Source organism: Pseudomonas sp. S37 (assembly GCF_016658545.1).
In the GTDB taxonomy this organism is placed as follows: domain Bacteria; phylum Pseudomonadota; class Gammaproteobacteria; order Pseudomonadales; family Pseudomonadaceae; genus Aquipseudomonas.
Window position 1 is genome coordinate 1 of record NZ_JACVZC010000041.1, and the last position, 45,162, is coordinate 45,162.

Here is a 45,162-nt window from a genome sequence, read left to right on the forward strand (position 1 = left end):
GACATCTTCTCGCAGACCCTGCTGGCCGTGCCCATGTGGCTGCTGTTCGAGATCGGCGTGCTGTGCGGCAGCCTGATCCGCAAGCGTGGTGCCCACGACGAAACCGCCGACGACCATAACGACCAGCCACCAGCGACCCAACCGTGAACCTGTTGCTTCTTGAAGAGGCCGACTTTGTCTCGGCCGACCGCGTCGTTCTTGCTGATCGGCGCTTCACCCACATGCAGGAAATCCACCGCGTGGCGGTGGGCGACACCCTGCGCGTGGGCCGTATCAACGGCCTGATGGGCAAGGCCAAGGTGCTGCGCCTGGAGCAGCACCAGGCCGAACTGGAGGTGGCCTTCGACCAGCCGCCACCGGCCAAGCTGCCGCTGACCCTGGTACTGGCGGTGCCCCGCCCGAAAATGCTGCGTCGGCTGTTCCAGACCGTGGCCACCCTGGGCGTGCCGCGGCTGATCCTGGTGAACAGCTACAAGGTCGAGAAAAGCTTCTGGCAAACGCCGTTCCTGCAGCCGCAGAGCATTCGCGACAATCTCATCCTGGGCCTGGAGCAGGCGCGTGACACGGTGCTGCCCGAGGTGGTCATCGAGAAGCGCTTCAAGCCTTTCGTCGAAGACCGCCTGCCGGCGATTGCCGCTGGCACCCTGGGCCTGGTCGGCCACCCCGGCCCCTACCCTGCCTGCCCGCGTGCCGTGGACCAGGCCGTGACCCTGGCCATTGGCCCCGAGGGCGGCTGGATCCCCTATGAAATCGAGCTGCTGGGCAAGGCTGGCCTGGCGCCGGTGCAACTGGGTGATCGCATCTTGCGGGTCGAAACCGCCGTCACTGCGCTGCTTTCGCGTATTTTCTGACGTAAACGCCGTTTTTTCGCCCATCAAGTTTCCCCCTCCCGGGCCGATGGCCTTGGCAACACTACAACTATTTGTGCTGCCAAGCCGCCCGGGAGTCGTACATGTATCAATGGTTAGCCCAATCGCTGGGCAATGTGAGCGTCAATCGCAAACTGGGGCTGGGCTTTGGCCTGGTACTGCTGTTGACCCTGGCCATCACCCTGACCGGCTGGCACGGCATGGACAGCATCATCGACCGTGGCGACAAGCTGGGGAACATCTCGGTCATCCAGCAACACACCCAGGAATTGCGCATCGCCCGCCAGCACTATCAACGCCAGCGTGACGAAGCCTCGGTGGCAGAGCTGGAAAAGGCCCTGACCAGCCTCGATCGCCAGGTGCAGTTGATGCTTGGCCAGATCGAACTCCCCGCCGACCGCCAGCGCCTGGAACAACAGCGCGAAGCTGTGCGCATTTACCAGCAGTCGTTCAACGAGCTGAAGCAGGCCGGCCAGCGCCGTGAAGCCAGCCGTGGCGTGCTGGGCGACAGCGCCGACAAGGCCGTGGAACTGGTCGGCCGCGTGCAGCAGCGCCTGCTGCAGGGTGGCGACATCAGCCAGTACCAGCACGCCGTGGAAGTCAGCGCCCTGCTGCAGCAAGCACGCTTCCAGGTGCGTGGCTACACCTACAGCGGCAATGCCGAGTTCCAGCAAACCGCGCTGAAAGCCATCGACCAAGCTGTGGCAGAACTGCGCTCGCTTCCGGCCAAGCTACCCGCCGAATATGCCGCCAGCCTGGACGATGCCGCCACAGCCATGGGCGGCTACCGCGATGCGGTCAACCAGTTCGGCAATGCCCAGTCTGCCAGCGAGCAAGCCCTGCAACACATGGCCGACCAAGGCACGGTGCTGCTGCAGGCCAGCCAGGAGATGACCACCTCGCAAACCAAGGTGCGCGACACTGCCGCCGCCCAGGCCAAGACGCTGCTGATGGCCGCCACCGTGCTGGCCCTTGCCCTTGGCCTGCTGGCCGCCTGGGCGATTACCCGGCAGATCATCATTCCCCTGCGCCAGACCCTGCGCGCCGCCGAGCGCGTGGCAAGTGGCGACCTGACCCAGAACCTGCAGGTGAACCGCCGCGATGAGCTGGGCCAGCTGCAAGCCAGCATGCAGCGCATGACCCAGGGTCTGCGCGAGCTGATCGGTGGCATTGGTGACGGCGTCACGCAGATTGCCAGTGCGGCCGAGCAGCTGTCGGCCGTGACCGAGCAGACCAGCGCCGGGGTCAACAACCAGAAGGTCGAGACCGACCAGGTGGCGACCGCCATGAACCAGATGACCGCCACCGTGCACGAAGTGGCGCGTAATGCCGAGCAGGCTTCGGAAGCCGCCTTGATGGCCGATCAGCAAGCTCGCGAAGGCGACCGCGTGGTGGGCGAGGCCGTGGCGCAGATCGAGCGCCTGGCCGGCGAGGTGGTCAACTCCAGCGAAGCGATGAACCAGCTCAAAGCCGAGAGCGACAAGATCGGCAGTGTGCTCGATGTGATCAAGGCGGTGGCCCAGCAGACCAACTTGCTGGCCCTCAACGCCGCGATCGAGGCCGCCCGCGCCGGTGAAGCCGGGCGTGGCTTTGCCGTGGTCGCCGACGAAGTGCGCAGCCTGGCCCAACGCACCCAGCAGTCGACCGAAGAGATCGAAGAGCTGATTGCCGGCTTGCAGAGCGGCACCCAGCGGGTGGCCAGCGTGATGGACAACAGCCGCCAGCTGACCGACAGCAGCGTCGAACTGACCCGCCGTGCCGGCAGCTCGCTGGAAACCATCACCCGTACCGTGTCGTCGATCCAGGCGATGAACCAACAGATTGCCACGGCGGCAGAGGAACAGACGGCCGTGGCCGAGGAGATCAACCGCAGCGTGATGAATGTGCGGGATATTTCCGACCAGACCTCGGCGGCCAGTGAAGAGACCGCAAGTTCCAGCGTGGAACTGGCGCGGCTGGGCACCCATTTGCAGGGGTTGGTGGGGCGTTTCAAACTTTGATCTGAAGGATGGATCATCCTGTACCGGCCTCTTCGCGGGTAAACCCGCTCCCACAGGTACTGCACAGCCCTTGATTCCTGCGCGATATCTGTGGGAGCGGGTTTACCCGCGAAGAGGCCGGCACGGGCACAAAACTTCCTACTGTTTACGGCGAAATTTCCTACACGATTATCAGGTCAAGTCCTACAGCTCCGCTGCCGATGGGCAGAGGTGTGATGCCAGCAGTCCGCCTGCATCCCTCTCTCACTTGCACGGAGACTCCCCATGCTCGGCTACCTCAACCGCAAGCTCGGCAACATCAGCGTCGCCGCCAAGCTGGCCCTCGGCTTTGCCGTGGTCCTGCTGCTTACCCTGGCCACCACCATCAGCGGCTGGCGCGCACTGGACGGCGCCATTGTCCGTTCGCAGCAGCTCAGCGAAATCGGCCTGATCAACGACCTCACCAAAGACCTGCGCGCAGAGCGCATCACGTACCGCGTGCTCAACGACGACGCCAGCAAAGCCCGCATCGGCAGCATCCTCGACCAACTCAACAACATGCTGACCACCCTGCAACAACGCAGCAACGTCGATGAATCGCGGCAGTTGCTGACCGAAAAACTGGCACTGCTGCAACGCCTGCGCAATGACTTCAGCGAATTGCAACGCGGCGTCAGCAACCGCATTGCCCTGCGTGAAGCCATGCAGGCACAAGAGCAGAAGCTCAATGAGGCGATCGACGAACTGCAGACCCAGGCCTTGCTGAAGATGCCTGCCGACAGCCAGCAAGGGGGTGTTCTGGGCTTGATGGACACCCTCAGCCGGCATGTCGAGAGTGCCAATCAGCAAAGCCTGGTACCCGCCTACACGTTCATCCCGGTCGATGACTTTGCCAAAGTTGGCGACAACGCCCTGAACGCTGCCGACAGTAGCCTTGCGCAGCTGCTGAAGGGCCTTGCGCCACTGGGCTTGCCCCGCGCTGTCAGCGAGCAGCCCGCTGCGGACCTGGCCAAGTACCGCGCCAGCCTGGACGAGTACCGTCGCGCCGCCGTGCACGTCGAACAGTTGCAAAACAACATGGAGAAAATGGGCAATGAGCTGCGGGCGGTGAGCCTCGAGCTGGGCAAGCGCAAGGTCGAACAGCGCGACAGCGAAGCCCTCGCGGCCCGCTCGCTGCTGACCAGTGTGGCGCTGCTGGCGCTGGCAGTGGGCGTGCTGGCGGCCTGGCTGATCACCTTGCAGATCACCCAACCGTTGCGCCAGACGCTGACCGTGGCTGCGCGCATTGCCAAGGGTGACCTGAGCCAGGTTGACGCGGTGCAACGCCGCGACGAGATGGGCCAGTTGCAGACCAGCATGCGCGAAATGACCCTCAGCCTGCGCGAGCTGATCGGTGGTATCGACCAGGGCGTCGGCCAACTGTCACAGGCGGCCTCACAGCTGGCCGCCAGCAGTGAGGACACCAAGCTGCGCATCAGCCAGCAGCGCGAGGAAACCGACCAGGTCGCCACCGCCATGAACCAGATGAGCGCCACTGTGCAAGAAGTGGCACAGAACGCCGAACAGGCCTCACAGGCTGCGACCAACGCCGACCAGCAGGCGCAAATGGGCGACCAGGTGGTGGCAGAAGCCATTGGCCGCATCGAGCAACTGGCCGGGCAGATGGACCATTGCCTGGCGGCCATGCAGCACCTGGCCGCCGAGAGCCAGCGCATTGGCAGCATTCTCGATGTGATCAAGTCGGTGTCCGAGCAAACCAACCTGCTGGCGCTGAACGCGGCGATTGAAGCAGCACGGGCCGGTGAAGCCGGGCGCGGTTTTGCCGTGGTGGCCGATGAAGTACGCGGCCTGGCCCAGCGCACCTCCACCGCAACTGAAGAGATCGGCCAACTGATCGACAGCCTGCACAACGGCACCGACGAAGTGACCCGCTTGCTGGACAGCAGCAAGAACCTGACCGAGCAAAGCGTGGAGCTAAGCCGCAGGGCCGGGCATGCGCTAGGCCAGATTACCGACACGGTGTCGAGTATTCAGGGCATGAACCAGCAGATCGCCACGGCCAGCGAAGAGCAGAGCGTGGTGGCCGAGCAGATCAACCGTAGCGTGCTGAATGTGCGGGATGTGTCGGATCAGACCAGTGCGGCCAGTGAGCAGACGGCGGCTTCGAGTGGGGAACTGGAGCAGTTGGGGCAGCAATTGCGGGGGATGGTGGGGCGGTTCAACATTTGAGATTGCCGGGGCTGCTTTGCAGCCCTTTCGCGACACAAGGCCGCTCCTACAGGAGATCGCATACCCCTGTAGGAGCGGCCTTGCGTCGCGAAAGGGGCGCAAAGCGCCCCCGGCGGTTACAGCACCTGGCGCAGGAAGGCCTGCGCACGCGGGTCTTTCGGTGCGGCGAAGAACGCGGCCGGCGCAGAGTCTTCCAGCAACTTGCCGTGATCAAAGAACAACACACGGTCGGCCACTTCGCGGGCAAAGCCCATTTCGTGGGTGACGCAGACCATGGTCATGCCTTCCTGGGCCAACGTCTTCATCACGTCCAGCACCTCGCCGACCATTTCCGGGTCGAGCGCCGAGGTCGGTTCGTCGAACAGCATCACTTTCGGGTCCATGGCCAGGGCGCGGGCAATCGCTACCCGCTGCTGCTGACCACCGGACAAACGCGACGGGAACTCGTTGGCCTTCTGCGCAATGCCAACCTTCTCCAGCAGCGCCCGGGCCTTGGCCTCGCGGTCTGCCTTGTTGCGCTTGCGCACCACCTTCTGCGCCAGGCACAGGTTTTCCAGCACGGTCATGTGCGGGAACAGGTTGAAGTGCTGGAACACCATGCCGACTTCGCGGCGGTAGGCGTTGATGTCGGTTTTCGGGTCGGCCAGCTGCAGGCCGTCGATAGCCACATGGCCCTGGTCGAAGTGCTCCAGGCCGTTGAGGCAGCGCAGGAAGGTCGACTTGCCCGAACCGGACGGGCCGAGCACCACCACCACTTCGCCCTTGGCGACCTGGGTGGTGACGCTATCCACAGCCCGTACCACCTGGCCACGGGTGTCGAAGACTTTCAGCAGGTCACGGACTTCAATCACTTTGCGCAAGCCTCCGCTCAAGCCGGCTGGCAATGTGCGACAGCGGCAGGTTGATCAGCAGGTACAAGCCTGCCACGCAGAACCAGATCTCGAAGGTCGAGAACGAGGTGGTGATGGCCTCGCGGCCGCTCTTGGTCAGTTCGGTGATGGCGATTACCGAGACCAGCGAGGTGTCCTTGACCAGGCTGATGAACTGGCCGGCCAGTGGCGGCAGCACGCGCTTGAACGCCTGCGGCAGGATCACGTGGCGCATCGACTGGCCAGCGTTCAGGCCTAGCGAGCGCGCGGCTTCGTTCTGGCCCTTGGCGATCGACTGCACGCCGGCGCGGACGATTTCCGCCACATAGGCGCCGGTGAACAGCGCCAGCGCCGCCACCCCGGCAAACTCGCGGGACAGGTTGAGTACGGTGCCGATGAAGAAGTAGAAGATGAAGATCTGCACCAGCAGCGGCGTACCGCGCACCAGTTCGACATACACGGTCGACAAGTCGCGCAGGGTCGGGTTGTTCGACAACCGGCACAAGCCGGCGAACAAACCGATCACCAGGCCGAACGCACCGGACAGCACCGAGATCCACAAGGTGGTCCACAGGCCCCAGGCCAGCGGGCCTGCGGCCCAATGCCGGGTGACGCCAATCTGGTCGCCTTCGGCAACATCGTCGCCGCGGCTCAGTTGCAGGCTGTCCTTGGCCACGTCCAGCACTTGCTCGGCGCCGCTTTCGTCTTTCAGCGTGACGCGGGCGTTATCGCCGGAAATGACGATTTCCTGCACGGTGCCGTAACCGGCTGCGCGCTGGGTTTCTTCGGCCTTGTAGGCGAAGTACTGCGGTACGCGGTTCCAGCGCCACTCGTAAGAAATCATCGAGGTGGCCATGTACAGGCTGAACGCCAGGCCCACCAGGACCAGGGCGGTCAGCCCGTGCCAGGGCCACTGGGCTTTCTTGTGTTTGATCACGTGGGGTACTTCCGTAAATGCGAACGCGCAGGGTTTGCCTGCGCGTCGGGGTCATAAAGCCGGGCTTGTGGCCTGGGCCTTATTCCATTTCCTTCAGCCAGTCCTTGTTCTTGAACCACTTGTCGTGAATACGATCGTAGGTCCCGTCATGCTTGATCTGGTGCAGGAAGTTGTTGATGAAGTTGATGCTGTCGTAGTCGCCTTTCTTCAGGCCGAAGGCCAGCGGCTCGTAGGTGAAGGGCTCTTCGAGGAACAGTAGCTTGCCGGCACCGGCCTTCTCTACTGCCACCACGTTGTACGGTGCGTCGTAGACGAAGGCGTCAGCCTTGCCGTTGACCACGTCCATCACCGCTTCCTGTTCGTTGTCGTAGCCGTGGTACTTGGCTTTGCCGATCAGCTTCTTGGAAACCATTTCGCCGGTGGTGCCCAGCTTGGAGGTCAGCCGGTATTTTTCGTTGTTCAGGTCTTTGTACGACTTGATCTCGCCCGCCAGCTCCTTGCGGATCAGCAGGGTCTGGCCAACGACGATGAAGGGTTCGCTGAAGTTCAGGCGCAGGTTGCGTTCCTGGGTCAGGGTCATGCCGCTGCCGATCATGTCGAACTTGTCGGTCAGCAGCGCCGGGATGATGCCGTCATAGGCAGTGGAAACCGCCTCGAACTTGACGCCCATCGACTTGGCCATGGCTTTGAGGATATCGACCTCGAAGCCAATGATCTCGCCACGCTTGTTGGTCATCTGGAACGGCATGTAGGTCGGGTCCATGCCCACCCGCAGGGTGCCGCGCTTGACCGCATCATCGATGGCGCCGGCCTGGGCCGCTGTCACGGCGACCAGGGCGGTGACACCGACCAGCAGTCGCGAAAGGTATTTCTTGATCATCACCAAGTCCCCTAGCAAGAAAAGAGCGAATCTTATTGTGTTGGCACGACCGTACTGGCCGATGCGTCGTATCGGAGAGGGATGCTAACGCATGGCGCGCCGGGGACCTAGCGCTGGGGGGGACTTTGTTGGCCAAAATAGGGGGTGGGCCCTAAAAGCTTCGCGGGTGAACCCGCTCCTACATGGGAATGTGTATCCCTTGTAGGAGCGGGTTCACCCGCGAATAGGCCCTGTCAGGCGCCGACGAGTGCCGGTTGGCCTTCATTCTCCGGGTGCAGCGGCAACAGCGGCGAATGCGGGTCGTTCTTGATGGAGGCACGCCACACATCGATCCACGCCGCGTTGTGCTCGGCCCACACCTGCTCGTGCAGGCGGGTCAGCGCCACCGGATCGCTGAGCAGGGCCAGGCGGGTATTGAGGTCCAGCCCTTTCGGCCCGACCTCGATCGCCTTGGCCACGCGCTCGGCACGCAGCGCTTCGATTGGCGCCGCCTGCCCGTGGCGGGCAGTGGCCATGGCGCAGGCCAGGGCGTTCTGCCGCGGGTCGACCACCGCACGCACGAAGCCGTCATGCAGGGCATGCCAGCGGTTTTCGTGGGTGTACTGGTCGGTTGCCAGCAACTCTTGCGGGGTAGCGTATTCCTCGGGAATGAGGAACAGCTTCTCGTCCTTGGCTGCCAGGCCCAGGCGGGTGCGGCTGGAAATCACCGATACCGGGATCGACAACACCAGCGAACCGACGATTGGCGCCAGCCACCACAGGAAGCTCGGGTTCAGCCAGGCCACCAGGCCGGCCCAGGCAATGCCCAGCAGGGTCTGTGGGCCATGCCGACGTACCGCTTCGCTCCACGGTGTGGAGTCGTCATCACGCTGCGGCGAGTTCCAGGTCGCGGCCCAGCCGAGGAACGCGGCCAGCACGAAACGGGTATGGAAGATCATGCGCACCGGCGCCAACAGCATGGAGAACAGCATCTCCATCAGCATCGACAGGGTGACCTTGATCCGCCCACCGAACTCGACGGCGCCCTTGGCCCAGATCAGGATGACACTGAGCAGTTTGGGCAGGAACAGCAGCACGATGGTGGTGGAGAACAGTGCCACGGCCTTCTCCGGGTGCCACTGCGGCCACAGCGGGTAAAGCTGGTACGGCTCGATGAAGTATTGCGGTTCCATCAACGTGTTGGTCGCCAGCAGCGCGGTCGACAGCACCAGGAACAGGAACCACAGTGGCGCCGACAGGTACGACATCACCCCGGTGAGGAACACTGCACGGTGCACCGGGTGCATGCCCTTGACCAGGAACAGGCGGAAGTTCATCAGGTTGCCGTGGCACCAGCGGCGGTCGCGCTTGAGCTCGTCGAGCAGGTTCGGCGGCAGCTCTTCGTAGCTACCCGGCAGGTCGTAGGCGATCCACACGCCCCAGCCGGCACGGCGCATCAGCGCAGCTTCGACGAAGTCGTGGGACAGGATGGCCCCGGCGAACGCACCCTTGCCCGGCAACGGTGCCAGGGCACAGTGCTCGATGAAGGGCTTCATGCGGATGATCGCGTTGTGGCCCCAGTAGTGCGACTCGCCCAGCTGCCAGAAGTGCAGGCCAGCGGTGAACAGCGGGCCGTACACGCGGGTGGCGAACTGCTGCATGCGCGCATACAGGGTGTCCATGCCCGAGGCTTTCGGCCCGGTCTGGATGATGCCGGCGTCCGGGTTGGCCTCCATCAGGCGCACCAGGCTGCTCAGGCATTCGCCGCTCATGACGCTGTCGGCGTCGAGCACGACCATGTACTTGTACTCGCCGCCCCAGCGGCGGCAGAAGTCGTCGAGGTTGCCGCTCTTGCGCTTCACCCGGCGCCGACGGCGGCGGTAGAAGATGCGGCCGAAGCCTTTGGTTTCGCGGCACACGTCCAGCCAGGCCTGTTGCTCGGCCACGGCAATGTCGGTGTCGTTGGTGTCGCTGAGTACGAAGAAGTCGAAGCGGTCGAGGTTGCCGCTGGCAGCCACCGACTCGAACGTTGCACGCAGGCCGGCGAATACGCGCGGCACGTCTTCGTTGCAGATCGGCATCACCAGCGCGGTACGCGCCTCGGGCGCGATCGGCTCGTTGCCGGCGCTGCTGCCGGAAATCTTGTACTTGTCACGCCCGGTGAGCAGCTCGAGGAAGCCCATCAGTGCGGTCCAGAAGCCCGCTGACACCCAGCAGAACAGGATACCGAAGAGGATCAGGATGGACGTCTGCAAGGCATACGGCCACACCTGCACTACCGTGTCCCACAGCGACTGGCTGAGGATTTCGTCGAGGTCGACGAACGACCAGCCCTGGTACGGCAGGATGCCCTTCATGTACCAGCCGGCCACGATGGTCTGGCCGATCATCAGGGTCAGCAGGATGTAACGGCGGATCGAGCCAACCGTGCGCCAGCGTGCCGGCGGCAGTTCGCGCTTGGGCGGCTGCGGCGCGTTGGGGCGGCCGGTCATGCGCCGCCACATGCGGATAAGCACATTGGTGCGCCAAGGCTCTGGCACGACCTTGGTGCGCTTGATCGGCGGGGCAATCTTCAGGCACAGGCGGCCGCTGCCATCGACGCCGAGCATTTCGGCGTCCTCCAGCTCGGCGGCGCTGCCCACGGTCAGGCGCGGCCCTACCGAGGCCTGTACAGCCTCGGTAGGGCCGGCAGCCGGGTTGGCCGCCAGGCGTTGGTGCAGCTCACTGAACGAGGTGCAGCTGGCAAGTTCTGCCCGCTGCTCGTCGCTCAGTGGTAGATGAGCCAGGTACTCGCCAAGCGATACTGGCCTTGCGTTTGAGTCACTCATCGGCAGGCAACTGATAGCTCCAGGTCTCGGTCAACACCTTTTCGGTGGTGGCCGGGGCCCCGTTGGTGGATGCCGCATCGGCGGCAGGTTGTTCGGCCTTGGCAGCTGGCTCGGCCTTGGCGGCTTTATCGGCCTTGGCATGCTTGGCTACGGCCTTGTCCTGCTTGGCGTCCTGCTTGGCAGGTTCGACCGGCACATCACGCACCAGTGCGGCGCGCATTTCGGTCGACTTGTTGGCTTCCTTGACCTTCAGGCGCAGGGTCAGGCGCCAGCCCTTGGTCTCTGGGTTATAGCGCAGATTGTTCTCGACCACCTCGGCGTTGTCGCCGACGCTGATCTGGCTGCGCACGGCGGTGTCTTCCGGCAGGGCGGCCAGGGTGGGGCTTGCGAAGTCGACCAGGAAGGCGACGCTGCCGTCTGGCTGGCGGATCAGGTTGGACTGCTTGACGTCACCGGTAGAGCGCAGGGTCTGCTTGACCCAGCCCAGCTCAGGGGCCTGGAACTGCTGCTCGTTGATGGTCCAGTGCAGGCGGTAAGCGTACTCCACCGGCGTGCCTGGCTCTGGCAGCTTTTCCGGGCTCCAGAAGGCCACGATGTTGTCGTTGGTCTCGTCGGCAGTCGGGATTTCGACCAGGTCGACGGTACCCTTGCCCCAGTCACCCTTCGGCTCGATCCAGGCGCTCGGGCGCTTCTGGTAGTTGTCGTCGAGGTCTTCGTAGTCGCTGAAGGCGCGCTGACGCTGCATCAGGCCGAAACCGCGCGGGTTCTCGACGCTGAAGTTGCTGACAGCCAGGTGTTTCGGGTTGTTCAGCGGGCGCCAGATCCACTCGCCATTGCCAGCGTGGATCGACAGGCCTTCGGAGTCGTGCAGGGCCGGGCGATAGTTGAGGACCTTGGACGGCTGATTGGGGCCGAACAGGTACATGCTGGTCAGCGGGGCAATGCCCAGGCGGCTGACGTGGTCACGCAGGTACACACGCGACTGCACATCGACCACGGTGTCGCTGCCCGGGCGCAGGGTCAGCTTGTAGGCACCGGTGGAACGCGGCGAGTCGAGCAGGGCGTAGATCACCAGGTGCTTGTCGGCCGGCTTGGGTTTTTCAACCCAGAACTCGGTGAAGCGCGGGAATTCCTCGCCCGATGGCAGCGCGGTGTCGATGGCCAGGCCACGGGCCGATAGGCCATACACATGGCCCTTGCCGACCACGCGGAAATAGCTGGCGCCAAGCAGGGTCATGATTTCGTCCTGCTTGTCGGCCTTGTTGATCGGGTACAACACGCGGAAACCGGCGTAACCCAGGTTTTTGGTGGTTTCCGGGTCGTGTGGCACGTCACCGAACTCGAAGCGGCTCGGGTCGTACTTGATTTCTTCCACCTTGGTGGCGGTCACTTCGTTGATTTTCACCGGGGTGTCGAAATGCATGCCCTGGTGATAGAACGACAGCTTGAAGGGGGTCTTGTCCTTGGCCCACTCAGCCTTTTCCTGCAGGAAATGGATTTTCTGGTAGTCCGCGAACTTCATGTCGCGGAATACGGCCGGCAGGTTGCTTTTTGGTGCGTCGTACTTCTGGCCGGCCAGATCCTTTGCCTTGGCTGCAACATCGTCAAGATTGAATGCCCACAGCTGGCCCGCGCTCATCAGGCCGACCAGTGCCACACTGGCCATCAGAGCCTTGCGCAGCCCGGTGCCGGGGATTCTTGATGCTTTTTGGGGACTAACAATCACGAGCAACCCTCGCCGAAAACAGATCATGAAACCAACGGCCAGCGACAAATGCCGGGTTGGCGAGCACTGTTCGGACCCCGTGAGGGCGTAATGATTCCCCAAACGGTTCCAGACAATGCTCGAGTCAGAGTGAAACGAACCTGCGAACGCAGGTCCATGCAGCGCGCGATTATCCAGCAGGTTGCGTGACAACGCATCAGGCCGGAACAACTATTTATCGTACAAAACCCCTTGTTTTCCTATCAACAAGGGGTTTATTGCCCTCAGATTTGTAACATAAATGTCACTGGGCCATCATTGACCAGGTGCACCTGCATGTCCGCGCCGAATCGTCCACTCGCCACATCGGGGTACTGGCTTTTTGCTTGCTGCAAAAGATAGTCGAACATTTCGGCGCCGAGCGCCGGTGGCGCTGCCGTCGAGAAGCTCGGGCGCATGCCGTTGCGGGTATCCGCCGCCAGGGTGAACTGCGACACCAGCAACAAACCGCCCCCGACATCCTTGAGCGACAGGTTCATCTTGCCCTGCTCGTCGCTGAACACCCGGTAGTTCAACAGCTTGTGCAACAGCTTATCGGCCTGCTCGCGGGAATCTTCAGGTTCCACCGCCACCAGCACCAGCAAACCCTGGTCGATGGCGCCAACCACCTCCCCCGCCACTTCCACCCGCGCACCACGTACGCGTTGCAGCAGGCCCTTCATGCTTCTTCCAGGGGCAGGTCGAGCAGGCGCCGGGCCATCTGGTCGGCGGCACGCACCAAGGCATCGGTGATGCCCGGCTCGGAAGCCGCGTGGCCGGCGTCACGAATCACTTTCAGCTCGCTGTTCGGCCAGGCCTGGTGCAGCGCCCAGGCGTTGTCCAGCGGGCAGATCACGTCATAGCGACCATGCACGATCACCGCCGGCAGGTGGGCGATTTTCGGCAGGTCGCGGATCAGCTGGTCGGGCTCGAGGAAGGCGTTGTTCATGAAGTAATGGCATTCGATGCGGGCAATCGACAGTGCCCGCTGCGGCTCGGAGAAGCGGTCGACCACCAGCGGGTTGGGACGCAGCGTAGCCGTGCGGCCCTCCCAGGTGGACCAGGCCTTGGCGGCGTGCATCTGGGCGATCTGGTCGTTGCCGGTCAGGCGCTTGTGGAAGGCCTTGACCAGGTTGCCACGCTCTTCCGGCGGAATGGGGGCGATGTAGTCCTGCCAGTAGTCCGGGAACATGCGGCTGGCGCCTTCCTGGTAGAACCACTCGATCTCCTGCGGCCGGCACAGGAAGATGCCGCGCAGGATCAGGCCGTGCACGCGCTCAGGGTGAGTCTGGGCGTAGGCCAGGGCCAGGGTTGAACCCCACGAACCGCCAAACAGCACCCACTTGTCGATACCCAAGTGCTCGCGGATGCGTTCCAGGTCCTCGACCAGGTGCCAGGTGGTGTTGTTCTCCAGGCTCGCGTGCGGCGTGGAGCGGCCACAACCGCGCTGGTCGAAGGTGATGATGCGGTACAGCGTGGGGTCGAAATAGCAACGGCTCTGGGCGTCGCAACCGGCACCCGGGCCACCGTGGATGAACACCACCGGCAAACCTTCAGGCGAGCCGCTTTCGTCGACATACAGCACATGCGGCGCTTCCACGGCCAGATCGTGCCGGGCGTAGGGTTTGATCTGCGGGTAGAGGGTCTGCATTGCGCACTCCGTGTGAGGATTATTCGGCCGTGGGCCATCATAAACCTGAATTGCGCTTTGAGCATGTGTCTAAGCGAGATCATCTTATGTGCAGGCCCTGAGCGCGGCCAAATAGCATCGAGGCAACTCTTTGAAAACGAGATTGCCCCATGATCGAACCGGATAGCTACCACGGACTGCTCAGCAGCAAAGTGCCCGACTGGCTTGTCCACAGCCAGCCCGTGCACCGTCAACGCATGCGCCAGGCGAGCCGCCAGCGCAACCCCCAGCTGGAGCGTGCGTGTCAGGAACACCCGACAGTTGCCAAGGCGCTGGTACACACCTATGGCCAGCACTTGCAAGCCGAGCGCGAGCTCAAGGCGCTTCTGGCAACCTTGCCGCCACTGGAGCAATTTGCCACCGAGCAGCTGTCGACAGCGATCAACGAGCGCTTCGGCCAGACGATCGATGTCTTGCAAACCTACCTGATGAACGTGAGCCGCTCAGCCAGTTACAGAGAGTCGCTCGACAGCTTTGGCGCCGATCCCTTCGTCAGCTCGTCCCGCGCCCTGAAACTGGCGACGCAGTCCCTGCTGCACAGTGCCTTGCAGAACTTCGAGGCCTTCGAGGCGCTGCCCGGGGGCCTGAGCGCCGGCAACAACACGTCAGCCATCATTGACAGAAACGACGTGAGCCTGGCCTCCACAGCAAAAAAACTGCCAATCGTCGCAGAAGACTTCGCAGCGCTGGCGCGTGAAATGGACATTGGCGGCAAATACCAGACCCTGCTCGATTCACTTGATCCCCCTGCCTCCCATCCTGACGCCGAAGCCATTCGCTCAGTATTCAAGGCCGCCGAGCGCTCGACATTCTACTTGCACGTTCACCATGCCTGCCTGCTGGGCAAGATCGACAAAGCCATCCACGCAACACTGCTCAAGCTCGACAGCAGCGACGAGGTTGAACATGACGGGCGCCCTGTACTGTGCGCGGGCATCAAACTGCTGCAGGCCACACTCACAGGCGCCTTGTGCATTGGCACAGGTACTCGGGCCCAGAGCGGTGCCGGACGATTCCCGCCAGGGCCTGAGTTTCCCTATGACGGCTGGCTCGTGCTCTACCTGCCCGGCATGCCCGAGCCACTGACCCAGCATGCCTGCAGGGCCGATGCCGAAGCATTCCTGCTAAAGCAAATGCCAGCGCTGCGACAGCCACAAGGCCAGCAACTGATACCTGATCGGCATAAAGGACGTTTCCTCGACCGCCTGGCAGACACACTTGAACCCTATACCTGGAACGCCACCAGCCAACTCAAGGAGCGCACACCCGACCCTGATGCGCGGGTGTACCTGCACGTGCAGCGCTTTACCCGGCCGTTTCTCGAAGAGCTGGCGACCCAGCGACAACAGCGCCTGAGGGACGATGGCCTGTTCCATGCGGTACCGACGGCAACCGAGGACGACAAGACCGCCCAGCGTCACTTTGCTTACTTCAAGGCCCTGTCACTTGCCAGCCTGAACTTCGCAGCGCTGTTCATACCGCCGTTAGGCGCCGTGATGCTTGGCGTAGCGGTACTGCAGCTGGCCCACGAAACCTTCGAGGGCATCGGCAGCTGGCTGGATGGGGATCGCCAGCAGGCATTCGACTACCTGATGGATGTGATCGACAACGTCGCCCTCATGGCGGCGCTCGCCTCAGCGGCCCGGGGGCAAGGCATCCCGGTGGTCGAGCAGATACCGGTGGAAACACCATCATTTATCGAAGAGCTAGCCCCTGTCAGGCTGCCCAACGGCGAGTACCGCCTTTGGAAGCCTGACCTGGCCCCTTTTGCCCATGACAAGGTGCTGCCAGCAGGGCTCAAACCCGATGAATACGGCTTGTATCATCATGAAGGCAAAACCTGGCTGCCCGTCGAAAGCCGCATATTTTCGGTCAGGCAGGCAAACAATGGGTATCACCTTGTACACCCAACCCAGGCCGAGGGCTACCAACCGGCGGCATTGCATAACGGTGCGGGGGCCTGGTTACTGGAAACCGAGCAGCCATCGAGCTGGAGCGGTACGCGCCTGCTCCGCCGCATAGGCCATCTGAATGCCGACTTCGACGAACCCACACTGCAACGCATCCTTGCCATCAGCGACACCGACGAAACCGTGCTACGCCGCACGCTGGTCGAGAACAGACGGCTGCCGGCGCTGCTGCAAGACACCCTGCAACGTTTCAAGCTGGATCAGGAGCTGCGCTCGACCGAGAATGCCCCGCCCCCCCTGCACGAAGCCTTCGAAATGCGCTACGGCCAGCTATATGCCAAATGCTCGGCAGAGGGTGAAACGCTCCGTCAGCGCTATGCAACACTACCGCTGCCCGTAATCGAAGAACTGCTGCAGCATGCCGCTGGGCCAACGCTGAAAGCCTTGGCCGAAGGCCGGGTTGAGCCAGCCCTTGCCGAGGAGGTGCGGCGGTATCAGCAACAGGTACGGCTGGCACGTGCTTATGAAGGGCTTTACCTGGAGACGGTACGCAGCCGCGATGCAGACCGGCTGATACTGCACACGCTCGGGCAAGTGCCCGAATGGCCAGCGAACATGTCTGTTGCGCTGGAGCAACATTGGCAGCTGCCCGCAGACAGCGTGCGGCTGGGTGATGAAAGCACCGAACCCCATGCAAGCATCCTCAGCACGAAAGAGGGCTACCTGGTACTGGGCAGCACCGCTGCGCACGCCTCAGTGCAGGTTCATCACTCTCTGTTCAGCGCACTTGCAACGGCCATGCCTGCATCGTTACGCCAGACACTTGGAGGCACAGGGGTGGAAAACGCCGAGGCACTCCAGCGGCTGCTTCAAAAGAGGCCACTGCTTCAGCGCGCAGAGCTTAGACAGCTGCTGGGCATGCAACCCGTGCGACCGGGCTACCGCTCACCCATGCGCCTGGCCGACGGCCGGGTGGGCTATCCAATGGGCGGCGGGAATGTCGCCGGGCAATACATCCGCAGACCCACGTTGCTGCGCATGATCAACCAGCTGGGCTTGCCTCATCCCCCACACGATACGGCTACAGACATACTGAACACCCTGGAAAGACGGGGGTTGAGCTTATCGCGTGTAAATGATGAGCTCATGACGCTGGTCCGGGAGCGCAATACGCTCACCCTCTATCTGGACGCCTGGCAGAACGCACTGCCCGGCTCAGCCGCCAATACTGAAGCGACGAGCGCGTTGCGCGACCAGCTATTGCAGTGCTGGTATGACCATATTCCGCTGCTCGAGCACTCAGAATTACCTACCCTGCGCCTGGAACATGTCTATCTCGACACTTTTCCGGCCAACTTGCCGGTTTTCTTCACGCAACGGGTCACGCGCCTTGAACTGATCGACCATGCCTACGACGGCACCATGGGCGCCCAGCGACGCATGCGCAGCCTGGCAAGGTTGCTGGAACAGTTCCCCGGTTTGCGCTCGCTGGAGATCTCCCACGCCGCAGGCGAAGCGCCAACAGCCGACCGGGCGCCCCACGATGTCTTGCGCTTGATCGCGGAAAACGTCCTCCAGCTGGAGTCGCTCAGCCTGGCCAATCAAAACCTGTCTTTGTCCAACCAGGATTTCGCGAGGCTGCAGGCAATGCAACGGCTGCGTCGCCTGACCCTTGATGGCAACCAGATCTCGCCGTTCACCACTGAGCAATTCGGGGGCCTTACGCTCGACTATCTCAGCCTTGAACGCATGTCGCTGGAAAGCTGGCCGCGAACACTGAACCAGCGAGCCCTAAGCCAGATTGGAGAAGTCTCGCTGCGCCACAACCAGATTCGATCGCTACCTGGTTTTCTCATTGGCAACGAACAATCCACTCTCCCGCACACTGTCATTTCCCTGCAAGGGAATGAGATCATCGAAGATCAGCTGCTGCGCATTCTGCTCAGCCACGAAAGCAACCCCGAACGTATCCTCTTTGATCGATCGACAGCCCTGAACGAGCAGATGCGCCGGTACACCGACCAGCGAGAGCAACTGCATGAGGCCACTTATGGCTGGGCCAACGCTTCAAGCTCCAGTGCCCCGCTGCCCGCATCGGTCATGGCAATGCGCAATCGCATCGCCATGACCCTCAATGCTTATTGGCGCGGTGTGGAGGCAGGATCGCGAAGCCCGTTACGCCTGGATAACATCGCACTGGAGCAGTTCCCCCCGCGGTTACCGGCGTTCTTTCACGCCCATGTCCGCGCCTTGTCAATGGAGCGGACCCATTGCACGGTTGAGCAACTGGATGGGTTGTTGCGGCGTTTCAACTCTGTGGAAGTCCTCAGCCTGGGCAATCAAGCCCAACCAGATCCGGCAATTGTGTCGACACTACTGAACCTGCCTCAGCTCACCTACCTGTCCCTGCATGAAATGGGCCTGGAAATCGATGACAACGCGCTCGCCATCTTCGGCCGGCTGGGCAATCTGCGCACACTGGAGCTGAGCGGTAATCGCCTGGGTAACATCACCGAAGCACCGCAGACACTGCGCAACCTCAGCCGCCTTGACCTGAGCAACATGAATCTCAGCCAGTGGCCCACCTGGGTTGACACGCTGTTACCGCTGGAGCTGCTCAACCTCAGCGACAATCAGTTGACCGAGCTGCCCGAACACATCCTCAACAACCCCGACACCCATGCCCAGGTCACCTCGATTTCACTCTTTGACAACCCGCTCAGTCCAGCGACCGTGGACCGGGCCCGGAGGTCTTCTGCAACCCAACGGCGCTTTACCTTCGCCTTCAGCCCGCCGGCGGATGCACCCGCCGGAGGGCACTTGCATGACCCTATCCCCCTCGATGCCGAAGACAGGCCAGACCTGCAGCGTTGGCTGCTGGGTACGCCGGCACAAAATGACGCGCTGCGCGATGCCTGGCAGCAGCTCAAGCAAGCGGGCGACGCACGCAACCTGCTCACATTCGTAGGGCGCCTGCAACAGTCGGCGCCATTTCGCAATGGCAGCACCCGCGCGGAATTTGCCGAGCGGGTGCGGATGGTGCTGGTAAGGGCGGTGGTCGACCAGGAAGATCGCGCGCTATTCGATCACATTGCACAAGAAGGGCTGATACAACAGGAAACAGGTGACCAAACTTGCCATGACGGCGTTTTGCTGGTGTTCCAGAACCTGGAGTTCCTGATTGCGGATCGACGATTGCTGGCCGACAACGCTGACACCGAGCCGCAGCTTTATCAGGCGCTCGGGCGGCTTTACCGCGTGAACCGGCTGGATGAGATTGCGCGCGAAAACGCCGGTGAGCGCGACGAAGCAGAAGTGCGCCTGGCTTATCGCCGAGGCGCCAACGTGCCGTTGGAACTCGGTATACCCAATGACAACATGCTGTTCGAGGCGATCGCCGAGGTGAGTCACAATGAAATGACCCGCGTGATCGAGCACGTGCTGCAGGACCAGCGCGGCGAAGGCTTTCTGGAATACGCGGTGAACAATCAGGAGTGGGGCCGATACTTGCGCAATACCCATGCCCAACTGTTCGACCGCATCGAGCAGGCCTACCAGAACAACGTGATAGACCTGCCCGACCAGCACCCGGAAGGCACCAGCATCGAAGACCTGTCCAGCGAGTACGCTGCACTGCTACGTACAAAAGAAGAACAGGAACGGCAACTGGTTCGCCAGCTCACCCTGCTTGCCCAGCCTGATCGCCTCTGACGGCTGGGCGCCAGGCGCGATTAGAGCTAAACGCCGTATCGCGCCCTCCCCCAGTCCATTGCGGCTTTCAATAGCTGTTGCAACACCTTGCGTGTGGGTGCCGCCAGGTCTTCGCGGTAGGCGAACGGCTCGGTTTCTTCCATGTAGGTGCTCTGCGCCAACTCCAGCTGCACGGCATGAATATGGTTGGCCGGGTCGCCGTAATGGCGGGTGATATGGCCGCCCTTGAAACGGCCGTTCAGCACATGGCTGTAGTCCTGGGCTTCGGCACAGACGCCTTGCAGCCGCTCGGCCAGTGCCGGATCGCAACTGGCGCCATTGAAGGTACCCAGGTTGAAGTCCGGCAGCTTGCCGTCGAACAGGTGCGGAATCAGCGAACGAATAGAATGGGCATCCCACAGCAGCGCGTAGCCATACTGCTCACGCAAGCGGTCCAGCTCGTTGCGGATGGTGTCGTGGTAGGGGCGCCAGATCTGCTCCAGGTACTGCTTGCGTTGCGCGTCAGTGGGCACCTGCCCTTCCTTGAACAGCGGCTCGCCCTCGAACAGCGTCGCCGGGTACAGGCCGGTGGTGGCACCGGCGTACAGCGGTTTGTCGTCATCCGGGCGGTTCAGGTCGATGACGAAGCGCGAGTACTCCGCCGAAACCACGCTGGCACCCATGTCGCGGGCAAAGTCGTACAGCTGGGGAATATGCCAGTCGGTGTCCGGCAGGCTGCGCGCCTGGTCGACCAGGCCGTCGCGCACCTCATCGCTCAGGCGCAGGCCGGCATGCGGCATGCTGATCAGCAGCGGCAGGCGGCCCTGGTGAAAACTCAGTACCTTGTCCATCGTGCCTCGCTCAATTGGAAATTTCATGGCCCTTGCGCACCACGCGCTTGGGCAGGTCGCCGCCCAGCCAGTAGGCCAGGTCGGCGGGGCGTTCGATTTGCCAGGCGACGAAGTCAGCAACCTTGCCAACTTCCAGCGAGCCATGGCTGTCGCCCAGGCCCAGTGCCGCGGCGGCATGCACGGTGACGCCGGCCAACGCCTCTTCCGGGGTCATGCGGAAGCAGGTACAGCCCATGTTCAGCATCAAGCGCAGCGACAGCCCTGGCGAAGTGCCGGGGTTGAGGTCGCTGGCCAGGGCAATCTTCACGCCGTGGCGGCGCAATGCGTCCATCGGCGGCAACTGGGTTTCACGCAGGAAGTAGAACGCGCCGGGCAGCAGCACGGCGACCGTGCCGGCTGCGGCCATGGCGATGGCGTCTTCTTCGGTCATGAATTCCAGGTGGTCGGCCGACAGCGCCTGGTAACGCGCCGCCAGGCTGGAGCCGTGCAGTGACGACAGCTGTTCGGCGTGCAGCTTGACCGGCAAGCCCAGCTCGCGCGCCTTGATGAACAGGCGCTCGACCTGGGCCGGGGAAAACGCCAGGTGTTCGCAGAAGGCATCCACCGCATCCACCAGGCCTTCGGCGGCCAGTGCTGGCAACATCTCGTCGCAGATGTGCGCGATGTAGTCGTCGGCGCGGCCGGCGTACTCCGGCGGCAACGCGTGCGCAGCCAGGCACGTGGCACGCACCGCCAGCGGCAGTTCGTCGGCCAGTCGACGGGCCACGCGCAGCATCTTGCGCTCGTTGGCCAAGTCCAGGCCGTAGCCGGACTTGACCTCAATGGTAGTCACCCCGTCGCGCATCAAAGCCTGAACCCGCTGGCGCGCACTGACGAACAGCTCGTCCTCACTGGCTGCTCGGGTGGCCCGCACGGTGCTGGCGATGCCACCGCCCTGCGCAGCGATTTCGGCATAGCTCACGCCCTGGAGGCGCTGCTCGAACTCGCCGCTGCGGTTACCACCGAACACGGCGTGGGTGTGGCAGTCGATCAACCCCGGGGTGACCCAGGCGCCGCCCAGGTCCACGCTGCGCTCGGCATCTACTGGCGCCAGCTCGGCGCGTGGGCCGATCCATTCGATCAGCCCGGCGTTGGTGACGATGGCCGCATTCTCGATAACCGAGTAACGGCCTTCGGCCATGGTTGCCACATGGCAGTGCTGCCAGACGGTTCTCATGCACAATCTCCTTTGCTAGCGGTGCAGCTCGGCCGGCTCTGCTGCCGGCTGGCCCTGCCCTGCGCGCGGTTTGCACCACAGCAGGTAGGACGCGACCAGGAACACCACCCAGACCACGCCGACGATCAATGCCGCCTGGGTGTCCGGGAAGTAGCCGAGTACGCCAAAGATGAACACCATGAACGCAATGGCCATGGCCGGGCCGTAAGGCCAGAACGGTACCGGGAAACTCAGCTGGGCCACTTGTTCACGGCTCATGCTGCGGCGCATGGCCACCTGGGTCACCAGAATCATCAGCCACACCCATACGGTGGCGAAGGTAGCGATCGAGGCAATCAGCAGGAACACGTTTTCCGGGATCAGGTAGTTCAGCAGCACGCCGATCAGCAGTGCGGCACCCATTACCACCACAGTCATCCACGGCACGCCGTGCTTCGACAACTTGCTGAAGCCGCGCGGGGCGTGGCCTTGCTGGGCCAGGCCGTACATCATGCGGCCGGCGCCGAAGATGTCGCTGTTGATGGCCGAGATCGCCGCCGAAATCACCACCACGTTCAGCACGGCAGCGGCCGAGCCGATGCCCAGGTTGCTGAAGATCTGCACAAACGGGCTGCCTTCGCTGCCGATCTGCGGCCATGGGTACAGGCACATCAGCACGAACAGGGTAAGCACGTAGAACAGCAGGATGCGCAGCGGCACCGCGTTGATCGCCTTGGGGATGACGCGTTGCGGGTCTTTGGCTTCACCGGCAGTGACGCCGATGATCTCGATGCCGCCGAAGGCGAACATCACCACCGCGAACGACGCAATCAGGCCACCCACGCCGTTAGGCATGAAACCGCCATGCTCGAACAGGTTGCTCACGCCCACGGCATGCCCGGTGCCTACCTGGCTGAAGCCGAAGGCCATGATGCCGAGGCCGGCCAGGATCATCGCGACAATGGCGCCGACCTTGAGCAGCGACAGCCAGAACTCCATTTCGCCAAACACCTTGACGTTGCACAGGTTGAGGCCGCCGATCAGGAAGACAATGCCCAGTACCCAGATCCAGCGAGCTACCTCCGGGAACCAGAAGCCCATGTAGATACCGAAGGCAGTGACGTCGGCGATGGCAACGATGACCATCTCGAAGGCGTAGGTCCAGCCGAGGATGAAGCCGGCCATGGGGCCGAGGTAGGTGGTGGCGTAGTGGCCGAAGGAGCCGGCCACCGGGTTGTGCACGGCCATTTCACCGAGGGCGCGCATGACCATGTACACGGCGGCGCCGCCGATCAGGTAGGCCAGCAGCACAGCCGGGCCGGCCATCTGGATAGCCGAGGCGGAACCGTAGAACAGGCCGGTGCCGATGGCGGAACCGAGGGCCATGAAACGGATGTGGCGGGCACTTAGCCCGCGCTTGAGACCTTGAGCTTGTTGCATGTCACGTCCTTAAATTGTTTTTGTGGTCGTGAGATCGAGGGGGCTGCCTTGCAGCCCTTTCGCGGGACAAGCCCGCTCCCACAGGTACCGCACAGGTCTGAAACCTTTGGTACTCCTGTGGGAGCGGGCTTGTCCCGCGAATGGGCCGCACAGCGGCCCCTGGGGGCATTACAGGCTTGGCAGCACACCCGCCGGCAGCAAACCGGTCAGGCTACCCTTGGCCAACAGTTCCACGGCCTTTTCGATGTCCGGCGCAAAGAAACGGTCACGGTCGTAATGCGGTACTTCGCTGCGCAGGGCCTTGCGCGCCTGCTCCAGCTTGGCCGAAGTCTTCAGGCCTTTGCGCAGGTCGAGGCCCTGGCAGGCACCCAGCCATTCGATGGCCAGCACGCCACGGGTGTTTTCGGCCATTTCCCACAGGCGCTTGCCGGCAGCCGGGGCCATGGACACGTGGTCTTCCTGGTTGGCGGAGGTCGGCAGGCTGTCGACACTGTGCGGGTGCGACAGGGCCTTGTTCTCGCTGGCCAGGGCCGCCGCCGTAACCTGGGCGATCATGAAGCCGGAGTTGACCCCGCCGTTTTCCACCAGGAACGGCGGCAGCTGGGACATGTGCTTGTCCATCATCAGCGAGATGCGGCGCTCGCTCAGCGAGCCGATTTCGGCGATGGCCAGGGCAATGTTGTCGGCGGCCATGGCCACCGGTTCTGCGTGGAAGTTGCCGCCGGAAATCACGTCACCTTCGGCAGCGAATACCAGCGGGTTGTCCGACACGGCGTTGGCTTCGATACCCAATACCTCGGCAGCCTGGCGCAGCTGGGTCAGGCAGGCGCCCATGACCTGCGGCTGGCAGCGCAGCGAGTACGGGTCCTGGACCTTGTCGCAGTTCTTGTGCGACAGCGACACTTCGCTGGAATCACCCAGCAAATCGCGGAAGCAGGCCGCGGTGTCGATCTGGCCACGCTGGCCACGTACGGCATGCACGCGGGCATCGAACGGCGAACGCGAGCCCAGCGCGGCTTCTACGGTCAGGCCACCACAGGCAATGGCGGCAGCGTAAAGGTCTTCGGCCTGGAACAGGCCACGCAGGGCGTAGGCCGTGGACGCCTGGGTACCGTTGAGCAGGGCCAGGCCTTCTTTGGCGGCCAGGGTCAGTGGCTCGAGACCGGCAATCGCAAGCGCTTCAGTGGCTGGCAGCCATTGGCCTTTGTAACGGGCCTTGCTCTCACCCAGCAATACCAGCGACATGTGTGCCAGTGGCGCGAGGTCGCCCGAGGCGCCGACCGAGCCCTTGAGCGGGATGTGCGGGTAGACCTCGGCGTTGACCAGGGCGGTCAGGGCGTCGATCACCTTGCGGCGGATGCCGGAGAAGCCGCGGCTGAGGCTGTTGATCTTCAGCACCATGATCAGCCGCACCAGGTCGTCATCCAGCGGCGCACCGACACCGGCGGCGTGGGACAGCACCAGCGAGCGCTGCAGGTTTTCCAGGTCGTGGCTGGCGATACGGGTGGAGGCCAGCAGGCCGAAACCGGTATTGATGCCGTAGGCGGTGCGGTCTTCAGCCAGGATTTGCTCTACGCAGGCAACGCTGTCGTTGATCGGCTGGTCGGCGCTGGCATCCAGCTGCAGGCGCACGGGCGCGGCATGAATGGCGCGCAGTTGGGCCAGGGTCAGGGTGCCGGGCTTGAGGGTGAGTTCGGTCACGTTACTACTCCAATCGCGTGGAGCCGCAGGCCTGTATTGAGGTGCCTGCGCGCTCCTTCTTGTTGTTCAGTATCACCCCTTGCGGGGTGCGAGCCAAAGCGTGGCGATCAGCCAGTGATCATCGGCAGGTCCAGGCCCTGCTCCTTGGCGCAGTCGATGGCGATGTCGTAACCGGCATCGGCGTGGCGCATCACACCAGTCCCTGGGTCGTTGGTCAGCACGCGGGCGATACGCTCGGCGGCTTCATCGGTACCGTCGCAGACAATGACCATGCCCGAGTGCTGGGAGAAGCCCATGCCTACGCCGCCGCCGTGGTGCAGCGACACCCAGGTGGCGCCGCCTGCGGTGTTCAGCAGGGCGTTGAGCAGCGGCCAGTCGGAGACTGCATCGGAGCCATCACGCATGGCTTCGGTTTCGCGGTTGGGGCTGGAGACAGAACCGGAGTCCAGGTGGTCACGGCCGATCACCACCGGCGCCGACAGCTCGCCACTGCGGACCATTTCGTTGAACGCCAGGCCGAGCTTGGCGCGCAGGCCCAGGCCAACCCAGCAGATTCGGGCTGGCAGGCCCTGGAAGCTGATGCGCTCGCGGGCCATGTCCAGCCAGCGGTGCAAGTGGGCGTCGTCCGGGATCAGTTCCTTGACCTTGGCGTCGGTCTTGTAGATGTCCTCGGCTTCACCGGACAGCGCCGCCCAGCGGAACGGGCCGATGCCGCGGCAGAACAGCGGGCGGATGTAGGCCGGGACGAAGCCCGGGAAGTCGAAGGCGTTGGCCACGCCCTCTTCCTTGGCCATCTGGCGGATGTTGTTGCCGTAGTCGAAGGTCGGGATGCCCTGCTTCTGGAAATCAAGCATGGCCTGCACGTGTACGGCCATCGACTGCTTGGCGGCCTTGACCACTGCAGCCGGTTCGGTCTGCGCGCGGTCGCGGTACTGTTCCCAGGTCCAGCCGGCGGGCAGGTAGCCGTTCAGTGGGTCGTGGGCGCTGGTCTGGTCGGTGACCATGTCCGGGCGCACGCCACGCTTGACCAGCTCTGGCAGGATTTCGGCGGCGTTGCCGTGCAGGGCGATGGAGATGGCCTTGCCTTCGGCGGTGTACTTGGCGATGCGCGCCAAGGCGTCGTCGAGGTCAGTGGCCTGTTCGTCGACGTAGCGGGTTTCCAGGCGGAAGTCGATGCGGCTCTGCTGGCATTCGATGTTCAGCGAGCAGGCGCCGGCCAAGGTCGCGGCCAGTGGCTGGGCGCCGCCCATGCCGCCCAGGCCGGCGGTGAGCACCCACTTGCCTTTGAGGCTGCCACCGTAGTGCTGGCGACCGGCCTCGACGAAGGTTTCATAGGTGCCCTGGACGATGCCCTGGCTGCCGATGTAGATCCAGCTGCCGGCGGTCATCTGGCCGTACATGGCCAGGCCCTTGGCGTCGAGTTCGTTGAAGTGTTCCCAGTTGGCCCAGTGCGGCACCAGGTTGGAGTTGGCGATCAGCACGCGTGGGGCGTTGCTGTGGGTCTTGAACACACCGACCGGTTTGCCCGACTGCACCAGCAGGGTTTCGTCGTCTTCCAGGCGGGTCAGGGTTTCGACGATCTTGTCGTAGCAGGCCCAGTTGCGCGCAGCACGGCCGATACCGCCGTACACCACCAGTTCTTTCGGATTTTCCGCGACCTGCGGGTCGAGGTTGTTCATCAGCATGCGCAGTGGCGCTTCAGTCAGCCAGCTTTTGGCGGTCAGCTTGTTGCCACGTGGGGCACGGATTTCAACGTCACGGTATTTGTTGTTGTCGGTCACGGGAAAGGTCCTCTGCGGTCGTCCGCGGGCGGGTATGTCGTGGTCAATATACAAACACACCTTTACTTGTATGTACAAGCATGGACAACCAAAATATTCGGACTGATCTGCTGAGTGGCTGAAAAAAGCCGGGGCCGCTTTGCGGCCCTTTCCGACCGGTCCGGCGCCCCGGCAAGGCCGCTCCTACAGGGACCGCGCAAGCCGGGGCATACGCGTTCGATGTAGGAGCGGCCTTGCCGGGGCGCCGGACCGGTCGGAAAGGGCTGCGCAGCAGCCCCGGCTATCTCAGTGTGAAATGAGTTCGATCAGGCAGAACCGCCCCTGAACCTCCAGCCCGAGCAATTCGTCGTTGCCTTCCAGCCGCAGGCAGTCATACAACCCCAACCGCTGCGTCTCACGCCCAGCCAGGGCCACCTCGACCTGGTTACTGGCGGCAAACAGCAACACCGTCGACGCCAAGCTGTACACCCGATGGGTACCGTCCAGCCATTGCAACCGCGCCCGATAACGCAGCGGCGCATAGATCAGGTTGAAATCGCGAATCGCCCCGCCCAGCAGCTTGCAGCTGACCTGGCTCTCGCCACCGAAAGCAAACGCATCGAAGGGCAACAGTGGCCGGCTGGCCTGGCCGTCGACCAGCAGGCGCATGCCATCGCCCTGCAGCACGGTGATGATGCGCTGGTAACCGGCAAAGGTGGAAAAGCCGCCCGACTCCTCGATATCGGCAATCGAAAGGCGCCAGCCAAAACCGTCCAGGCCCTCGCCACTGTCACGGGTGATTTCTTCGGTGAAACCGCCACCGTTTTTCCACGGCATGCGCGGGTAATCCTGCGCACGCAACACATGCAGCTGACTCATTTGCTGAAACGTCCTTCCAGGCGGTGACGGGAACCGGGGTGGATCAGCCGCGCAGCGGTTACCGGCTGGCGGCCGGACCAGGTGCGACGGCGGATCAGCAGGCACGGCTCGCCCCGCTCGATCTGCAACAGACGGCACTCTTCCGGCTCGGCCAGGATCGCCTCGACCACGTGCTCGCCTTCGGTCAGCGGTGCCACCTGCGACAGGTAGGCGTAGGGCGTCTGCCGGGTGAAGTCCTGCTTGAGGTAGTCGGGGGCGATGGCCGCGTTGACGTAGCGGTCCTCGATCTGCACCGGCACGCCGTTCTCGAAATGCACGATCAGCGAATGGAACACCCGCTGGCCTTCGCGCATGTCCAGGGCCAGGGCGCGCTCGGAGCCTGCTGCTTCCTCGGTAAGTGTGATCACCTGGCAGCTATGCTGGTGGCCGCGCGCGGCAATTTCGTCGGCAATGTTGTTGACTTCGAACAACGCCGAACGGCCCTTGGGTTCGGCGACGAAAGTACCCACACCTTGCATGCGCACCAGCAGGCCTTCGGCGGTGAGCTCGCGCAGGGCGCGGTTGATGGTCATGCGGCTGAAGCCCAGCTGGCTGACCAGCTCGCTCTCCGAAGGTACCCGGTGATGCGGTGGCCAGCTGCCGTTGTCGATCTGCTGGATGATCATCTGTTTGACCCGGGCATAGAGCGGCGCCGGGCCCTCGCCCATCTGGGCAACCAGCGCGGAGACAGGAGGTGTCGGCACGGCGGTGGATCCTTGTGCAAATAGAATGAGCGGTAGCTTGCCGCAGTTTACCCGGCAGGCAAACGGCTGTATATGTATATACAAGTTAACAATAACAGGATTTGTACCGATGCCCGCCTACTTCGCCGAACGCGCCCTGCTGCCCACGGGCTGGGCCAGCCATGTCCGCATCGAGGTCGCCAGCGATGGCCATGTGGCCAGTATCGAGCCAGGCGCCTCGGCTGAAGGCGCCGAGCGCTTGGCCGGCCCACTACTGCCCGGCATGCCCAACCTGCACTCGCATGCCTTCCAGCGCGCGATGGCAGGCCTGGCGGAAGTCGCTGGCAACCCCAACGACAGTTTCTGGACCTGGCGCGACCTGATGTACCGCCTGGTCGGGCAGATCAGCCCGGACCAGCTACAGGTCATCGCCCGCCAGCTGTACATCGAAATGCTCAAGGCCGGCTACACCTCGGTCGCCGAATTCCACTACGTGCACCACGACCAGGCCGGCCAGCGCTACGCCGACCCGGCCGAGCTGTCGCGCCGCATCAGCGCGGCTGCGGTCGACAGCGGCATTGGCCTGACCTTGCTGCCGGTGCTGTACAGCCATGCCGGCTTTGGTGGCCAGGCGCCGAATGACGGGCAACGGCGCTTCATCAACTCCACCGAACAATACCTGCAATTGCAAGCGCAGCTCGCCCCGCTGCTGGCCGCGCAACCGGCGCAGCAGCTGGGCCTGTGTTTCCACTCACTGCGGGCGGTAACGCCCGGGCAGATCGCCGAGGTGCTGGCCGCCAGCGACACGCAGTGCCCGGTGCATATCCACATTGCCGAACAGCAGAAGGAAGTGGACGACTGCCTGGCCTGGAGCGGCCTGCGCCCGCTGCAGTGGCTGTATGAGCATGTGGACGTGGACCGGCGCTGGTGCCTGGTGCACGCCACCCATGCCGAGGCGGATGAAGTGACGGCCATGGCCCGCAGCGGTGCGGTGGCCGGGCTGTGTTTGACCACTGAAGCCAACCTGGGCGACGGGATTTTCCCGGCGGTGGACTTCCTCGCGCAGGGCGGGCGCATGGGCATTGGCTCGGACAGCCATGTGTCGCTTAGCGTGGTGGAAGAGCTGCGCTGGCTGGAATATGGTCAGCGCCTGCGTGACCAAAGGCGCAACCGCCTGTATCGCGGCGACCAGCCGATGGTCGGGCGCACGCTGTATGACGCCGCACTGGCGGGCGGTGCGCAGGCGCTGGGGCAGGCGGTCGGGGAGCTGGCCGTGGGCAAGCGGGCCGACTGGCTGGTGCTCGATGGACAAGACCCTTATATCGCCATGGCCGATGGCGATGCAATTCTCAACCGCTGGTTGTTTGCCGGGGGTGATCGCCAGGTGCGGGATGTGATGGTGAATGGGCAGTGGGTGGTGCGCCAGGGGCGGCATGCGCAGGAAGAGCAGAGCGGGCGGGCGTTTGCCGAGGTGTTGCGCCAACTTTTGGGCTGAGGTGCTGGCAGTACGCTCGCATTCGCGGGTGAACCCGCTCCCACAGGTACTGCACCGGGCTGTAGGAGCGGGTTTACCCGCGAACACCGGCGAAGCCGGTGCCATCCACCGAGTCGCCTGCTTCGCGGGTGAACCCGCTCCTACACAGCTCGACGAAACTCAGTGCATCTTGACGATCTGCTGGTCCGAAGCCCGCCAGATCAAGCGGCTGGTGTCATACCCCTGCTGACGCGCCCTGGACAGCAGGTTCTCGCGCTCCCACGCCGGCAGCGTCGGCGTGCGCGACAGAATCCACAGGTACTTGCGGTCCGGGCTACCGACAATGGCCGTGCGATAGTGCTCGTCCACATACAGAATCCAGTACTCGCCCCTTGCCACGCCCGGCACCAGCTTGGTGAACCAGTTATCGAACTCGACCCACAACTTGTCGGTGTGCCCCGGCTCCTGGATGTTCGCATGCCCTTCGGCACGCAGCCATTCGTCACCCATGGTGCGGCAGCGGTTTAGCACACCATAACTGCCATCAGGCTTGAGGTTGTAATGGGCTTCGGACTGCTCGCAGCCATCCTGGAAGCGCATCGGCAGGCGCGCCAGCTCGTACCATTTGCCCTGGTAGCGCTTGAGGTCGACATTGCCGGCGGTTTTCGGCGCCAGCGGGTCGTGCACGGAGCCTGCACAACCGCCCAGCAGCAATGCCAGGCATACCCCCATCAGCAGGTATGCACGCCTCATTTGAGGCCCTGCCCTGAATACATCAGTACTTTGTCAGCTGCGTACTGCACGCTGATGAAGCTCTTCTCGTCCCCCCAGGTGCAGCTGCTCATGCCCAGCGCACCAGAGCACTCGGTCGGCGTACCGAGCAACTGCTCGACCTCGGCCTTGTTCATACCGGCCTTGATCTTGGAATAGTTTTCCTGGTTGATCTTGCTGCAGGCAGTCAGGACGACGCACAGCGACAACAGGGCGAGGGAACGCAACGACATGAAGGACACTCCTGGAGAGGTGAAAACAGGCGAGTGGCCTGCAGTGACCTTCGACGCGAAAATCCCTCCAGGGTTCCCTGCCCTCCCCCCTTTGCCCCCACACCATTGGTCGGTTGGCCACTACTGTGCGATTAATCACAAAGCATTAATCACCAGCCAATAAAAAAGCCGCCCCGTTGGGGCGGCCTTGCCGTGGCGGCGTACCGGTCGCGATGGCCTGCGCAGCAGGCTCTTGCAACTTCAGAACCGAGACCCAGGCTCCAGCAAAAAGTCCATCTCTTCACTGGTACTCGGCCGCTCCAGCACCAGGTTGCGGTGCGGGAAGCGCCCGAACCGGGCAATCACCCGCTGGTGCTGCTCGGCATAGTCGAGGAAGCCTTCGAACAGCCGCCGGTTGGCCTCGGGTTGCTCATCCAGCAGCGTCTGGTAGCGCTCGACGCACAGGTTCTGCCAGTCCAGCACCTCGGCATGCTCCAGCACCAGCAGCACGAACACCCGCTGGATCGGCAGCAGCTGGTAGTCCCAGCCCTTCTGCAGGCCCTGCATGGCCACCACCTGGGCACGCCGGTCGCCCTCGAAGGCACGCGGCGTGTCGCGGTGGATCATGCGCGGCAACTGGTCCAGCAGGATCAGCAAACCGAGCCAGCCCTGCGGGCTCTGCTGCCAATCCTCGAGCCCACCCGCCAGGGCGTGCTCCATCAGGTCGCCGAACAGCGCCTGGGCGTCGGCATCGTGATGCTTGCCGAACCACAGCGTGCTCTTCTCGTCAGCCACGGCCTGGGGACTGGTACCCCAACCGAACCACCACTCCAGCAACGGCTGCCAAGGTGCGAGCATGACTTACTCCTTGTGGTAGGCGGTAACGCGCTCAACCTCTTCCTTCGAGCCGAGAATGACCGACACACGCTGGTGCAGGCCTTCAGGCTTGATGTCGAGGATGCGCTGGTAACCGTCGGTGGACACGCCGCCGGCCTGTTCGATGATGAACGACATCGGGTTGGCTTCGTACATCAGGCGCAGTTTGCCCGGTTTGCTTGGGTCGCGGGCATCACGTGGGTACATGAACAGGCCGCCACGGGTGAGGATGCGGTGCACATCGGCCACCATCGAGGCGATCCAGCGCATGTTGTAGTTTTTCTTCAGCGGGCCGGTCTCGCCTGCCAGCAGTTCGCCCACGTAGCGTTGAATCGGGGCTTCCCAGTGGCGCTGGTTGGACATGTTGATGGCGAACTCGGCGGTGCTTTCCGGTACGCGGATGTTTTCGTGGGTCAGCACAAAGCTACCCAGTTCGCGGTCCAGGGTAAAGCCCTTGACGCCGTTGCCCAGGGTGAGGATCAGCATGGTCTGCGGGCCGTAAATGGCGTAACCGGCGGCTACCTGCTGGGTGCCTGGCTGCAGGAAGGCGTTCTCGTTCAGGGTTTCGTTCTGGCTCAGGTACTCGTTAGGGCAACGCAGTACCGAGAAGATGGTGCCGACCGACACGTTGACGTCGATGTTGGACGAGCCGTCCAGCGGGTCGAAGACCAGCAGGTAGGCGCCTTTCGGGTACTTGCCCGGGATCTGGTAGGCATTGTCCATTTCTTCGGACGCCATGCCGGCCAGGTGGCCGCCCCACTCGTTGGCTTCCAGCAGGATGTCGTTGGAAATCACGTCCAGCTTCTTCTGGACTTCGCCCTGCACGTTTTCAGTGCCCATGCTGCCCAGTACACCACCGAGGGCGCCTTTGGACACGTGATGGCTGATTTCCTTGCACGCACGCGCCACCACTTCGATCAGGAAGCGCAGATCGGCAGGGGTATTGTTGCTGCGGGTCTGCTCAATCAGATAGCGACTCAGGGTAACGCGGGACATGTATGGCTCCGAATGGATGGGGGGAGATAAAAAACCCCCGCAGTTTACAGGGAGAGTTGCAGGCTAGCGAGTGATGAGACTCGCCACGGCTCTCAGACGGCACAATAGGTCGGTAGTTCAGCGTGCGCCAGGCCGGTGGTCGGAGTCGGCCCCATTCGCGGGTAAACCCGCTCCCACAGGGTCACTCACAGGCCTTGAGCGCTATGGAGTTCCCTGTGGGAGCGGGTTTACCCGCGAATGGCCTTACCTCAATCCAACGCCTTCCAGATCTCGGTCGCATACTCGCGAATGGTCCGGTCCGACGAGAACCAACCCATCCGCGCCGTATTCAGCACCGCCATGCGCCACCACTCCTGCGGCGCGTGCCACAGCTCCTCGACCCGGCGCTGGGCATCCCAGTAGGCATCGAAATCGGCGCACACCAGGAAGCGGTCATAGGCCACCAACCCGTCGATCAGGCCGGTGTAGCGCGACGGGTCGTCCGGCGAGAACACCCCGCTGCGAATCGCCTGCAGCACATCGCCCAGGCGGCTGGAGGCCGCAATGGCCGCATTGGCACCAAAGTCCCCGGCCTTGCGCCGTGCCTCCACCTGCTGCGCCGTGAGGCCAAAGATGAACATGTTGTCGGCCCCCACCTGCTCGCACATCTCCACGTTGGCGCCATCCAGGGTGCCAATGGTCAGCGCGCCGTTCAGGCCGAACTTCATGTTGCTGGTGCCGGAGGCTTCATAGCCAGCGGTGGAAATCTGCTCGGACAGGTCCGCTGCCGGGATGATGCTCTCGGCCAGGCTGACGTTGTAGTTGGGCAGGAACACCACCTTGAGCAGGCCACGCACGGTCGGGTCGTTGTTCACCACCCGGGCGATGTCGTTGGCCAGCTTGATGATCAGCTTGGCCTGGTGGTAACTGGCCGCAGCCTTGCCGGCGAAGATCTTCACCCGTGGCACCCAGTGGGTGCTCGGGTCGTTGCGCATGGCCTGGTACAGCGCCACGGTGTGCAACAGGTTGAGCAGCTGGCGTTTGTACTCGTGGATGCGCTTGACCTGCACATCGAACAGCGCTTCGGGGTTGACCGTGACGCCGATGCGGTCCTGGATGATGCTGGCCAGGGCACGCTTGCTGTGCAGGCGCTGGGCGGCGAACTGCTTGCGGAAACCGGCCTTGTCAGCGAACGGCACCAGAGCAGCCAGGCGCCCTTCGGGGTCGTCCTTCAGCTCCGGCCCCAGCGCTTCGACAAGCATTTCGGTCAGCTGCGGGTTGGACTGGTACAGCCAACGGCGGAAGGTGATGCCGTTGGTCTTGTTGTTGATACGCTGCGGGTACAGCTTGTGCAGCTCGGCAAACACCGTGCTTTTCATCAGCTGGCTGTGCAGCGCCGATACGCCGTTGACGCTGTGCGAACCGAGAAACGCCAGGTTACCCATGCGCACACGGCGGCCGTTGTCCTCCTCGATCAGCGACACCGCCCGCAATACGTCGAAATCGTGCAGGCCTTTGGCCCGCAGGCTGTCGATGTGATAGGCGTTTATCAGGTAGATGATCTGCATGTGCCGCGGCAACATGCGTTCCATCAGTGCCACCGGCCAGGTTTCCAGGGCCTCGGGCAGCAGCGTGTGGTTGGTGTAGGCCAGGGTGCCGACGGTCAGCTCCCAGGCCGTGTCCCAAGGGATTTCATGTTGGTCGACCAGCAACCGCATCAATTCGGCCACGGCGATCGACGGGTGGGTGTCGTTGAGCTGGATGGCCGCCGCGTCCGGCAGGTTGAGCAGGTTGTCGTGCATGTTCAAATGGCGGCGCAGCAGGTCTTGCAGCGAGGCCGAAACGAAGAAGTATTCCTGGCGCAGGCGCAACTCCTGGCCGGCCTCGGTGCTGTCGGCCGGGTACAGCACCCGCGAGATGCTCTCGGCCCTTGCCACTTCGGCGACTGCCCCCAGGTGGTCGCCGGCATTGAAGCGCTCCAGGTGCAGCTCTTCAAGAGCCCGCGCGCGCCACAAACGCAAGGTATTCACGCTGGAGCCTCGCCAGCCGACAACCGGGGTGTCATAGGCAACCGCGCGTACAGTCTCGCCAGGCGTCCACACCTGACGCTGCTGCCCGTGGTTGTCGCTGAGCGTTTCGACGCTGCCGCCAAAGCTGATCGGGTAGATCACCTCGGCGCGCTCGAACTCCCAGGGGTTGCCGAAGTCCAGCCAGTTTTCGGTCTGCTCCTGCTGCCAGCCATCGACCACCGCCTGGCGGAACAAGCCGTGCTCGTAGCGAATGCCGTAGCCGTGGGCGGCAATGCCCAAGGTCGACATGCTTTCCATGAAGCACGCGGCCAGGCGGCCCAGGCCGCCATTGCCCAACGCAGCGTCCGGCTCCAGCAGGCGGATACGCTCCAGGTCGACGTCCAGGCCCTCCAGCGCATCGCGGGCGATGTCCAGCAGGCCCAGGTTGCTCAGGCTGTCGTAGAGCAGGCGGCCGATAAGGAATTCCAGGGAAAGGTAATACACGCGCTTCTGGCTGCGCCGATAGGCCTGGCGGGTGTGGTCCATCCAGTGGTCGACCATGTGATCGCGCGCAGCCAGGGCGATGGCTTCGAACCAGTCATGGTCGAAGGCGTGCTCCGGGTCCTTGCCGACCGCGTAGGTCAGCTTGTTCAGTACAGCGGCACGAAAATCCGCGACTTCGGCGTCACGAGCTTTGGGTTCCTGGGACATGCGGCATCCTCGGGCAAGTTGACGAAAGCGGAGGGAGATTGTTCAGCCTAGACGCTTCGACCGGGAGCGAAAGCCTGGGTTCGTGGTTTTCATGATCGTTTGCGCATTCGGTCAAAAGGTTGTTCATTAATTGAGCAATTCCGGTATGATCGCGCGCCCCAAGACCGTGATTCACCCCCTATAAAGATGAAAACGACCCTGATCGCCGCGGCCGAAGTCGACCGCCTGGAGACCTGGCAGCGCTACACCAGCAACATGTGCCATGGCTGCCATTCGACCTGCTGCACCCTGCCGGTGGAGGTGAAGATCAAGGATCTGATCCGTATCGGCGTGGTCGACGAGTTCGAAAAAGACGAACCGCCGAAGAACGTGGCCAAGCGCCTGCAGAAAGAAGGCATCATCGAGCGCTTCAACCAGAAGTCGGGGATTTTCACCCTGACCCGGATGAGCAACGATGACTGCATGTACCTGGATCGTAAAAGCCGGCTGTGCACCATTTATGACAAGCGCCCGGACACCTGCCGCAACCACCCCAAGGTCGGGCCGCGGCCGGGGTATTGTGCTTACAAGCCCAAAGTGGTTGGGCGTTGACGCCTGCGCAGAGAGTGAATAGACTTTTAATCGTCTTGATGTACACGGAGCTTCCTACAGGAAGTGTCTAGACGCCGCCACCTGGTTCCGGCCGTGCCGGTTGATGGGAGAAATCCCTAAGGGCATCCGCGATACGACCCCCTTAATTGGGGGTTTCGTATTTTTACAGATCGCTATCGCCTTGCAGGTCGTCGAATCGGCTCATTTCTGAGTTTCTTCAGCATCAGCAACCAGCCTTTGATCTTCTCATGCCGTTTCAAGCTCGTCGGCCGGCTTGAAGGGTGGTTTTGGTCACGTATATAGGCACTTTCAACATGCACCTTGAGGCTGCGGGCTGAATCGCGGCGCAAGTTGAAGTACACCTCATATCGGCTCCCATCTGGATAACCAAACTGATTACCTTCCAATGTCAGCCAGTTGCTATGCCCAGTAAACAGGCATTGCCGATCGGCTAACGAAGCCATGATGGCCGGCAGCTGCAATGAAAGCTGGTGTCGCCCCGGGCAAAACGCTCGCCGAATGCCTCGATGGTCGATCAGCAGATGATCTTGGCCAATATCATGAAAATCCAGCTCCATGCCTTGCTTAGGACCGAAACTTACGCAGTGGCTGGAATACTCGACGACTAAGGTCAACGCTTGCAGCCCATGTGCTTCAAGCCCAGGGATTGCCAGCAGGTGTGATTCAGGGCGCAAATGAAGCAAGCTCCAGCAGGTACCGGCAACATCAATTTGGCCATTGGCCAAATGCTCCTTCCACCCCTTGCCTTTCATTGTCAGTCTCAAGCAATTTCCAGCAGCCAGCCTACTGAGGCTATCGACCCTTGCCAAAAACTCCTTGGTAAGCAATTACTTCAATTGAAATATGAAGCAATAGAAGTAGCTTCCCGTTGATAGAAATCACAGCAAGCTAGACAGTCCAATGACTCCCCACAAGACATCGCTGGCGTTACAGAACCCCTTACATCCGTTTGTGAGATCGCTTACAAATACTTCGCCACCCCAATAAAAAACGCCCCCGGCCTTTCGACCGGGGGCGTTTTCATTCAGCCAGAGCTAACTCAGTTCTTGGCTTTCTTGGCAGCGCGGGTACGCTCGCCTTCGTCCAGGATCTTCTTGCGCAGACGGATCGACTTAGGCGTCACTTCGCACAGCTCGTCGTCCTGGATGAATTCCAGGGCCTGTTCCAGGGTGTGGCGAACTGGCGGCACCAGGGCGATGACTTCGTCTTTGCCCGAAGCACGCATGTTGTCCAGTTTCTTGCCCTTGGTCGGGTTCACGCCCAGGTCGTTGTCACGGCTGTTCAGGCCGATGATCTGACCGTTGTAGATCTCCTGGCCGTGTTCAACGAACAGCTTGCCGCGAGCCTGCAGGGTTTCCAGCGAGTAGGTCAGCGCCTTGCCGGTTTCGACCGAAACCAGAACACCGTTCAGGCGGCCGGACATCTGGCCCGACTTCATGGTGTCGTAGCGGTCGAAGATCGAGGTCAGGATGCCTGCACCGTTGGTCAGGGTCAGGAACTGGTTACGGAAACCGATCAGACCACGGGCTGGAATGTTGTATTCCAGGCGAACACGGCCCTTGCCATCCGGCACCATGTTGGTCAGGTCGCCTTTACGCAGGCCCATCTCTTCCATGACCTTGCCCTGGGATTCTTCAGGGATGTCGATGGTGACGTTCTCGAACGGCTCCTGCTTGACGCCGTCGACTTCGCGGATGATTACTTCAGGGCGGCCTACAGCCATCTCGAAGCCTTCACGACGCATGGTTTCGATCAGTACCGACAGGTGCAGCTCACCACGGCCCGATACCTTGAACTTGTCAGGGGAATCGGTTTCCTGAACGCGCAGGGCTACGTTGTACAGCAGCTCTTTGTCCAGACGGTCTTTGATGTTACGGCTGGTGACGAACTTGCCTTCCTTGCCGCAGAACGGCGAGTCGTTGACCTGGAAGGTCATCGAAACGGTTGGCTCGTCAACGGTCAGCGGCTTCATCGCTTCTACCGCGTCCGGGGCGCACAGGGTGTCGGAGATGAACAGCTCGTCGAAACCGCTGATGCAGACGATGTCGCCAGCCTGGGCTTCTTCAACGTCTACACGGTGCAGGCCGTGGTGGCCCATCAGCTTCAGGATGCGGCCGTTGCGCTTCTTGCCGTTGGTGTCGATGGCGACAACCGGGGTGTTCGGCTTGACGCGACCACGGGCGATACGGCCAACGCCGATAACACCGAGGAAGCTGTTGTAGTCCAGTGCGGAGATCTGCATCTGGAACGAGCCGTCACGGTCAACGTCCGGCGCCGGTACGTTGTCGACGATCGACTGGTACAGGGCGGTCATGTCTTCGCCCATTTCGGTGTGGTCCAGACCGGCGATGCCGTTCAGGGCCGAGGCGTAGACGACTTTGAAGTCCAGCTGTTCGTCGGTGGCACCGAGGTTGTCGAACAGGTCGAAGATCTGGTCCAGAACCCAGTCAGGACGCGCGCCCGGGCGGTCAACCTTGTTGATCACGACGATTGGCTTCAGGCCGGCTTCGAAGGCCTTCTTGGTCACGAAGCGGGTTTGCGGCATCGGGCCGTCCTGGGCGTCGACCAGCAGCAGCACGGAGTCGACCATCGACATTACACGCTCAACCTCGCCACCGAAGTCGGCGTGGCCGGGGGTGTCGACGATGTTGATGTGATAGCCGTTCCAGTTGATGGCGGTGTTTTTCGCCAGAATGGTAATACCGCGCTCTTTTTCCTGGTCGTTGGAGTCCATGACGCGCTCGTCGTTGAGCTCGTTACGCTCCAGGGTGCCGGACTGACGCAGGAGTTTGTCGACCAGGGTGGTTTTACCATGGTCAACGTGGGCGATGATGGCGATGTTACGCAGATTTTCGATCACAAGTGTATCTCGATCAGAGGATTCGGTTGCCGCCCAGTGTAGGCGGCGAATATGTACTGTTTAAGGCTCAGCGGGCCCGGCGGTCGGGAGGGCGATGGCGGATACTGCCGCCATACAGCCCCGGCGTCTTATGTCGGACGATAAACACGCACATTGGCATGTCCCTCACTGAGCAGGTGGTGTGCGTGCAAACGGCTCATCACACCCTTGTCGCAATACAGCAAGTACTGGCGCGTTGGGTCCAGGTGCTTGAACTTGCTGTTGATGGCATAGAACGGCATGGCCTGGATTTCGATACCTTCGAGCACCAGAGGTTCGTCTTCCTGGGCATCGGGGTGACGAATGTCGATGACGATCTGGCCTGGCAGCGCCTCGGCCACTTCCTCGATTTCGATGTCCTTGCCCAACTCATCGATCACGTGGTCGATGGAAATGAACTTGGCGCGCTCCAGGGCGCGCTCCAGCACGGCCATGTCGAACTGCTTTTCTTCGTGCTCCATGCGGTGACGCTTGGCATGGGTGGTCGGGTTCACCGAGATCACGCCGCAGTATTCGGGCATGTGCTTGGCGAAGTCGGCGGTGCCGATTTCGGTAGCCTGGTCGATGATGTCCTGCTTGTGGCTGGCCAGCAGCGGGCGCAGTACCAGCTTGTCGGTGGCCGAGTCGATGATCGACAGGTTCGGCAGGGTCTGGCTGGACACCTGGGAAATCGCTTCGCCAGTCACCAGCGCGTCGATCTGCAGGCGGTCGGCCATGTGGGCAGCGCCGCGCAGCATCATGCGCTTGAGGGTCACGCCCATGTAGCTGTTGTCGACCTTGTTGAGGATCTCGCCAACCACTTCTTCGAACGGCACGCTGATGAACAGCACGCGCTGGCTGCTGCCGTACTTCTTCCACAGGTAGTGGGCCACTTCCATCACGCCCAGTTCGTGGGCACGGCCGCCGAGGTTGAAGAAGCAGAAATGGGTCATCAGGCCACGGCGCATCATCTGGTAGGCGGCAACGGTGGAGTCGAAACCACCGGACATCAGTACCAGGGTTTGCTCAAGGGCACCCAGCGGGTAGCCGCCGATGCCGTTGTGCTGGTTGTGGATCACGTACAGGCGCTGGTTGCGGATCTCCATGCGCACTACGACTTCAGGCGTTTTCAGGTCGATGCCGGCGGCGCCGCACTGCTGGCGCAGCTGGCTGCCGACGTAACGGTCGACGTCCATCGAGGTGAAGTCGTGGTGGCCGCCGCGCTTGCAACGCACCGAGAAGCGCTTGCCGGCCAGCAGGTGGCCAAAATGGTGCTTGCACTTGGCGACGATGTCGTCGAAGTCACCCAGCGGGTACTCCTCGACCTGCAGGAAGTGGGTGATACCCGGCGTGCAGGTGAGGCGCTCGATCATCTCGCGCTGGACTTTCTCGTCTTCGACGCGGGTGACCACTTCGAGATTATCCCAGACACCGTCGACCGCGAGCTCAGGATCGAGGTCCTTGAGCACGTTGCGGATGTTCTTGCCGAGCTGGCGGATGAAGCGCTTGCGCACCGGCCGGCTCTTGATGGTGATTTCTGGGAAGACTTTGACGATAAGTTTCATTGGTTAACAGCGCGCGCAGGGCCTGCCGAAAATGAGGGGCGCAAATTATAGCGGAAATTGCTCAGGATTTGACCAACTTTTGATCAGAAGCTTTTAGATAAATGCAGGGGTGGTTTTTGTGCCGCCTGTTCCGGCCCTTTCGCGGGTGAACCCGCTCCCACAATGACCGCACAGATTTCGAAGGGGTGTAATTCCTGTGGGAGCGGGTTCACCCGCGAAGAGGCCCTCAAAAAAAGTACATCACTCAAGCTGTGCACCATAGCGGTGCACCGATACCAAAATTCGCATCTTAAGGGTGCATTTTTATAGCCCAACCCCCCGCCAAATGCCCGCAAACGCCCCCTTTTATCCCGCCCTCGCCATTTTCGGGCACTGGCATGCAATTTGCTCCCTTGTGAGGCAGGTAAGCTTGGCCGACTATCCGCGCCCGGCAACACCCTTTTTCCAGGGCAGCGGCCCACCGCGCTCTAGACCATCCGGAGGACAACATGTCGAAGTCGGTTCAACTCATCAAAGATCATGACGTCAAGTGGATTGATCTGCGTTTCACGGACACCAAAGGCATTCAGCACCACGTGACCATGCCGTCGCGTGATGCGCTGGACGAGGACTTCTTCGAAGTCGGCAAGATGTTCGACGGTTCCTCCATCGCTGGCTGGAAAGGCATCGAAGCATCCGACATGATCCTGATGCCGGTTGACGACACTGCCGTCCTGGACCCGTTCACCGAAGAACCTACCCTGATCATCACCTGCGACATCGTCGACCCGTCGAGCATGCAGGGCTACGATCGCGACCCACGCGCCATCGCCAAGCGCGCCGAAGAGTACCTGAAGAGCACCGGCATCGGTGACACCGTATTCGCCGGCCCAGAGCCAGAGTTCTTCATCTTCGACGAAGTGAAGTTCAAGTCGGACATCTCCGGCTCGATGTTCAAGATCTTCTCCGAGCAAGGCTCGTGGATGACCGACGCTGACGTGGAAGGCGGCAACAAAGGCCACCGCCCTGGAGTGAAAGGCGGCTACTTCCCGGTTCCGCCGTTCGACCACGACCACGAAATCCGTACTGCCATGTGCAACGCACTGGAAGAAATGGGCCAGACCGTTGAAGTTCACCACCACGAAGTGGCGACTGCCGGCCAGAACGAAATCGGCGTCAAGTTCAACACCCTGGTGAAGAAGGCTGACGAAGTACAGGCGCTGAAATACGTCGTGCACAACGTTGCCGACGCCTACGGCCGTACCGCTACCTTCATGCCGAAGCCACTGTACGGCGACAACGGCTCGGGCATGCACGTACACATGTCGATCTGGAAAGAAGGCAAGAACACCTTCTCCGGCGAAGGTTATGCCGGCCTGTCCGACACTGCCCTGTACTTCATCGGCGGTATCATCAAGCACGGTAAGGCCCTGAACGGCTTCACCAACCCGTCGACCAACTCGTACAAGCGTCTGGTTCCAGGCTTCGAAGCCCCGGTAATGCTGGCCTACTCGGCGCGCAACCGCTCCGCCTCGATCCGTATTCCTTACGTCGGCAGCCCGAAAGCCCGCCGTATCGAAGCGCGCTTCCCGGACCCATCGGCCAACCCGTACCTGGCCTTCGCGGCCCTGCTGATGGCTGGCCTGGACGGCATCCAGAACAAGATCCACCCAGGCGACGCGGCCGACAAGAACCTGTACGACCTGCCGCCAGAAGAAGCCAAGAACATCCCGCAAGTGTGCGGCAGCCTGAAAGAAGCCCTGGAAGAGCTGGATAAAGGCCGTGCGTTCCTGACCAAGGGCGGCGTGTTCTCCGACGACTTCATCGACGCCTTCATCGAGCTGAAGAGCGAAGAAGAAATCAAGGTCCGCACCTTCGTACACCCGCTGGAATACGAGCTGTACTACAGCTGCTGATCTGACCGGCGCCACGCGCCGGTAGCATGATCAAACGGCCTCCTTCGGGAGGCCGTTTTCGTTTCTGCGCCCCTTGTGCCTGCACTGCAACGTCCCTCGCCACGCTATGCTCTATCTTGGTGCACAAATCTGCGACGTGCCCCGATTTGCTCCCCAATCTGGTTCAAGTTAAACGTTTCACCAAGAGTTTCTGATCCGAATTTGCGCAGATTCAGGCCTTTCTCGCTAATCCCGCTTCTTTTCGGAGCTTTGGTTTGTTTCTTGCATTTTCTTCTACAGAGTCTCGCATCAGCGGGCCCACCCCGTGTCCGGCCCTGGCCAAGGCAGTGCCAGGCAAGCGCCAAAAGAGGTCAACGACGCCCTATGACCATCAGCGATGCACAGCACCGTCTGCTTCTGGACAACCTGACCACCGCCACGTTGCTGCTCAATGCCGAGCTGCGCCTGGAATACATGAACCCGGCTGCAGAAATGCTGCTGGCGGTCAGCGGCCAGCGCAGCCATGGGCAGTTCATCAGCGAACTGTTCACTGAATCGACCGAGGCACTCAGCTCGCTGCGCCAGGCCGTCGAGCAGGCGCACCCGTTCACCAAGCGTGAAGCACAGCTCACCTCACTGACCGGGCAGACCATCACCGTCGACTACGCGGTTACGCCAATCCTGCATCAGGGCCAGACCCTGCTGTTGCTGGAGGTACACCCACGCGACCGGCTGCTGCGCATCACCAAGGAAGAGGCCCAGCTGAGCAAGCAGGAAACCACCAAGATGCTGGTGCGCGGCCTGGCCCACGAAATCAAGAACCCCCTCGGGGGCATCCGTGGCGCCGCCCAGTTGCTGGCCCGCGAGCTGCCCGAGGACGGCCTGCGCGACTACACCAACGTGATCATCGAAGAAGCCGACCGCCTGCGTAACCTGGTCGACCGCATGCTTGGCTCGAACAAGCTGCCGTCGCTGGCCATGACCAATATTCACGAAGTGCTGGAGCGGGTGTGCAGCCTGGTCGAGGCCGAAAGCCAGGGCTGCATCACTTTGGTGCGCGACTACGACCCAAGCCTGCCGGACGTGCTGATCGACCGCGAACAGATGATCCAGGCGGTACTCAACATCGTGCGCAATGCCATGCAGGCGATCAGCTCGCAGAATGAGCTGCGCCTGGGCCGCATCACGCTGCGCAGCCGCGCCTTGCGCCAGTTCACCATCGGCCATGTGCGTCATCGCCTGGTCGCCCGGGTGGAAATCATCGACAACGGCCCGGGCATCCCGCCGGAACTGCAGGACACCCTCTTCTATCCCATGGTCAGTGGTCGCCCGGACGGTACCGGGCTGGGCCTGGCCATTACCCAGAACATCATCAGCCAGCACCAGGGCCTGATCGAGTGTGAAAGCCACGCAGGGCACACCGCCTTCTCGATCTACCTGCCCCTGGAACAAGGAGCCACCGCCTCATGAGCCGAAGTGAAACCGTATGGATCGTCGACGATGATCGCTCCATCCGCTGGGTCCTGGAAAAAGCCCTGCAACAGGAAGGCATGACCACCCAGAGCTTCGACAGCGCAGACGGTGTAATGGGCCGACTGGCTCGCCAGCAGCCCGACGTGATCATTTCCGACATTCGCATGCCGGGCGCCAGCGGCCTGGACCTGCTGGCGCAGATTCGCGAGCAGCACCCGCGCCTGCCGGTGATCATCATGACCGCGCATTCCGACCTGGACAGTGCGGTGGCCTCGTACCAGGGCGGTGCTTTCGAATACCTGCCCAAGCCATTCGACGTCGACGAAGCAGTGTCGCTGGTCAAGCGCGCCAACCAGCACGCCCAGGAGCAACAGGGCCTGGATGTACCGCAGAGCCTGGCGGCCACCCCGGAGATCATCGGCGAAGCCCCGGCGATGCAGGAGGTGTTCCGCGCCATCGGTCGCCTCAGCCACTCCAACATCACCGTGCTGATCAACGGCGAGTCGGGTACCGGTAAAGAACTGGTGGCCCACGCCCTGCACCGCCACAGCCCGCGTGCGGCGTCGCCGTTCATTGCCCTTAACATGGCCGCCATCCCGAAGGACCTGATGGAGTCCGAGCTGTTCGGCCATGAAAAAGGCGCTTTCACCGGCGCTGCCAACCTGCGCCGTGGCCGTTTCGAACAGGCCGACGGCGGCACACTGTTCCTCGACGAAATCGGTGACATGCCCGCCGACACCCAGACCCGTCTGCTGCGGGTGCTGGCCGATGGCGAATTCTACCGGGTGGGCGGCCATGTGCCGGTCAAGGTCGATGTGCGTATCATCGCCGCCACGCACCAGAACCTCGAGTCGCTGGTGCAGGCTGGCAAGTTCCGCGAGGACTTGTTCCACCGCCTGAACGTGATCCGCATTCACATCCCGCGCCTGGCCGACCGCCGCGAGGACATCCCTGCACTGGCCCGGCACTTCCTCGCCCGTGCTGCCCAGGAGCTGGCCGTCGAGCCGAAGGTTCTCAAGCCGGAAACCGAAGAATTCATCCGCAACCTGCCATGGCCAGGTAACGTGCGGCAGATGGAGAACACCTGCCGTTGGATTACCGTAATGGCCTCCAGCCGCGAAGTGCTGATCGGCGACTTACCGCCGGAGCTGCTGAACCTGCCACAGGACGCCGCGCCGGTCACCAACTGGGAGCAGGCCCTGCGCCAATGGGCCGACCAGGCGCTGGCGCGCGGGCAGACCAACCTGCTGGACAGCGCCGTGCCGAGCTTTGAGCGCATCATGATCGAGACGGCGCTCAAGCATACCGCCGGGCGCCGGCGTGATGCGGCGCTGCTGCTGGGCTGGGGGCGCAATACCCTGACGCGCAAGATCAAGGAGCTGGGGATGAATGTGGCTGGGGGAGATGAAGAAGAAGGTGATGAGCACTGAGCTCTGAGTTAACCCTTTAGATTTCTGGGGCTGCTTTGCAGCCCATCGCGACACAAGGCCGCTCCTACAGGAAATCGCGTTCCCCTGTAGGAGCGGCCTTGAACTGGCCTAATGATCCCGGACACCTCTTAAGGGCGATATGATTCGCCC

31 protein-coding genes and 3 pseudogenes are annotated in these 45,162 nt (G+C 62.5%); 12 read left to right on the forward strand and 22 right to left on the reverse strand.

The features are described from left to right. The 6 genes and pseudogenes from IAE39_RS14645 to IAE39_RS30115 all read left to right on the forward strand — a co-directional run. Positions 1-147: pseudogene (locus tag IAE39_RS14645) on the forward strand (Sec-independent protein translocase subunit TatC); the annotation flags it as partial. After that, complete coding sequence (locus IAE39_RS14650; protein ID WP_201203537.1) at positions 144-851, forward strand: 16S rRNA (uracil(1498)-N(3))-methyltransferase; 708 nt, start codon at positions 144-146, stop codon at positions 849-851. The pseudogene IAE39_RS14645 and the gene IAE39_RS14650, both read left to right, overlap by 4 nt. 218 nt (positions 852-1,069) lie before the next feature. Then, positions 1,070-2,014, forward strand: a pseudogene (locus IAE39_RS30100) (methyl-accepting chemotaxis protein); the annotation flags it as partial. 141 nt (positions 2,015-2,155) lie between these two features. Continuing rightward, complete coding sequence (locus tag IAE39_RS30105) at positions 2,156-2,869, forward strand: methyl-accepting chemotaxis protein (RefSeq protein WP_442968441.1); 714 nt, start codon at positions 2,156-2,158, stop codon at positions 2,867-2,869. A 264-nt stretch (positions 2,870-3,133) separates the two neighbouring features. Next, a pseudogene (locus tag IAE39_RS30110) lies at positions 3,134-4,174 on the forward strand (methyl-accepting chemotaxis protein); the annotation flags it as partial. A 198-nt stretch (positions 4,175-4,372) separates the two neighbouring features. Beyond that, a complete protein-coding gene (locus IAE39_RS30115) occupies positions 4,373-5,077 on the forward strand; it encodes a methyl-accepting chemotaxis protein (protein ID WP_442968442.1) in 705 nt (234 codons plus the stop codon). Positions 5,078-5,193: 116 nt separating this feature from the next. On the opposite strand, the gene IAE39_RS14665 is transcribed toward IAE39_RS30115, so the two are convergent. From IAE39_RS14665 to pip, 7 genes are all read right to left on the reverse strand, one after another. Further along, positions 5,194-5,928 (reverse strand): amino acid ABC transporter ATP-binding protein, encoded by a 735-nt coding sequence (locus IAE39_RS14665; protein ID WP_201203586.1) that lies wholly within the window; start codon positions 5,926-5,928, stop codon positions 5,194-5,196. Further along, positions 5,921-6,883, reverse strand: a complete 963-nt coding sequence (locus IAE39_RS14670; RefSeq protein WP_201203546.1) for an amino acid ABC transporter permease — start codon at positions 6,881-6,883, stop codon at positions 5,921-5,923. Before IAE39_RS14670 ends, IAE39_RS14665 begins: the two co-directional genes overlap by 8 nt. Positions 6,884-6,962: 79 nt before the next feature. Next, entirely contained in the window at positions 6,963-7,760 is a 798-nt protein-coding gene (locus tag IAE39_RS14675; protein ID WP_025752328.1) for a transporter substrate-binding domain-containing protein, read from the reverse strand. 236 nt (positions 7,761-7,996) lie between these two features. Further along, positions 7,997-10,570, reverse strand: coding sequence for a glucans biosynthesis glucosyltransferase MdoH (gene mdoH, locus IAE39_RS14680; protein WP_201203547.1), 2,574 nt, complete (start codon positions 10,568-10,570; stop codon positions 7,997-7,999). After that, positions 10,563-12,296 (reverse strand): glucan biosynthesis protein G, encoded by a 1,734-nt coding sequence (locus tag IAE39_RS14685; RefSeq protein ID WP_328825615.1) that lies wholly within the window; start codon positions 12,294-12,296, stop codon positions 10,563-10,565. The genes mdoH and IAE39_RS14685 overlap by 8 nt, the downstream gene beginning before the upstream one ends. Positions 12,297-12,559: 263 nt before the next feature. Then, the gene (gene dtd, locus IAE39_RS14690) at positions 12,560-12,997 is read right to left on the reverse strand and encodes a D-aminoacyl-tRNA deacylase (protein ID WP_201203549.1); all 438 of its coding nucleotides are present in this window, start codon (positions 12,995-12,997) and stop codon (positions 12,560-12,562) included. Further along, positions 12,994-13,965, reverse strand: a complete 972-nt coding sequence (pip, locus tag IAE39_RS14695) for a prolyl aminopeptidase (protein ID WP_201203550.1) — start codon at positions 13,963-13,965, stop codon at positions 12,994-12,996. Before pip ends, dtd begins: the two co-directional genes overlap by 4 nt. 149 nt (positions 13,966-14,114) lie before the next feature. Here pip and IAE39_RS14700 point away from each other — a divergent pair, with 149 nt between their 5' ends. Beyond that, positions 14,115-19,625 (forward strand): NEL-type E3 ubiquitin ligase domain-containing protein, encoded by a 5,511-nt coding sequence (locus IAE39_RS14700; protein ID WP_201203554.1) that lies wholly within the window; start codon positions 14,115-14,117, stop codon positions 19,623-19,625. A 26-nt stretch (positions 19,626-19,651) separates the two neighbouring features. Here the strand turns inward: IAE39_RS14700 and hutG are convergent, their stop codons facing one another. The 7 genes from hutG to hutC form a co-directional block, all read right to left on the reverse strand. Next, a complete protein-coding gene (hutG, locus tag IAE39_RS14705; RefSeq protein WP_201203555.1) occupies positions 19,652-20,455 on the reverse strand; it encodes an N-formylglutamate deformylase in 804 nt (267 codons plus the stop codon). Between the two features lie 10 nt (positions 20,456-20,465). Next, on the reverse strand, positions 20,466-21,671 hold the full coding sequence (gene hutI / locus IAE39_RS14710; protein WP_201203556.1) for an imidazolonepropionase: 1,206 nt from the start codon (positions 21,669-21,671) through the stop codon (positions 20,466-20,468). A gap of 15 nt (positions 21,672-21,686) precedes the next feature. After that, a complete protein-coding gene (locus IAE39_RS14715) occupies positions 21,687-23,090 on the reverse strand; it encodes an amino acid permease (protein WP_201203557.1) in 1,404 nt (467 codons plus the stop codon). A 168-nt stretch (positions 23,091-23,258) separates the two neighbouring features. Beyond that, positions 23,259-24,791, reverse strand: coding sequence for a histidine ammonia-lyase (gene hutH / locus IAE39_RS14720; RefSeq protein WP_201203558.1), 1,533 nt, complete (start codon positions 24,789-24,791; stop codon positions 23,259-23,261). Between the two features lie 107 nt (positions 24,792-24,898). Beyond that, positions 24,899-26,572 (reverse strand): urocanate hydratase, encoded by a 1,674-nt coding sequence (hutU, locus tag IAE39_RS14725; RefSeq protein ID WP_110633134.1) that lies wholly within the window; start codon positions 26,570-26,572, stop codon positions 24,899-24,901. A 285-nt stretch (positions 26,573-26,857) separates the two neighbouring features. Then, positions 26,858-27,430: a HutD/Ves family protein gene (locus IAE39_RS14730; RefSeq protein ID WP_201203559.1), complete on the reverse strand. Its 573-nt coding sequence runs from the start codon at positions 27,428-27,430 to the stop codon at positions 26,858-26,860. After that, positions 27,427-28,137 carry a histidine utilization repressor gene (hutC, locus tag IAE39_RS14735; protein ID WP_153671434.1) on the reverse strand — a complete coding sequence of 237 codons (711 nt, stop codon included), beginning with the start codon at positions 28,135-28,137 and terminating at the stop codon, positions 27,427-27,429. Before hutC ends, IAE39_RS14730 begins: the two co-directional genes overlap by 4 nt. A gap of 145 nt (positions 28,138-28,282) precedes the next feature. Between hutC and IAE39_RS14740 the strand changes: the two genes are divergently transcribed. Beyond that, positions 28,283-29,647, forward strand: a complete 1,365-nt coding sequence (locus tag IAE39_RS14740) for a formimidoylglutamate deiminase (RefSeq protein ID WP_201203562.1) — start codon at positions 28,283-28,285, stop codon at positions 29,645-29,647. A gap of 159 nt (positions 29,648-29,806) precedes the next feature. Here the strand turns inward: IAE39_RS14740 and IAE39_RS14745 are convergent, their stop codons facing one another. From IAE39_RS14745 to IAE39_RS14765, 5 genes are all read right to left on the reverse strand, one after another. Next, positions 29,807-30,379, reverse strand: coding sequence for a lipocalin family protein (locus IAE39_RS14745; RefSeq protein ID WP_201203563.1), 573 nt, complete (start codon positions 30,377-30,379; stop codon positions 29,807-29,809). Beyond that, positions 30,376-30,630 carry an outer membrane protein assembly factor BamE domain-containing protein gene (gene bamE / locus IAE39_RS14750; protein ID WP_003249234.1) on the reverse strand — a complete coding sequence of 85 codons (255 nt, stop codon included), beginning with the start codon at positions 30,628-30,630 and terminating at the stop codon, positions 30,376-30,378. The genes IAE39_RS14745 and bamE overlap by 4 nt, the downstream gene beginning before the upstream one ends. 240 nt (positions 30,631-30,870) lie before the next feature. Further along, positions 30,871-31,467, reverse strand: coding sequence for a DUF924 family protein (locus tag IAE39_RS14755; RefSeq protein WP_201203565.1), 597 nt, complete (start codon positions 31,465-31,467; stop codon positions 30,871-30,873). A gap of 3 nt (positions 31,468-31,470) precedes the next feature. Beyond that, positions 31,471-32,481 carry a class 1 fructose-bisphosphatase gene (locus IAE39_RS14760; RefSeq protein WP_201203566.1) on the reverse strand — a complete coding sequence of 337 codons (1,011 nt, stop codon included), beginning with the start codon at positions 32,479-32,481 and terminating at the stop codon, positions 31,471-31,473. Positions 32,482-32,729: 248 nt separating this feature from the next. After that, entirely contained in the window at positions 32,730-35,180 is a 2,451-nt protein-coding gene (locus IAE39_RS14765; RefSeq protein ID WP_201203568.1) for a glycogen/starch/alpha-glucan phosphorylase, read from the reverse strand. Positions 35,181-35,366: 186 nt separating this feature from the next. Between IAE39_RS14765 and IAE39_RS14770 the strand changes: the two genes are divergently transcribed. After that, positions 35,367-35,771 (forward strand): YkgJ family cysteine cluster protein, encoded by a 405-nt coding sequence (locus tag IAE39_RS14770; protein WP_003249225.1) that lies wholly within the window; start codon positions 35,367-35,369, stop codon positions 35,769-35,771. Positions 35,772-35,944: 173 nt separating this feature from the next. Here IAE39_RS14770 and IAE39_RS14775 read toward each other — a convergent pair whose 3' ends face one another. The 3 genes from IAE39_RS14775 to thiI all read right to left on the reverse strand — a co-directional run bounded on the left by IAE39_RS14775 (position 35,945) and on the right by thiI (position 40,235). Beyond that, complete coding sequence (locus tag IAE39_RS14775) at positions 35,945-36,544, reverse strand: hypothetical protein (protein WP_201203569.1); 600 nt, start codon at positions 36,542-36,544, stop codon at positions 35,945-35,947. 287 nt (positions 36,545-36,831) lie between these two features. Then, complete coding sequence (gene typA / locus IAE39_RS14780) at positions 36,832-38,652, reverse strand: translational GTPase TypA (protein ID WP_201203572.1); 1,821 nt, start codon at positions 38,650-38,652, stop codon at positions 36,832-36,834. Between the two features lie 128 nt (positions 38,653-38,780). Continuing rightward, a complete protein-coding gene (gene thiI / locus IAE39_RS14785; RefSeq protein WP_201203573.1) occupies positions 38,781-40,235 on the reverse strand; it encodes a tRNA uracil 4-sulfurtransferase ThiI in 1,455 nt (484 codons plus the stop codon). A 488-nt stretch (positions 40,236-40,723) separates the two neighbouring features. Here thiI and glnA point away from each other — a divergent pair, with 488 nt between their 5' ends. The 3 genes from glnA (at position 40,724) to ntrC (ending at position 45,012) form a co-directional block, all read left to right on the forward strand. Next, positions 40,724-42,130 carry a type I glutamate--ammonia ligase gene (glnA, locus tag IAE39_RS14790; protein WP_201203582.1) on the forward strand — a complete coding sequence of 469 codons (1,407 nt, stop codon included), beginning with the start codon at positions 40,724-40,726 and terminating at the stop codon, positions 42,128-42,130. A gap of 363 nt (positions 42,131-42,493) precedes the next feature. Beyond that, positions 42,494-43,579: a nitrogen regulation protein NR(II) gene (gene glnL, locus IAE39_RS14795; RefSeq protein WP_110745124.1), complete on the forward strand. Its 1,086-nt coding sequence runs from the start codon at positions 42,494-42,496 to the stop codon at positions 43,577-43,579. After that, the gene (gene ntrC, locus IAE39_RS14800) at positions 43,576-45,012 is read left to right on the forward strand and encodes a nitrogen regulation protein NR(I) (RefSeq protein ID WP_201203584.1); all 1,437 of its coding nucleotides are present in this window, start codon (positions 43,576-43,578) and stop codon (positions 45,010-45,012) included. Before glnL ends, ntrC begins: the two co-directional genes overlap by 4 nt. Positions 45,013-45,162: the final 150 nt, after the last annotated feature.

What these genes read in the sequence shown, in the direction of transcription:
- IAE39_RS14730 (WP_201203559.1), bottom strand. Translation starts at nt 27,430, where the DNA reads ATGAGTCAGCTGCATGTGTTGCGTGCGCAGGATTACCCGCGCATGCCG.
- IAE39_RS14715 (WP_201203557.1), bottom strand. Translation starts at nt 23,090, where the DNA reads ATGCAACAAGCTCAAGGTCTCAAGCGCGGGCTAAGTGCCCGCCACATC.
- IAE39_RS14700 (WP_201203554.1), top strand. Translation starts at nt 14,115, where the DNA reads ATGATCGAACCGGATAGCTACCACGGACTGCTCAGCAGCAAAGTGCCC.
- dtd (WP_201203549.1), bottom strand. Translation starts at nt 12,997, where the DNA reads ATGAAGGGCCTGCTGCAACGCGTACGTGGTGCGCGGGTGGAAGTGGCG.
- bamE (WP_003249234.1), bottom strand. Translation starts at nt 30,630, where the DNA reads ATGTCGTTGCGTTCCCTCGCCCTGTTGTCGCTGTGCGTCGTCCTGACT.
- IAE39_RS14770 (WP_003249225.1), top strand. Translation starts at nt 35,367, where the DNA reads ATGAAAACGACCCTGATCGCCGCGGCCGAAGTCGACCGCCTGGAGACC.
- IAE39_RS14760 (WP_201203566.1), bottom strand. Translation starts at nt 32,481, where the DNA reads ATGTCCCGCGTTACCCTGAGTCGCTATCTGATTGAGCAGACCCGCAGC.
- mdoH (WP_201203547.1), bottom strand. Translation starts at nt 10,570, where the DNA reads ATGAGTGACTCAAACGCAAGGCCAGTATCGCTTGGCGAGTACCTGGCT.
- IAE39_RS30105 (WP_442968441.1), top strand. Translation starts at nt 2,156, where the DNA reads ATGAACCAGATGACCGCCACCGTGCACGAAGTGGCGCGTAATGCCGAG.
- glnA (WP_201203582.1), top strand. Translation starts at nt 40,724, where the DNA reads ATGTCGAAGTCGGTTCAACTCATCAAAGATCATGACGTCAAGTGGATT.
- thiI (WP_201203573.1), bottom strand. Translation starts at nt 40,235, where the DNA reads ATGAAACTTATCGTCAAAGTCTTCCCAGAAATCACCATCAAGAGCCGG.
- ntrC (WP_201203584.1), top strand. Translation starts at nt 43,576, where the DNA reads ATGAGCCGAAGTGAAACCGTATGGATCGTCGACGATGATCGCTCCATC.
- IAE39_RS30115 (WP_442968442.1), top strand. Translation starts at nt 4,373, where the DNA reads ATGAGCGCCACTGTGCAAGAAGTGGCACAGAACGCCGAACAGGCCTCA.
- glnL (WP_110745124.1), top strand. Translation starts at nt 42,494, where the DNA reads ATGACCATCAGCGATGCACAGCACCGTCTGCTTCTGGACAACCTGACC.
- pip (WP_201203550.1), bottom strand. Translation starts at nt 13,965, where the DNA reads ATGCAGACCCTCTACCCGCAGATCAAACCCTACGCCCGGCACGATCTG.
- IAE39_RS14765 (WP_201203568.1), bottom strand. Translation starts at nt 35,180, where the DNA reads ATGTCCCAGGAACCCAAAGCTCGTGACGCCGAAGTCGCGGATTTTCGT.
- hutG (WP_201203555.1), bottom strand. Translation starts at nt 20,455, where the DNA reads ATGGACAAGGTACTGAGTTTTCACCAGGGCCGCCTGCCGCTGCTGATC.
- IAE39_RS14745 (WP_201203563.1), bottom strand. Translation starts at nt 30,379, where the DNA reads ATGAGGCGTGCATACCTGCTGATGGGGGTATGCCTGGCATTGCTGCTG.
- IAE39_RS14755 (WP_201203565.1), bottom strand. Translation starts at nt 31,467, where the DNA reads ATGCTCGCACCTTGGCAGCCGTTGCTGGAGTGGTGGTTCGGTTGGGGT.
- IAE39_RS14775 (WP_201203569.1), bottom strand. Translation starts at nt 36,544, where the DNA reads ATGAAAGGCAAGGGGTGGAAGGAGCATTTGGCCAATGGCCAAATTGAT.
- IAE39_RS14740 (WP_201203562.1), top strand. Translation starts at nt 28,283, where the DNA reads ATGCCCGCCTACTTCGCCGAACGCGCCCTGCTGCCCACGGGCTGGGCC.
- hutC (WP_153671434.1), bottom strand. Translation starts at nt 28,137, where the DNA reads ATGGGCGAGGGCCCGGCGCCGCTCTATGCCCGGGTCAAACAGATGATC.
- hutI (WP_201203556.1), bottom strand. Translation starts at nt 21,671, where the DNA reads ATGAGAACCGTCTGGCAGCACTGCCATGTGGCAACCATGGCCGAAGGC.